At 64.7% G+C, this 52,538-nt stretch carries 36 protein-coding genes, 4 pseudogenes and 1 other annotated feature; of the genes and pseudogenes, 22 read left to right on the top strand and 18 right to left on the bottom strand.

Translation table 11 applies throughout. The features are described from left to right. Positions 1 to 558 precede the first annotated feature (558 nt). A complete protein-coding gene (locus tag VIZ63_RS04135) occupies positions 559 to 1,548 on the top strand; it encodes a hypothetical protein (RefSeq protein WP_331608236.1) in 990 nt (329 codons plus the stop codon). Between the two features lie 346 nt (positions 1,549 to 1,894). Here the strand turns inward: VIZ63_RS04135 and VIZ63_RS25585 are convergent. The 3 genes and pseudogenes from VIZ63_RS25585 to VIZ63_RS04125 form a co-directional block, all read right to left on the bottom strand. Next, a pseudogene (locus VIZ63_RS25585) lies at positions 1,895 to 2,425 on the bottom strand (MmgE/PrpD family protein); the annotation flags it as partial. A gap of 594 nt (positions 2,426 to 3,019) precedes the next feature. Beyond that, complete coding sequence (locus VIZ63_RS04130) at positions 3,020 to 4,189, bottom strand: polyamine ABC transporter substrate-binding protein (RefSeq protein WP_331608235.1); 1,170 nt, start codon at positions 4,187 to 4,189, stop codon at positions 3,020 to 3,022. A 799-nt stretch (positions 4,190 to 4,988) separates the two neighbouring features. Next, positions 4,989 to 5,409, bottom strand: a pseudogene (locus VIZ63_RS04125) (transposase); the annotation flags it as partial. Then, positions 5,117 to 5,233, bottom strand: a sequence feature (AL1L pseudoknot). Its footprint overlaps the pseudogene before it by 117 nt. 413 nt (positions 5,410 to 5,822) lie before the next feature. On the opposite strand from VIZ63_RS04125, the gene VIZ63_RS04120 reads away from it, so the two are divergent. Beyond that, positions 5,823 to 6,530, top strand: a complete 708-nt coding sequence (locus VIZ63_RS04120; RefSeq protein WP_331608234.1) for a TetR/AcrR family transcriptional regulator — start codon at positions 5,823 to 5,825, stop codon at positions 6,528 to 6,530. 3 nt (positions 6,531 to 6,533) lie between these two features. Here the strand turns inward: VIZ63_RS04120 and VIZ63_RS04115 are convergent, their stop codons facing one another. The 7 genes from VIZ63_RS04115 to VIZ63_RS04085 form a co-directional block, all read right to left on the bottom strand. Further along, the gene (locus VIZ63_RS04115) at positions 6,534 to 6,923 is read right to left on the bottom strand and encodes a MaoC family dehydratase (protein ID WP_331608233.1); all 390 of its coding nucleotides are present in this window, start codon (positions 6,921 to 6,923) and stop codon (positions 6,534 to 6,536) included. Further along, complete coding sequence (locus VIZ63_RS04110) at positions 6,920 to 7,372, bottom strand: hypothetical protein (protein WP_331608232.1); 453 nt, start codon at positions 7,370 to 7,372, stop codon at positions 6,920 to 6,922. The genes VIZ63_RS04115 and VIZ63_RS04110 overlap by 4 nt, the downstream gene beginning before the upstream one ends. 34 nt (positions 7,373 to 7,406) lie before the next feature. Continuing rightward, entirely contained in the window at positions 7,407 to 8,201 is a 795-nt protein-coding gene (locus tag VIZ63_RS04105; protein WP_331608231.1) for a nuclear transport factor 2 family protein, read from the bottom strand. Positions 8,202 to 8,213: 12 nt separating this feature from the next. Continuing rightward, complete coding sequence (locus VIZ63_RS04100; RefSeq protein ID WP_331608230.1) at positions 8,214 to 9,851, bottom strand: class I adenylate-forming enzyme family protein; 1,638 nt, start codon at positions 9,849 to 9,851, stop codon at positions 8,214 to 8,216. 22 nt (positions 9,852 to 9,873) lie between these two features. After that, on the bottom strand, positions 9,874 to 10,998 hold the full coding sequence (locus VIZ63_RS04095; protein ID WP_331608229.1) for an NADH:flavin oxidoreductase: 1,125 nt from the start codon (positions 10,996 to 10,998) through the stop codon (positions 9,874 to 9,876). Positions 10,999 to 11,015: 17 nt separating this feature from the next. After that, entirely contained in the window at positions 11,016 to 12,179 is a 1,164-nt protein-coding gene (locus VIZ63_RS04090) for an acyl-CoA dehydrogenase family protein (protein WP_349261121.1), read from the bottom strand. A gap of 99 nt (positions 12,180 to 12,278) precedes the next feature. After that, positions 12,279 to 13,115, bottom strand: coding sequence for a nuclear transport factor 2 family protein (locus tag VIZ63_RS04085; RefSeq protein WP_331608227.1), 837 nt, complete (start codon positions 13,113 to 13,115; stop codon positions 12,279 to 12,281). 332 nt (positions 13,116 to 13,447) lie between these two features. On the opposite strand from VIZ63_RS04085, the gene VIZ63_RS04080 reads away from it, so the two are divergent. The 10 genes from VIZ63_RS04080 to VIZ63_RS04035 all read left to right on the top strand — a co-directional run bounded on the left by VIZ63_RS04080 (position 13,448) and on the right by VIZ63_RS04035 (position 30,033). Further along, the gene (locus tag VIZ63_RS04080) at positions 13,448 to 14,956 is read left to right on the top strand and encodes an aldehyde dehydrogenase family protein (RefSeq protein WP_331608226.1); all 1,509 of its coding nucleotides are present in this window, start codon (positions 13,448 to 13,450) and stop codon (positions 14,954 to 14,956) included. 5 nt (positions 14,957 to 14,961) lie between these two features. Then, positions 14,962 to 15,924: an alpha/beta hydrolase gene (locus tag VIZ63_RS04075; RefSeq protein ID WP_331608225.1), complete on the top strand. Its 963-nt coding sequence runs from the start codon at positions 14,962 to 14,964 to the stop codon at positions 15,922 to 15,924. A 109-nt stretch (positions 15,925 to 16,033) separates the two neighbouring features. Next, entirely contained in the window at positions 16,034 to 18,385 is a 2,352-nt protein-coding gene (locus VIZ63_RS04070) for a TonB-dependent receptor (protein WP_331608224.1), read from the top strand. A gap of 72 nt (positions 18,386 to 18,457) precedes the next feature. Beyond that, positions 18,458 to 19,969, top strand: coding sequence for a hypothetical protein (locus VIZ63_RS04065; RefSeq protein WP_331608223.1), 1,512 nt, complete (start codon positions 18,458 to 18,460; stop codon positions 19,967 to 19,969). Beyond that, positions 19,963 to 22,104, top strand: coding sequence for an acyl-CoA dehydrogenase family protein (locus VIZ63_RS04060; RefSeq protein WP_331608222.1), 2,142 nt, complete (start codon positions 19,963 to 19,965; stop codon positions 22,102 to 22,104). The genes VIZ63_RS04065 and VIZ63_RS04060 overlap by 7 nt, the downstream gene beginning before the upstream one ends. Positions 22,105 to 22,137: 33 nt before the next feature. Continuing rightward, complete coding sequence (locus VIZ63_RS04055; protein WP_331608221.1) at positions 22,138 to 23,259, top strand: nitronate monooxygenase; 1,122 nt, start codon at positions 22,138 to 22,140, stop codon at positions 23,257 to 23,259. 10 nt (positions 23,260 to 23,269) lie between these two features. Continuing rightward, positions 23,270 to 25,399, top strand: coding sequence for an acetate--CoA ligase family protein (locus tag VIZ63_RS04050; RefSeq protein ID WP_331608220.1), 2,130 nt, complete (start codon positions 23,270 to 23,272; stop codon positions 25,397 to 25,399). Next, positions 25,396 to 26,178: an enoyl-CoA hydratase-related protein gene (locus VIZ63_RS04045; RefSeq protein WP_331608219.1), complete on the top strand. Its 783-nt coding sequence runs from the start codon at positions 25,396 to 25,398 to the stop codon at positions 26,176 to 26,178. Before VIZ63_RS04050 ends, VIZ63_RS04045 begins: the two co-directional genes overlap by 4 nt. 45 nt (positions 26,179 to 26,223) lie before the next feature. Then, entirely contained in the window at positions 26,224 to 27,861 is a 1,638-nt protein-coding gene (locus VIZ63_RS04040) for an NAD(P)/FAD-dependent oxidoreductase (protein WP_331608218.1), read from the top strand. Positions 27,862 to 27,876: 15 nt separating this feature from the next. Beyond that, positions 27,877 to 30,033, top strand: coding sequence for a PQQ-dependent dehydrogenase, methanol/ethanol family (locus VIZ63_RS04035; protein WP_331608217.1), 2,157 nt, complete (start codon positions 27,877 to 27,879; stop codon positions 30,031 to 30,033). Positions 30,034 to 30,035: 2 nt separating this feature from the next. Here the strand turns inward: VIZ63_RS04035 and VIZ63_RS04030 are convergent, their stop codons facing one another. Continuing rightward, positions 30,036 to 30,908 (bottom strand): SDR family oxidoreductase, encoded by an 873-nt coding sequence (locus VIZ63_RS04030; RefSeq protein WP_331608216.1) that lies wholly within the window; start codon positions 30,906 to 30,908, stop codon positions 30,036 to 30,038. 74 nt (positions 30,909 to 30,982) lie between these two features. Between VIZ63_RS04030 and VIZ63_RS04025 the strand changes: the two genes are divergently transcribed. After that, positions 30,983 to 31,651 (top strand): TetR/AcrR family transcriptional regulator, encoded by a 669-nt coding sequence (locus VIZ63_RS04025; RefSeq protein ID WP_331608215.1) that lies wholly within the window; start codon positions 30,983 to 30,985, stop codon positions 31,649 to 31,651. Positions 31,652 to 31,772: 121 nt separating this feature from the next. Here the strand turns inward: VIZ63_RS04025 and VIZ63_RS04020 are convergent. The 5 genes and pseudogenes from VIZ63_RS04020 to VIZ63_RS04000 all read right to left on the bottom strand — a co-directional run. Beyond that, positions 31,773 to 32,549, bottom strand: a pseudogene (locus VIZ63_RS04020) (NAD(P)-dependent oxidoreductase); the annotation flags it as partial. Between the two features lie 20 nt (positions 32,550 to 32,569). Further along, complete coding sequence (locus tag VIZ63_RS04015) at positions 32,570 to 33,880, bottom strand: 3-hydroxyacyl-CoA dehydrogenase (RefSeq protein ID WP_331608213.1); 1,311 nt, start codon at positions 33,878 to 33,880, stop codon at positions 32,570 to 32,572. A gap of 57 nt (positions 33,881 to 33,937) precedes the next feature. Continuing rightward, positions 33,938 to 34,714 carry an SDR family oxidoreductase gene (locus VIZ63_RS04010; RefSeq protein ID WP_331608212.1) on the bottom strand — a complete coding sequence of 259 codons (777 nt, stop codon included), beginning with the start codon at positions 34,712 to 34,714 and terminating at the stop codon, positions 33,938 to 33,940. After that, complete coding sequence (locus tag VIZ63_RS04005; RefSeq protein WP_331608211.1) at positions 34,711 to 35,724, bottom strand: zinc-binding dehydrogenase; 1,014 nt, start codon at positions 35,722 to 35,724, stop codon at positions 34,711 to 34,713. Before VIZ63_RS04005 ends, VIZ63_RS04010 begins: the two co-directional genes overlap by 4 nt. 89 nt (positions 35,725 to 35,813) lie before the next feature. Continuing rightward, positions 35,814 to 38,543 carry a LuxR C-terminal-related transcriptional regulator gene (locus tag VIZ63_RS04000; RefSeq protein ID WP_331608210.1) on the bottom strand — a complete coding sequence of 910 codons (2,730 nt, stop codon included), beginning with the start codon at positions 38,541 to 38,543 and terminating at the stop codon, positions 35,814 to 35,816. Between the two features lie 270 nt (positions 38,544 to 38,813). Here VIZ63_RS04000 and VIZ63_RS03995 point away from each other — a divergent pair, with 270 nt between their 5' ends. Continuing rightward, positions 38,814 to 40,352 (top strand): acyl-CoA carboxylase subunit beta, encoded by a 1,539-nt coding sequence (locus tag VIZ63_RS03995; RefSeq protein WP_331608209.1) that lies wholly within the window; start codon positions 38,814 to 38,816, stop codon positions 40,350 to 40,352. Beyond that, complete coding sequence (locus VIZ63_RS03990) at positions 40,349 to 42,118, top strand: acetyl/propionyl/methylcrotonyl-CoA carboxylase subunit alpha (RefSeq protein WP_331608208.1); 1,770 nt, start codon at positions 40,349 to 40,351, stop codon at positions 42,116 to 42,118. The genes VIZ63_RS03995 and VIZ63_RS03990 overlap by 4 nt, the downstream gene beginning before the upstream one ends. A gap of 4 nt (positions 42,119 to 42,122) precedes the next feature. Here VIZ63_RS03990 and VIZ63_RS03985 read toward each other — a convergent pair whose 3' ends face one another. Then, positions 42,123 to 42,944 (bottom strand): enoyl-CoA hydratase/isomerase family protein, encoded by an 822-nt coding sequence (locus tag VIZ63_RS03985; RefSeq protein WP_331608207.1) that lies wholly within the window; start codon positions 42,942 to 42,944, stop codon positions 42,123 to 42,125. 176 nt (positions 42,945 to 43,120) lie between these two features. Here VIZ63_RS03985 and VIZ63_RS03980 point away from each other — a divergent pair, with 176 nt between their 5' ends. The 5 genes from VIZ63_RS03980 to VIZ63_RS03960 all read left to right on the top strand — a co-directional run bounded on the left by VIZ63_RS03980 (position 43,121) and on the right by VIZ63_RS03960 (position 49,870). Next, entirely contained in the window at positions 43,121 to 44,323 is a 1,203-nt protein-coding gene (locus VIZ63_RS03980; RefSeq protein WP_349261120.1) for an acetyl-CoA C-acetyltransferase, read from the top strand. Between the two features lie 9 nt (positions 44,324 to 44,332). Beyond that, positions 44,333 to 46,510: a 3-hydroxyacyl-CoA dehydrogenase NAD-binding domain-containing protein gene (locus VIZ63_RS03975; protein WP_331608205.1), complete on the top strand. Its 2,178-nt coding sequence runs from the start codon at positions 44,333 to 44,335 to the stop codon at positions 46,508 to 46,510. Next, positions 46,498 to 47,655, top strand: a complete 1,158-nt coding sequence (locus tag VIZ63_RS03970) for an acyl-CoA dehydrogenase family protein (RefSeq protein ID WP_331608204.1) — start codon at positions 46,498 to 46,500, stop codon at positions 47,653 to 47,655. The genes VIZ63_RS03975 and VIZ63_RS03970 overlap by 13 nt, the downstream gene beginning before the upstream one ends. Continuing rightward, positions 47,652 to 48,809 (top strand): CaiB/BaiF CoA-transferase family protein, encoded by a 1,158-nt coding sequence (locus VIZ63_RS03965; RefSeq protein WP_331608203.1) that lies wholly within the window; start codon positions 47,652 to 47,654, stop codon positions 48,807 to 48,809. Before VIZ63_RS03970 ends, VIZ63_RS03965 begins: the two co-directional genes overlap by 4 nt. A gap of 362 nt (positions 48,810 to 49,171) precedes the next feature. Further along, positions 49,172 to 49,870: an SDR family oxidoreductase gene (locus VIZ63_RS03960; protein ID WP_331608202.1), complete on the top strand. Its 699-nt coding sequence runs from the start codon at positions 49,172 to 49,174 to the stop codon at positions 49,868 to 49,870. Positions 49,871 to 49,909: 39 nt separating this feature from the next. Here VIZ63_RS03960 and VIZ63_RS03955 read toward each other — a convergent pair whose 3' ends face one another. After that, complete coding sequence (locus tag VIZ63_RS03955; protein WP_331608201.1) at positions 49,910 to 50,740, bottom strand: alpha/beta hydrolase; 831 nt, start codon at positions 50,738 to 50,740, stop codon at positions 49,910 to 49,912. Between the two features lie 171 nt (positions 50,741 to 50,911). On the opposite strand from VIZ63_RS03955, the gene VIZ63_RS03950 reads away from it, so the two are divergent. Beyond that, positions 50,912 to 52,255, top strand: coding sequence for an MFS transporter (locus VIZ63_RS03950; RefSeq protein WP_331608200.1), 1,344 nt, complete (start codon positions 50,912 to 50,914; stop codon positions 52,253 to 52,255). Positions 52,256 to 52,314: 59 nt separating this feature from the next. Continuing rightward, positions 52,315 to 52,538, top strand: a pseudogene (locus tag VIZ63_RS03945) (IS3 family transposase); the annotation flags it as partial.

The raw sequence follows: 52,538 nt of genomic DNA, 5'->3' as shown, positions 1-52,538 counted from the left end.
CAGGCCTACGAGGACACGCACCAACGAGCAGGCCTACGAGGACACGCACCAACGAGCAGGCCTACGAGGACACGCACCAACGAGTGGCCAACAAGCAGGCCTACGAGGACACGCACCAACGAGTGGCCAACAAGCAGGCCTACGAGGACACGCATCAACGAGCGGCCAACAGGCCCGAGGGGCCAACGAGGACACGCACCGATTTCCCAACGACAGGCCTACGAGGACACGCACCAACGAGGGGGCCAACATGTACACACACAAGGACGGCGGACCTCCAGCATGGAGGACGGCCAGCATGGACACGGACCGATTTACACCCGCCAGCTGGCGAGGGCCAACAGAGGCCAACAAGCGAGGGCCAACGAGAGGGCCGAGGGCCAACGAGCGCGATTTCGCAGCGAGGGCCAACGAGGACACGCACCGATTTCGCAAGGACGATTCCCAAAGGACGATTTCGCAGGGACACGCACTCATTTCCGGCCATGCATCGAGTAATGGGTCGACTCACAGGCGGGCGGTGTACCTATAAATGTCGGCAGCCCTCCGGAGTTGCCCGTGACATACGCCCGCAAGACGCTGATCTCATTGCAGGACACACCGTACTACCACGTGGTCGCGCGGTGTGTTCGCCGCGCCTGGCTGTGGGGCCAGGACGAGTACGCGGGTCGCGACTATTCGCATCGCAAGGCTTGGGTGCTCCAGCGACTGCGGCTGCAGTCGGCGGTGTTTTCGATCGACATCTGTGCGTATGCGGTGATGTCGAATCACTATCACCTGGTGCTGTACGTTGATCGTGCGCGATCGCGAGGGTGGAGTCGGCAGGAGGTCGCTGCTCGCTGGACGGCGCTGTACGGTGCTCCACCGCTCGTCGCTCGCTGGACACGAGGCGAGGGCAGTGAGGCCGAGCGCGCACAGGCCGAGAAGATCGTCGAGGTCTGGCGCGCTCGGCTGTCGGACATCAGCTGGTACATGAAGAGCCTGAACGAGCACCTCGCGCGTCGTGCCAACGCGGAGGATGACTGCACGGGCCGATTCTGGGAAGGTCGCTTCCGCTCGCAGGCATTGCTCGATGAGGCGGGATTGCTGACGGCCATGGCGTATGTCGATCTGAATCCGATTCGCGCGGGGATGGCCCCGACGCCGCAGCAATCTGACTTCACATCGATCTACCAGCGGATCCAGCAATTCCGCTGCGTCGAGCAGGGCTCCCTCAGCAATCCATCGCTACCGCACCTGCGGCTGTTCAAGACAGCGACGCAGCGAGCCCAGGCGTTGCCATGTGAACTGGAGGAATACGTGGCGCTGGTTGACTGGACGGGCAGGGCGATCCGATCCGACAAGCGCGGTTCGATAGACAGTCGGCGGCCGGCCCTGCTGCAGCGGCTCAGCATCGACGCCATTGCCTGGGAACAGGCGATGCAGCGCGAGGGCAACGTGTTTGGACGAGCCCTTGGGAAACTCAATCACCTGAAACTCCATGCCCAGACTCTCGGGCAATCCTGGATCCGAGGAGTGCGCCAGGCCGAGAAGATGTACTCGCGCTGATCTGGCTGCGTCGTTCCTGGGTGACGTTGTTCACCCGTCAATCTCCTTGCCTCTCAGTTCCCACGGCTCAGACGCGACCAGCAGCACTGCTCCAGCCAAGTGCTCGGTGCAGCATCCCTTGATCCTGGAAATTGATGCGTGCCCGAAAGCCACGGGAAATTGATGCGTGTCCCGAAAGCCACGTCCCGAAAGCCACGTCCCTGGAAATTGATGCGTGTCCCGAAAGCCACGTCCCGAAAGCCACGATATCGCCACACTCGGCTGCACCGCCGCCGCCGGGTCGACCTGGAATCGGGTCCGGCCAGCGTGCCGACACCTTCTTCGGGTCCGAGGACGCCTGGTCCGTTCATAACGCCCATGCTCGTGACGCTTCCAAACGAAATGCCACAGATGTCGTTCTCCGTGGCACCGACGTTTGTGCGCGTCGCAACGACAGCGGATTCACGATTCGGCATGGATGCGATGCCACTGCCGGAGAGTGCTCCGACCGCACCTTCGAGCGGTGCCAGCGGCAGCCTCGGTTTCCTGACCTGGACCGGACTGCACGGATGTGCGAATCCGGGCTGTTCAGGATTTCGCCGCTGCATGAGTTCTGGCACAAAGCGAGAGAGAACGCATCGAGCGTCTGCTCGGCGGTGAGTCCGAGGAGGCTTGCGGCCGCAGTCACGGCGCCAAACGTTCCAAGGATGGCGGGTCGATAGAACGCCCGCTGCGGAGCGGCACCGGGTTCCTCGATCTGGGCCAGCCCGAGTCGGACGACGATGTCGCAGCCCAGCGCGACTGCAGTGATCACCCTCTGACCGGTCACGGCGCCGAGGCCTTCCGCTGTCGCGAGCGCAGCCGCCACGGTTGCGGCATTCGGATGCGTTCGCGACGCCTCGTGCGAGTCTTATCGAGCGCATGCGCAAGCGCGCCATTCGCCAGCGCGGCAAGAGCCATCGACGCTTTTTTGCCCGAACCGATCAGTGTCGACTGGGCTGCGCCGCTGGATTCCAGCGCCAGATCGTGAAAAGGGGCGACATGCCGGTTCGAGCGCATAGGCAGCCGTCGATACGCCTACCGCGTCGAGGATCGCCCGCTCGAGTCCGTGATCTCGTGTCGAAACTTTCGTTCAACGCTGAGGTGGAGTCCATCGAGAACGCGTGAGTTGGGCCCATGCCTGGTCGCTTGCTAACCGAGGACCGCAGTTTAGCGGCCGTTGCCGCCGGAACCTCACGGCACAATTACCCTGTTGAGCGCGCTGCAGTTCTATCAGATCGGCACGCAGCTTCCGTTGCAGGGAGATCGGTGGGACGCGTCGTCGTATTACCTTCTCGGCACCGGTGATGAGATTTTGCTGGCTCAACCCTGGAGGAGTGCGTTGTGATGCGACCACCCATGTGCGCGAGATAGTCGAGCAGCTCTTGAAGGCGAGTCGTTGTTGAATCGAGGGTTGCTCTTGCGTGAGCCCGTCCTCATGCGCGGGGCCCGGTCATTGGCCGGTCACGAAGCGAGTCCACGTGCGGTTGAGCGTGCGAGTGAAGTCCGGCGACTTGGTCAGGTTTGGCTGCAGGCGCGCCTTGACCTCTGGCGTCGGGTAGATGCTCACATCGCTGCGCAGCGACTCGTCGAGCAGCGGGGTTGCCGCTGTGATGGCGTTCGCATACTTGACGAAGTTCGAATTGGCCGCCGCGACCTCGGGCTGCAACAGGTAGTTGATCAGTTTGTGAGCGTTGCCGGGGTGGGCGGCATCGGCCGGAATCGCCAGCGTGTCGAACCACATCAACGCGCCTTCCTTCGGAATCGAGTAGCGGATGTCGAGAGGCTTGCCGGCCTCCGCGGCCCGGTCGCGCGCCTGCAGCACGTCGCCGCTGTAACCCACCGCGATGCACAGTTCGCCGTTTGCGAGCTGCTCGATGTACTGCGAACTGTGGATCGTGCGCAGAAGCGGCCGGATCTTGAGCAGCAGTTCTTCAGCCAGCTTCAGGTCCGCAGGGGACTCGCTGTTCGGATTCTTCCCGAGGTACAGCAGCGCGGTGCCGACCATATCGGTCGGGTCGTCGAGCATCGATACGCCGCACCCCTTGAATTTTGCGAGCACTGCCGGATCGAAGATCAACCGCCAGCTGTCAACCGGGGCGTCAGGCATGATTGCCTTGAGCTTGGTCGCGTCGTAGCCGATACCAGTCGTGCCCCACATGTACACGACGGAATGTTCATTGTTCGGGTCGTGCGCGGCTTCCCGCTGGGCGATGTCGGGGTCCAGATTGGCGAGATTGGGCAGCTGCGACTTGTCGAGTTTGCGGAACACGCCCGCCTTGATCTGGCGTTCAAGGAAATACGCGCTCGGCACGACCAGGTCGTAGCCGGAGTTGCCGGTCAGTAGCCTCGTCTCGAGGACTTCGTTCGAATCGAAGACGTCGTAGCGCACCTTGATGCCGGATTCCTGTTCGAACCGTGAGAGCACTTCGGGGTCGATGTAGTCCGACCAGTTGTAGACGTTGACCACGCGCTCTTCCTGGCCAGCTGTCTTGGCGCCCGGCGCAGCGTCTGCCCTCTGCTCGGCGGACGGTTCTTTTTTCCCGCAGCCGACGATCGCGAAAAGCAGAACCGTCGCGGCACCGCAGGTCATGGTGGCCGTGCGTTTGAATGTAACGTTCATCGGGACTCCCTGGGTGTACGTATGGGGCCACCAACACCCGCCGCCATGGCGCTAATCGGCCGGCGACGTAGCAGCAATGAATCCCACGGTTGAGCGAACGCATTGCAGCGAAGTGCCCCACAGTGGATGGCGCGTACCTAACACGCAGGTTCGGCAATGGCGATGCGTAGTAGGGGCAGTCGGCCAAGACGCCTGAAGGTCGCGCAGACGGGGATAAGAGCGGCCGCGCTGGTCGCGAAACAGACTCAATGCCTCGCCGGTCAGTCGCTGCTGTCGTGCATCTTGCCGCCGGGTGCACGCTATCTCAGTCCCGCCCATTCCGCGAACACCACAGACTCGCCGTTGGGCCATGCTCATTTCTGGTGGCCTGCGCTGGCGCTGTGCAAAATCATCGCACGCCAGCGAGAGCGATGACGCCCGTAACAAGCGCGATACGTGTTCATTGTTCGCCATGAAGCGAACAATGGACACGTTGGAAGCATCGAATCGGAGCAATAGGCGCTTCAGGGTAACAAAGGGAGTTGTATTGCAATGAAACCCGTCGTGAATGTGCCTCTGTAAGGGTTCTAGATAAGGCCCCGATCGTCGAAGACCTTACGAGGTCGTTCGGCGGGTTTGAGCGAGCGGATGGTCGCGTCCGGCGGTGAGGCCGATGCCCCCTGAAATCCCCCCAACGGCGGGTTGGCTGTCGATGAACAGTTTCGAACGAATGTGGACGCAAATCCATGATAATCATGGAAATGGCGAGCGTTGGTGGAAGCTGTACAAGGCCTTGGACAGGCTGCTGGTGCCGGTGCAGCGCGCCATACGCACAGAAGTTCTCGTGCCACACACGATGAATCTCGGGTACAGCTCGATACCTCGCTGCGCTCGTGCCGGCAGGCGACTCGGATCGACCTGTCGCGCCTTGTGCTCGTAGTACGTCGATGGGGCGATCTGCAACTGTCTGCAGATCGGCTCGACCCCGAATCGATCTCCGTGGTCGTCGATGTACTGGACCATCACTTGCCTCGGCGGTCGAGCGCCGCCTGGGCAAAATATGCCGACGCCGTACGCAGGATCTCATTGGCTCGCTTGAGCTCGCGGTTCTCGCGATCCAACTGCTTCAAGCGATCGCGATCCGAGGTGTTCGCGCCAGCACCCTTGCCTTCGTCACGCTCCGTCTGCTGCACCCAGCGCCGCAAAGACTCACTCGTGCAACCGATCTTGCCGGCGATCGACTCAAAATTTTTCATTCAATCTGTCGGGCCCGAAGCTGCTGGCGTAGCCGCGCACCGTCAGTTCGACCCGATCATTGAAGTGCCGAGGCCGCTTGATTCCCTTCAGCGGATGAGTTTCAACCTCGGTCTATCGCGTGGAGTACGAGAGCGCATCGCAATTGAGTCGAGAGTACGCGCGAATGTTCCGCGCTCCACTGATAATCAACATCGCCGGAATTCGCAGCGTGCGTCGATCAGGCTCTACGCGATCATGGACTCCAACGTGCAGCTTCCGGCGTACCTGATCGCAACATACAATATGGGCCGTTACATGACGGCAGCCGCCTCGAAATCACGCACGAACCTACGTGGCTGCAGGGCGCTTACTGCTCAGGAGCGATGTACAGTGGACGCACGACATTGGCGGTCAAGGCATGAGCGTTCGCCACGGAGAGTCTCCTTTGAAAAAAAACATGGTCAAGCGGGGTCGGTCGCAGACGCGCCGCAATGGCAGCAGCGCGAACCAATCGGCGGCGAGAGAGCCGGAGAAGCTGACGAAGTCTCGCTTGCGATGGGAAGCGATCCTTCAGGCTGCGACGGAACTGTTCAACCGCAAAGGCTTCCACGCAGCCTCGATGCAGGACATTGCCGATCTTGTCGGCATCAAGAAGGGCAGCCTCTACTACTATGTTGATACCAAGGAAGAGCTCCTCTTCCAGATCCTGCGCGACCTGCACCAGGGAGGCGAGGCGCTGGTGGAAGCTGCGAACTTCCGATCAATCGACCCGCTCGGGGAATTGCGATCCCTGTTGCTGCAGATGGGCATCTACGCCGGCAAGCATGCCGGCCGCATGGAGATATTCAATCGCGATTTCGATCGCCTGACCGCAAGCCAGCAGAAGATGATCCTCTCCGAGCGTCGGCTGTACTGGGATGCGGTCGTAAAGCTCATCCGCGTTGCCATCCGCAAGGGGCAGGTGTCTGACACGCTTGACCCTCGGGTGGCCGCGCAAGCCGCGCTGCGGGCAGTGTCGTCGATATCTCACTGGTACCGCGGGAATGGTGACCTGAAGATCGAGCAGATTGCTGCGCAGACCGCCGTGCTGATGGTGCAGGGGCTGGCGAACTACAACCGGCGTTGATCTCTACGGGACGACCCGCAGGGTCGCGGTACAGGTGATGACGGGGCCGCGTCCTTCGGCTTCGAGCGTCGCCTCGCACGTCACGCGATCGTTCTCCACGGCGCAGATCCGGCCCTGTGCGATGAGCGGCTCAGCCGCGAATACATTGCCGACGAATCGGCTCTCCAGTTGCTCGATCTGCACCTTGCCGAGGTTCGAGGTCAAAAGGTTCATGACGATGGCCAGATTCAAGGGACCCTGGCTGATGACCTGGTTGCCAAGGCCGATGGCCGCTACTGCGGCCGGATCCAGATGAATGGGATTGGGGTCGGCGAGGAAACCCGACCACGCGCGAATCGTCTGCGTGGGGATTCCATCGACCTTCACCGGCCCGATGACGTCTCCGGCTTTCATGAAAGCTCCCTTCTGGGCAGTACCCAGGTGTTTGTCGTCACGAGCACGTCCCGATCGCCATCCACCAGTGCCAGGCGGTACTCGAGAACATCCATTACGCCGAACTTGCGGCTGCGCTTGCGCTCGATGTGGAGGATCGAGCCTGTGACGCGATACGGGCGATCCACGTAGAGCGGCGCATCGAACCTGACCGCGGATCCGATGATCATCGGGCCGTCCGCGACGTCGAATCCACACAGCTCGCACAGTCCCGCCACCGTGACGCCCATGCCAAGCTGCGTTGCGATGAAGTAATAGATCGGATGTGCGGTGCCGTCATGCGCCGGTTCGGTGCCCAGGGAATGACAAAGTGCTGCGTTTTCGTTCGCGTTGATCACGTACGGCGCACCGCCGTCCAGACTTCGTCCGCGTACATCGGGTGGGGCGGGCAGGTCAGCGCTCATGCTCATCGGGGCCTCATCGGAATTGCCAGGGTCGAAGCACTCATTGCGCGCCGACGGCGACGTCGAGGCGGTTGCGGATGACGCGCCCGCGTACGACATGTCCGTCCGCCACATGCACGATGCCTGCTGCGTAGAGACTGGCGAGTGTGCCTGCGGGGACATTCGTGAAGTCCGTCGCGATGCGGCCGTGCTGGATGATGTGAAACGCGACGCGACTGCCGACCGAGAACAGGTCGATGATCGTCACCGTGTTGTGTTCGATGACGCGTATCGGCGCTCTGCCGCACCAGGCGTCGTCGCAGAATACGCCGGGCGTGATCCACAGCGAGCCTCGTTCGAGCGACGTTCTCACGATGGACTCTGCCTCCGCATCAGGGGACTGGGGATCCTCGTCCCAGGGCGCGACAGCGGGATGGTCCACGGGATCGGCATGCCCCGAGGCAATCTGGCGTCGACGCGACCAGTAGTCCTGCTCGACGTTGCACTGGGTGAGCTTCTCGCCGTTCCAGCGATACAGGCCAATGCCGCCCCAGGCGCAGCGTCTGCCATCCTTCGCGCGGCAGCCGTGCTCGGAGAAACGCATCATCAGCCGTTCTCCGCAGGTTGCGATCTCATGCACAGAGAGCATGAGATGAGGAAACTGCTGCATCTGCCGTGCCGTGGCATCGAAGTACGCCGTATCGCGCCCGCGTACTTCATGGGGGCCCATGCGCAGCAGATAGTCTTCCACCATCAGGTCGCGCGTGACCGATTGGTCGCCGACATTCACGTAGTCGATGCAGTAGCGCTTCATGAGCGCGAGGAAGCGGGCACCATCGGCCTGGCGTTGTGACATGCGTGTTTCCTGTCAAGTCTGCCGCGGCAGCAGTTCCTTCAAACGAAACTTCTGCACTTTCGTTGCGGACATCGGCCATTCGGCCACGAACACCACCCGTCTCGGGATCTTCCAGCGAGCAAGTTCGCCGTCACAGGCCTTGATGACGTCCGCCTCGCTGATCGCGGCACCGTCGATACGCTCGACGAAGGCGACCGGTACTTCGCCCATCCTGTCATCGGGCATGCCGATGACCTGCGCGAGTCGGACGCCAGGCACTGACTGCAGGAACGCCTCGATCTCCGCGGCGGCGACGTTCTCGCCGCCTACTTTCAGCGTGTCCTTGATGCGGCCGAGGAACACCAGGTAGCCCTCGTCGTCGATCCTGCCGCGATCGCCTGTTCGCACCCAGCCGCCATCGATGATCGTTGCTGCGGTGGCTGCGGCATCACGATAGTAGGACTTGAATGCACCGGCGCCACGAAACTGGATCTCGCCTGCGACGCCAGCGGAGCACGGCTGAAGCGTTTCCGGATCGACCACGCGTACGTCCGTATGCGGTGGCGGCAATCCGGACGCTTCGGAACGTACCCGCAGCGACGAGTTCCAGGGCGTGAAGGTCACGATCCCTGAGCCTTCGGTCATGCCGAACAGGTTGAGCAGTACTGCGCCGTCGGGGAGCAGGGATTGGGCGCGCTGTTGCATCGCCGGCGGACCGACATTGAGCAGCGAGCGCACGAAGCTGTGGCGCTTCCTGTCGAATCGGGGATGTTCCAGCACGGGGAACGTCAGTTGCGGGAAACCGGGGTACAGATGATCGACCTTCAGGCGATCGATGAAGTCCACGACGCCGTCGGCCTCGAAGTGCGGCTGCGTCGCGAATGCGGCGCCGCGCGCGAGGATCGTGGTCATCGGGCCGATGCCACCGGTGTGAAAGAAGGGCATCGGCATCCACACGGTTTCACCCGCCTTGAGATTCACGATCCTCGCGAAGGTCGACCAGCAGTTCTGAATGCCGCCGTGTGTCAGTTCGCAGCCTTTCGGATTGGCGGTCGTGCCAGAGGTATAGATGATCGCTGCCGTGTCATCGAGACGGCGGCTGGCCTGCGCGCTCGCGAGGCGCGTCTCGGCAACGGAGTCCGCCGCCCGCAGGAACTCCGCATCGGTCAGGAAGGCGCCATGACTGGCCTCGCCGCAGATCACGATCGATTTCAGATCCGGCGCCGCGGCTGTGCGCAGGTGCGGGGACTGCTGGCCCTCGATGTCCGGCAGCACGCTGCGGATCAGCGTTTCATAGTCGGCGTGCTCGCGGTGGGCGCTGGTGGTCACGAGTACTTTCGCGCGGCTGTGTGCCAGCGTGTAGGCAAGTTCCTGCCGCTTGTATCGTGAGTTGAATGCCGCGACCGCAGCGCCGGCGTACAGGATGCCGTAGTACACGGGCGCCCAGGAGGAACAGTTGGGCATCAGTGTCGCGACATGATCGCCCGGTTGGACGCCGATGGCGATCAGTGCGCGGGCCCAGCGTGTGGCCTGTTCGTGCAACTGCGCGAAGCTCAGCGATTGGTCCGGGAAGTGAGCATGCGGCTGGTCTGCGCGAAGGCGTACCTGCTCCTGGAGCAGTTCCGGAATGGTCCGATTGGCGAGTTCCCCAGGGATGTCGAGTTTTCTCATGTTCTTCTCTCACTGCGAAGCATCAGGACAGGGATTTCAGTGCTTCCCGGGTATAGGGCTTCAGCTCATCGAGTCGACCCTCCCGAACCTTGCGTGCCCAGGCCGGATCGGCGAGCAGGGCGCGGCCCACCGCGACGATGTCGAACTCGCCGGCCTCGATTCGTTTGGCGAGCGGAGCAAGGTCCATGACGACGTCCGCCTGCTCACCGATGTTCGTCACGGACATCGGGCCGGCGAGACCTACGCTGCCGACCGTGATGACGGGCCGGCCGGTCAGTCGCTTCGTCCATCCGGCCAGGTTCATTGGGGAGTCGGCGAACAATGGCTCCCAGTAACGGCGCTCCGAACAATGGAAGATGTCGACGCCCGCCTCGGCGATCGGTTGCAGAATATCTCCGAGGAGTTGCGGGCCGTCAGCGAGCTTCGCCGCGTAGTCCTGCTGTTTCCACTGCGAGATCCTCAGGATCACGGGGAAGTCCGGACCAACGGCTGTCCGCACGGCACGCACGACCTCGACGGCGAACGCCGTGCGTTGCACACAGTCGCCGCCGTAATCGTCCTGGGTGCGCTTGTTGAGTTCAGACCACAGGAACTGGTCAATGATGTAGCCATGCGCGCCGTGTATCTCGACGCCATCGAAGCCGAGCTCGCGCGCATCGCTCGCAGCGCGTGCAAAGCTGTCGACGATCGCGCGCAGTCCGCGTCGATCCGTCGGCGCGAATACCGATTTGCCGCCGGGCTTGTAGATGCCAGAGGGACTCGCGCTCGGCAGATCCATGTTCGGATATTCGCCGGAGCGCGGATCGCGCATGATGCCCACGTGCCAGATCTGCGGCACGATCCTGCCGCCTGCCTCATGCACTTCCGACACGACACGTCGCCATCCATCGAGCGCGCGGCCGTGGAACGCGGGCACGCGCACCGAATAGGAGGACACCGGATGATCGATCGTGGTGCCCTCGGTGATGATCAGTGCGACGTCGTTCTCCGCGCGGCGACGATAGTAGGCCGCGACGTCCGCACCCGGATACTGGTCGGGCGACATCCAGCGGGTCATCGGCGACATCGCGATGCGATTCTTCAGTGCAAGGCTGCCGCACTGGAACGGCGCGAACAGCGCCGCGAGGTCCGCCGGTGGAAGCGACACGGTCGCTCGTTCCCGCATCAGAATGAGCGCGGCAGGCCGAGCTGCTCGGCGATGACATTGCGCGCCATCTCGTTCGTGATCGGACCGATGCGCCACAGGCGGCTGTCGCGCCAGTAACGCTGCATGTCCGTCTCGGCCGAATAGCCCATCCCTCCAAGAATCTGCAGTCCCAGGTCCGCGCAACGATTCGCCTGTTCGGAGGCGATCACCTTCAGCGTCGTCGTCTCGACCAGCTGGTCCTTGCCGGTGGAGATCTTCCATGCGCAATCGGTGAGCATGCATTCGACCTGGTACTGCGCCATCTTGATGTCCGCGAGCATGTGCTGGATCGCCTGGAACTGGCCGATCTGTCGTCCGAACGCCTTGCGCTGGCTTGCGTATGCAATCGCATCCTCAAGCACGCCATCGATGACGCCGAGGCAGAAGGCGCTGACCATCATGCGTTCGTTGTTGAGCGTCGGCAGGAGCATGCGCCAGGCGTTGTGTGGTTCACCGAGGACGTGGTCGTCGGGAACGAACACATCGTTGAAATGCACGGTGCAGCTGCCGATGGAGCGCATGCCGAGCTTCTGCAGCTCCGTGCAGGCAACTCCGGGCGAGCGCGCAGGCACCCAGAACAGCGACAGGCCCTGGTGGTTCTTCGTGACTTCGCGGTTCGAGCGGGCGAGCAACAGCAGGTAGTCCGCGACGTGGGCAGAGGAACTCCAGATCTTCTCGCCATTGATCTTCCAGCCGCCGTCCACCTTCGTTGCGAAGGTGCGCATGGCGCCGAGGACATCCGTCCCGCCGCCCGGCTCGGTGAAGGAGATCGATGCACGCAGCTTGCCTGCGGCGATCTGTGGCAGGAACTTGCGCTTCTGCGCCTCCGATCCGTAGACGCCGATCGATTTCACGCCTGCAAAGGAAGTGAGACCCCAGATCCAGGCGAGGCCACCGAGCGTGCGTGACAACGCCCGCGCAAGAATCATCTGCATGAGGATGTCGCCGCCGATGCCGCCGTACTCCTCGGCGATGCCGAGGCCGTGGAAGCCGCCCTGCGTGAACTTGTCCCACAGTTCGAACGGGTACTCGTGCTCATTCCGCTCCAGGTTTCGCGCCCACTGCTTCGGCATTTCCGCCGCCACGAAACTTTCGACCATGTCGCGGAAGGCGCGATGTTCTTCGGGAAGTTCCAGGTTCATGGCAGGCGCGTCCGTCGATGTTGCGGCGCCCGGGCGTGCGGTTTGAGTCGTCATGTCGTCTATGTTCCTTGTTCGTTTCAGATTGCTTGTGAGTGAGTGTCAGACGCGGGACAGCTTGCGAAAGAGGCCCCAGCGATCGCGAATGACGTGTCCGCCAACGACCCTGCCGCCTGACAGGCGCACCAGGCCGCTTAGTGGCATCGACACGGGCTGGCCCAAGGTGGCGCCGGTGCTCTTCGCGAAATCACTCGCCAGTACCCCGACTTCCAGCGCGTGGAAGCCGACGTGGTCGCCGCCTGAAACGATCGTCGACACCTCAACGTCGCGGGTGTCGATGACCGTTTCGATGTTGCCTGTGGCATGCGAATCATCGACACGCACAGCGGGATCGCGTTTCCACGCGCCGCTGCGCAGCCAGTCGCGGACGATGGCTTCGGCTGACGAGGAGGGTGACTGCGCCGCTTCGTCCCAGGGCGCAATGGCCGGTGGATCCACGGCCACCGCTTGTCGCTGCTCGAGCTGACGACGCCTTGAGTAGTAGTCCTGTTCGATCGAGCAGCGCGTGAGGACGCCATTGGACGTCTCGTAGATCGCAATGCTGGGCCAGGAAGCGCGGGCGCCGTCATGGCGCAGCGAGGCGCCATGCTCTGTGAACCTCGCGCATACACGGTCGCCGCAGACGACGAGTTCGTGCAGCGTGAACTGCAAGCCTGGAAATTGCGCGAATTGCTTCGCCACAGCGTCCCGGTAGGGACCATCCCTTCCCGTGACGACTGTTCCGGAAGTAACGAGCGTGTAGTCCTCGCCCATGATCTCGGGCAATACCGAAAAGTCATGGCAGTTCACGAGGCCGGTCACGTAGCGGCGAAAGACGCGCAGCGCCGCAGGCGCAATGCGTGCATCGAGTGGCGACTGGCTCACCGTGGGCTTCGACATGCGGATCTGGCGCTCTAAAAAATCTACCGAGAGGTAGAGAAATGTACATCCGTTGACGAATCAGTCAAGCAAGCGAGGCGAGAAGCGGCGTGCGTGCGGCGCATTCATTGATCCTGTAGATGGTGATTTGTAGCTATGAAACACGAGAAAACGCATTGAAATGGCGGCGTGTGATTCATCAACGTCAACGCTGAACGCCTTCGTTGATAAAAATGCATCTTGATATACTTTGCTTGACCAGCGGATGGGAGTCGGTGTAGAAATCGACCACAAGATCGATAAGACGAGCGTTGCTCCGCAGCCGACAGAGCGTGGCGGAGAGGAGGGGGTCGATGACCAGACGGTCTGCCGAATTACCGACGCATTGCGCAGCAACGCGCAGCTATCTGGCGCGCGAACATGGCCTGCTCATCGGCGATGCGCGTCCCGGATCTGCTTCGCGCGCGCATTTCGAGACGCGCAATCCTGCGACCGGGCAGGTCATCGCCAGCGTGGCGAAGGCCGGTAGCGACGACATCGATCAGGCAGTCCGCGCGGCGCGCGGCGCGTTCGAACACGCGGCCTGGCGCGGCATGTCGGCCACCGCACGCGCGCGGCTGATGCTGCGATACGCGGATCTGCTCGAAGCGAACGCGCAGGAACTGGTCGAGCTGGAAGTGCTCGACAACGGCATGCCGAAGGGCTTCGCCGAGTGGGGTGTCGCGGCCTCCGCATCGTGGCTCAGGTATTTCGCGGGCATGGCGGGCCGGGTGATCGGTCAGAACACCTCCGCCGTGGTCTCCGGAGAAGGGGCGCGATTCCATTCCTATACCGCGCTCGAGCCCGTGGGAGTCGTCGGCCTGGTGATTCCCTGGAACGGTCCCATCGCCACCTTCACGATCAAGGTGGCGCCCGCGCTCGCGGCCGGTTGTACCTGCGTGGTGAAGCCGGCTGAAGACACGCCGCTCACCGCGCTGCGGCTCGGTGAGCTCGCGCTCGAGGCGGGCTTTCCTGCCGGTGTGTTGAATGTCGTCCCGGGCTACGGCGACGCCGGTGCTGCACTCGTTGCACATCCCGGTGTCGACAAGATTTCGTTCACTGGATCCACGGCGACCGGCAAGCACGTCCTCAAGTCGGCGGCGGACAATGTCAAACGCGTCACGCTCGAACTTGGCGGCAAGTCGCCCTGCGTCGTCTTCGACGACGCGGACATGGACAAGGCGATCCCCGGCGCTGCCATGGCGATCTTTGCCAATTCCGGGCAGATCTGTTTCGCAGGCTCGCGACTCTTCGTGCAGCGCAAGTCCTTCGATCGCGTCGTCGAAGGAGTGGCGAACTTTGCGAAGTCGCTCAAGGTGGGTGCGGGACTCGACGCCGACAGCCAGATCGGACCGCTGGTCTCCGACAGGCAACTCAAGCGCGTGGCCGAATACATTGCGCTGGGTCAGAGCGAAGGCGGTGAAGTGATCGCCGGCGGAAAGAAGGTCGATGGAGAGGGCTTCTTCATCGAGCCAACCGTCTTCACGAACCTTGCGGGCGACGCGCGCATGGCGCGTGAAGAAATTTTCGGACCCGTGGTGGTTGCCACGCCCTTCGACACGTTCGACGAAGTGGCTGCGCTCGCGAACGACACGAACTACGGGCTCGGTGCCGGCATCTTCACCAGCAGCCTCGACAAGGCGCACACGCTCGCAAGCCGCTTGCGCGCCGGAAACGTGTGGATCAACTGCTACGGCGTGACCCATCCCTCCATGCCATTCGGCGGATTCAAGGAATCCGGTATCGGTCGGGAGATGGGCGATGAAGGTCTGAAGGCCTTCCTCGAGTCGAAGGCCGTCTACGTTTCCCTCGGGAACGTCTGAAGCCCGTGTCCAGGTTGACGTCACAATCGACGGATGGCGGCGGCGGGCGTGCAGCGGCTGCGGATGTACGTGCCTTCCTCGACAGCCTCGCGGGGCAGCCCCCATTGCGCTCTCTGTCGGCCGCCGATGCGCGCGCTGCCGTACGTCAGTTGGTGGCCGCTGTCGATCTGCCGGCCGATCCGAGCGTCGCGAGCCAGGATTTCCAGTTCGACGCGGGCGGTGCCCACCAGCTGCGGGCGCGGGCCTTCGAGCCTGCGAATGCCGCGCCCGGCCCCGTCATCATCTACATGCATGGCGGCGGCTGGACGACCGGCGATCTCGATACCCACGACAGCCTGTGTCGATCCATTGCCGCGCGCACGGCGTTGCGCCTGATCAGCGTCGACTATCGACTCGCACCGGAAGCGCCGTTTCCTGCGGCCTACGAGGATGCGCTGTTCGCGACGCAGCGCGTGCTTGCGGGAGCCGGTCCCTTCGATGCAAGGCAGGGCGTCGTCGTGGCTGGCGACAGTGCCGGCGGCGGGCTGGCAGCTGCCGTTGCGCATGCGCATCGTGGGAACGATTTCGGTCTACGCGCCCAGTTGCTCCTTTATCCAGTCCTCGATGTTGCAGGCCGCGGCCATTCGTATGCCGAGTGTGCCGAGGGCTACCTGCTCGAAGCCGCGGACATGGAGAACTTCATGGACGCCTATGTTCCGGACCGGGAACAGCGTCATGACCCGCGTTGCTCGCCGCTGCTCGCAGAGTCGTTCGATTCCCTGCCACCACTTGCGCTGCTGACGTGCGGCTTCGATCCGCTTCGGGACGAAGGCCGCGCCTATGCAGCGCGCTGCGTGAAGGCAGGGGTCGATGTCCATTTCATCGAAGCTGCGGGACATATACACGGCATCGCGACGCTCAGGCGTGCGATCGCGTCATCGCAGCACGTTCTGGATCGCGTGTATGCCGGACTGCTGAGACTGCTTTAGCTACAACACTACAGGGGAAAGGGGGCTTATCGTGAAAGGCAAGAAGAAGTCTGGGGCAAAGAGCGTGGCGTGCGCAGGCGTACTGGTCGCCTCCACCGTCGCATGGGTTATGAACGCGTCCGCCGCAGAGGGGCAGGAAGCCTCTCTCAGTTCCAGCACGCTGGAAGAGGTCATCGTGACGGCGCGCCAGCGCGAGGAAAGCCTGCTCGAGGCGCCCGTGTCGGTGACGGCCCTCACCGCCGCACAGTTGGAGGCGTTTGGAACGAGGGAGGCGCGCGACCTGGCGCGGCAAGTGCCATCGTTGGCGATCGATCGCTCGAGCAGCGGCGGCGGCGGTGTGATCGTGCTGCGCGGCATCGGCTCCTCGCCGTCGAACGCGGGCTTCGACCAGGCCGTCGCGGTGAGCGTCGATGGTGTCCAGACCGGTCGCGCCCGCATCATCGATTTCGGATTGATCGACCTGCAGCAGGTCGAAGTCATGAAGGGTCCGCAGGCATTGTTCTTCGGCAAGAACAGCCCGGCTGGCGTCATCAGCATGACGTCGGCGTCGCCGACGCGCGATTTCGAAGGCTACATCCGCACCGGCTACGAATTCGAAGCCGACGAGAAGGTGGTCGAGGGCGTGATTTCCGGACCCATCAGCGATTCGTTGTCCGGTCGCGTCGCTCTGCGCTACAGCGAGATGGATGGCTGGCTGCGCAATACCGCAGGTCAGCTCACGAGTTCGCCATTCGCGGGCCCGAACAACCTGCCGCAGGCACCCGCGACCAGCCGGCCGGGCGATGAGAACTTCATCGGTCGCGTCAGTCTCGCGTTGCAGCCCGAGGGCAGCCCGTTCGATGCGCTGCTGAAGGTCGCAGGTATGAAGCACAAGGACGATGGCCCCTCCGCCGGGCAGGAGGTCGTCAATTGCGGCGGATTCGCCACGCCGGTGGTGGTGTATGCGGGCTTCCCCGCGCCGGCTGCCGATCCGTTCGGCGACTGCAAGCTGGACGGCAGATATTCGAGCGGCGGCCTGCCGAACGGCTATGCAGACAACTGGCCGATCGCCAAGCAGTTCCCGTACACCGAGACCACGATGGCGCTGGCCAGCCTGACCATCAACTACGACGGTGACAGATTCGGACTCACGTCCGTGACCGGCTACTTCAACAGCGACACCGAGTACTTCGACAACTACGACGCTACCGTCTACATGGCGTACGACTCAGCCGAGAAGGAAAAGTACAAGTCGCTGAGCCAGGAAGTGCGCTGGCTGTCGAAGTTCGAATCGCCGTTGAACTTCATGGTGGGCGCCTACTACCAGGACGCGAGTCTCGACTTCACCAACACCGTGCTGATCGCGCCATTGCCCGCCGATGCCGCTACGGGCAAGTACCACACCTGGGAGAAACCCGGCAGCACCGACGGCAAGACGCTCTCCGCGTTCGGCCAGTTCACCTGGGACATCCTGCCGCAACTCGAACTGGCGGGCGGCGTGCGCTACACCGAGGAAGAGAAGGATTCCTGGCTGACCAACAGCTGGGTGCATCCGCCGCTGTCGGGCACCGTCCTCGCGCCCGAGGGCAAGATGTTCACGGACAAGTTCAAGGACGACAACCTGTCGCCGGAAGCGACGCTGACCTGGCGACCGACCGGGGACCTGACTGCCTATGTTGGCTACCGCACCGGCTACAAGTCGGGCGGCTTCGGCATCAGCACCAACCTGACGCCGGCCAGCATCACCGTCGATTCCATCCGTTTCGATTCCGAGGAGATCGAAGGCTTCGAAGGTGGCGTGAAGGCGCGACTGCTCGACGGCCGTCTGGTGCTGACGGGCGAGGTCTACACCTACGATTACACGGACCTGCAGGTCACCTCCTTCAATCCCGCGACCACGAGCTTCATCATCTCGAACGCGGCGTCGGCGACGATCAAGGGCGCCGAGATCGGGCTCACCGCGAAACCGCTCGACTGGCTGACGCTGAATGGTGGCATCGCCTACAACGAGGCGCGCTTCGATGACTATCTCGCGCAGTGCTGGGGTGGCCAGACGGCGGCGTTGGGCTGCAGCACGTCGAACGGCAATGGCACGTTCTCGTGGCAGCGTTCGGGCGAGGCGCTGTCACGCGCACCCGATCTCGCGGCCAATGGCGGCTTCGATGCACAGGTACCGGTCGGCGAGTTCGTTCTCGGTATCGCAGGCAATGTGCGTTACAGCGACGACTACATTGCCGCCGACAACGGCAATCCGTTCGGTATCCAGGAGGCCTTCTGGCTGGTGGACGCGGGCCTGACCGTCAGCCCGATCAGTGAGCGCTGGGAAGTCGCGCTGATCGGCAAGAATCTCACCAACGAGCACTACACCTCGTACATGGCCGAAAAGCCGGGCGCGCCCGTGGTCGCCGGAACCACGGTGCAACTGATGGGACTGGCGAACCGCACTCGCCAGGTATTGCTCCAGGCTTCAGTGAAGTTCTGATTCGTTCGCAAGGGTGGGGCCGAAGGCGCGGGTTCGCCTTCGGCCCTCTTGATTCATCGAAACAAGGCAGCGATGCAAGCACGCAAGGTCCCGGTCATCGTTGGGGTCGGTCAGATCAACGATCTGAGTGAGACCAGCCCGCATCCGCTGGATGTCATCGAGCTCATGCAGGCCGCGCTGGCGCAAGCGGATCGTGACGCGGGCGGCGACGTCCTGTCGCAACTCGACTTCCTCGGCGTCGAGAACCACATGAGCGGCGCCGTGGCACCTTGGCCAGGCACCGAAGACTTCATCCCGCATCTGCTGCAAGCCACGGGGCTCACGCCGACATCATCGTTGCTGACGCCGCAGCCCAGCGGCGACGGCCCCGTTTTCCTGCTGAATCACGCGGCCAATCTCGTGGCATCGGGCGAGATCGAGATCGCCGCGCTGGTCGGTGGCGAGGCACTGCGTACGGCGGCTCGCCGCAGCGCGACGCAGACAGGCCAGTCACAGAATGCGATGCGGCAGTTGCTCGATCAGTCGGTCCGGCCCTTGCTGCGCCAGTACGGTCTGATCACGCCGACCGACGTTTATCCGCTCTATGAGTCGGCCACGCGGGCCGCATGGGGACAAAGCTTCGAGGAAGCTCAGCGTGAGACGGCGCTCATGTGGTCCGCCTATTCACGGGTCGCGTCCGAGAATGACGCCGCGTGCATTCGCGAGGCGCTGACTGCCGAGCAGATCGCGACGGTCTCGGACCGCAATCGCATGATCACCTACCCCTACACCAAGTTCATGGTCGCCAACAGCGCGGTGAACCAGAGTGCCGCGGTCATCGTGACCAGCCTCGAACGCGCGCGGCGCCTCGGCATCAGCGAGGACCGCATCGTCTACGTGGGCGCGGGAGCGGCAGCCGGTGAGAGCGAGGATTTCCTGGCGCGCGATTCCTATGCGCACTCGCGCGCCATGGAGGTGTCGATCACAAAGACGCTGGAGATCAATCGACTGCAGCCTGAGCTCATCGACCACGTCGAGCTGTACAACTGCTTTCCCTGCGTCGCGAAGATGGCGCGACGCGTGCTGGGGTGGCCGCTCGATCGACCGCCGAGTGTCTATGGCGGGCTCAGTTTCGGTGGCGGTCCCATCGGCAATTGCATGATGCACGCCATCGTCATGATGACCCGAAAACTGCGGGGCGCCGGCACGCATGGGTTCATCTTCGCGAACGGCGGCTTCGCGACCCACAATCATTCGATCGTGCTGTCCCGTGAGCCTTCGGCGAATCCGCAGGCATGGCCGTCGGACTTCGATTATCAGGCCGATGCCGATCGGCTGCGCGGATCGATACCGGCGCTCGATGAGCAGTATTGCGGGCCCGGACAGATCGAAGCGTATTCGGTGCCCTACGGACGCGATGGACGTCCGAGCTTCGGCACGATCGTCGGCCGCTCGGCGGACAACCGGCGATTCGTCTGCCGCGTTCCGCAGGAAGATCAGGAAGGCATCCGCTTCCTGGTGGCAGGCGACATCGAGCCCGTGGGAACGCACGGCATCTGCGTGCAGGCGGACGACGGTTATCGCACCTGGCGACGGGCATGCTGAGGGACGCGGAACACACTCAGCTACTGGCCGATGCCGTCCGGCGCATGCTGCAAGGCGAGGCGCGCTGGTCGAATGTCGTCGAGCTCGGGCTCGCAGATCTGTTCGCGGAAGAACACTTCGATTCGCTCGAGGATCTGCTCGTCGTCATGACCGAGCTGGGTCGCCGTGCTTCGGCATTGCCCATTCTCGAATCCGCGATCGCAAACCGTTACGCACGTGGTCTGGCTGCGCAGCATTCGCGCCTTGCGCTGGTGATCGCAGGCATCGACAGCGCGGCACACGCCGGCACACTGGTATTCGACAATGGCTGCGTGCAGGGCAGGGCGCGCCTCATCGAGGGCGCAATGGACGCTGACGAATGGCTGATCCTCGCTGACGACGGCAAAATGATCGGCGTAGCGCCGCGCGATGCCGCCTCGCTTGAGCCGACACCCGCGCTCGTTCCCGGACTCGCGGATGTGCAGCTGCGCTCGCCCGTGCGTTCGCGTCCGCTCACCTTGCGACAACATGCCGAGCTGCTGGCCATCGTGCGACTCGGCTGGGCGGCACGTGCTTACGGCGCGGCGGCCGAGGGATTCGATGCGTTCCTGGACTACGGCAGGCAGCGCAAACAGTTCGGACAATCCATCGCCTCGTTCCAGGCCATCCAGCACAAGATGGCGAACAGCCACATGCTCCTGGAAGGCTGCCGACTGCAGCTTGCCGCGGCAGCGCATGCGCACGACGAGCAGGCGCCGAACTGGCGCGCGCTGGCTGCGTCTGCGACCGCATTTGCAGCCGGCTCACTGCGCCAGGTTGCGCTCGACACTCAGCATTGCTTTGGCGCGATCGGATTCTCGGAAGAACACGTCGCTCCGGCATTGTTCCGTCGCGTGCATGCGGATGTGGTGCGGCTGGGGGGTGTCAGCAACGCCCGCTCGGAACTCGGAGCGCAGGTGCTGGCGCAAGGCCGCGCGGGTGTCGATGCATTGTTCGCTCGCGCCGACGATCCGGTCGCGGCGTTTCGTGAGCGCTTTCGTGGCTGGCTCGCGCAGAACTGGACGCTGCAGGACCGCGATGCGCTGCGGGCCCGCGCGCCCGAAGCGCGCAACTGGGATCTCGCATTCGCCGAACGGCTGGGTCGCGCGGGCTGGACGACGCTCAACTGGCCGAAAGGCGCAGGCGGCATCGATGCGACACCGCTCGAGCAGATCGCCTACGCCGAAGAGCTGCTTCGGGCAGGCGCCACGGATCATGCGCTGATCTGCAGTTGCCGTGTCATGGCGCCGGAAATCATCGCGCACGGCTCGCCGTCGCTGAAGGACGCGCTGCTGCCGGGATTGCGTGCCGGCACGATCACCGGTTGCCTTGGATACAGCGAACCCGACGCCGGGTCAGACCTTGCGAGCCTGCGAACACGCGCGGTTCGCGATGGCGATGCTTACGTCGTCAACGGTCAGAAGATCTGGACGACGGACGGCCAGCGCGCCTCGCACATGCTGCTGGCTGCGCGTACCCATCCGGATCCCAAGCTCAGACACGCAGGCATCAGCCTGTTCGTCCTGCCGATGGACACGCCGGGAATCACCGTGCACGAAATGACGGCGATGTACGGGCAGAAGTTCTGCAGCATCTTCTTCGACAACGTGCGTGTGCCGGCCGACTGGCGGCTCGGCGAAGAGAACCAGGGATGGGCGGTGCTCGCCGGCGCACTTGCCAATGAACGCATCGCGATGGGCGGGCTCGCGATCCGCCTGCAGACGCTGCTCGGCGCGATCGCGGAGGCAGTGAGGATCTCGCCGCATCTTACGCACGACTCGCTCACCCGCGATCGCATCGGCGAGCTCACCGCCAACCTCGTCACGAGCCGCCTGCTGGTTGCGCAGTCGCTCGCGCCTGCCCAGCCCGGTGCTGCGCCGCTCGTGCATGCCGCGATGGCCAAGGTGTTCGCGAGCGAACTTTCCCAGGCCCTGTGCGAGTCGGCGCTCGACATGCTCGGCGCCGCGACGCTGCTCAGTCAGGGCGCGCCGGACGTGCCGGCCGATGGCGAGATAGAGCTGCTGCTCAGGACCTCGATCATGTTCGTGGTCGGCGGCGGCAGTAACGAAATCCAGCGAAACATCATCGCGCAGCGCGGCCTCGGGATGGGCCGCTGAACTTCGATCAATCGATAACCAAGGGTCAGAACAATGGAACCCATCAGAAGTCTCGTAGGTGCGGAATTTCCGCTTTTTGCCTTCAGTCACTGCCGCGACGTCGTGGCCGCGGTCAGTCGCGCCGGCGGTTTCGGCGTGCTGGGCGGCAGCAGCTTCACGCCCGAATCGCTCGAACTGGAATTGAAGTGGATCGACGAGCACGTGAACGGGATGCCGTACGGCGTCGACATCCTCGTGCCGGAAAATCAGGCCCTCACGGTCGGCACCGATCTGTCCACGCTGTCCAGCAGAGTGCCGAGTCAGCACATCGATTTCGCCGTGGAGCTGCTGCGCAAGCACGGCATCGCGGCCGAGCCCAGCGATGTCATCGACCAGTTGCCGCCGGCCACGCTGCCGGAAGTCGGCGAAGCGCTCATGGATGTGGCCTTCCGCCATCCGATCCGTCTCATCGTCAATGCACTCGGCATTGCGCCGCCGTCGATGCTCGAACGCGCGCGGCGTCATGGCATTCCGGTCGGCGCGCTCGTCGGTGCCAAGGAACATGCGATTCGCCAGGTGAAGGCGGGCGTCGATCTGTTGATCGCGCAGGGCGGTGAGGCCGGCGGGCATTGCGGCGAGGTCTCGACCCTCGTGCTCGTGCCGGAGGTGATCCAGGCCATCAAGTCCATTCGCAACGTTCCCGTGCTCGCCGCGGGCGGCATCATGAATGGCGCGCAGATGGCGGGCTGCATGGCGATGGGCGCGGCTGGCGCGTGGACAGGTTCGGTGTGGCTCGCGACCGCCGAGGCGGAGACGACGGAAACGTTCAAACAGAAAATGATCGCCGCCACCTCGCGCGACACGATCCGTTCCAAGTCGCGTACCGGCAAACCGAGCCGGCAGTTGCGCTCGAGCTGGCACGAGGCCTGGGACGGACCGAACAGCCCCGGCGCGTTGCCAATGCCGATCATGGCCATGATCAGCATCCCGACGTTCGCACGCATCGACAAGGCGGCGGACTCGGGCAATGCGCTCGCCAAAGACCTCGTCAGCTACTGGGTGGGGCAGGGCGTCGGCCTCATCGATTCGGTGCGTTCGGCGAGCGCTGTGGTGCGCGAGTTCAAGCAGGAGTTCGCCGAGGCGATCGAACGTCTCACTGCCACGATCGAGAGCTGAAGACCGAACCATGAACGCCACCATTGCCAACAACCATACGCGTGAGCACCCGCTCACGAAACTGTTCCGCCCGCGCAGCATCGCGCTGGTCGGAGCGACGGAGAAGTCCGCCTGGACGGGCTTCATCGTGCAGAACCTGCGCGATTTCGCCTTCGAGGGTTACGTCGCCGCGGTCAATCGCGGTGGCGTCGATGTCATGGGCCTCACCGGCTATCGAACCTGTCGCGACATCGGGCGCGAGATCGACGTCGCCTTCATCTTCGTGCCGCAGGCGGCTGTCATCGAAGCGCTCGAGGATGCAGCGGCTGCGGGCATCCGCAACGCGGCGATCCTGACTTCGGGCTACGCGGAAATCGGCGAGCAGGGAGTGAAGCTGCAGCAGCAACTGCTCGAGAAGGCGCGCGAACTCGGGATGAATATCTGGGGCCCGAATTCGCTCGGCTACAACAACGTCAGCGCGCGTGCGCCCGTATCGTCGATACCGGCGGTGTTGCCGCTGCTGCCGCCGTGCATCGCGATCGTGTCGCAGAGCGGGGCGACCGCGAGCGAACTGCACGAGTTTGCCCACAGCCAGAACATCGGTACGAGCTTCGTCGCGGCGACGGGCAACGAGGCACAGCTCAGCCTTGCCGATGTCATCGACTATCTCGTCGATGACCCCGACACGCGCGCGATCGCCGTGTTCGCGGAATCGATCCGCAATCCGGATGCGTTCGCACGAGCCGCCCAGCGCTGCCGGCAGCAGCGCAAGCCGATCGTGATGCTGAAGATCGGCCGCAGCCAGCTCGCGGGTGAAGTGGCGATGGCTCACACCGGATCGCTGGCGGGCGACGACAAGGTCTTCGATGCCGTGTGTGAGCGCCTCGGCGTGATCCGCGTCCATTGCGTCGAGGATCTGATCATCACGGCGGGCCTTCTGGCGGCGACTGGTCCGCTGCCCGCGCCGGGCCTCGGATTCATTTCGATCTCTGGTGGCGCCTGCACGCTCGTGGCCGACGGCGCCGAGGCCGGCGGTGCCAGCGTTCCCGCCTTTCCCGCCGAGACGACCGATGTGCTGAAGACGCTGATCGCGGAGTTCGCCTCCTCGATGAATCCGCTCGACGTCACGGGCGCAGCGGTGCGCGATCCCGCCTTGCTCGAGCGGCTGATTCCGGTCGCGGCCTCTGCACCCGGCATCGGCATCATCGGAATCAACATCGGCATTCCAATCGTCGAAGGCGCCGTGTCGCTGCCGGCGGGTCTGGCGGCGATCGGACGCGCCGTCAGTACGATCGACAAGCCCGCGATCATGGTGCTGACGACTGTCAAGACGCTCACCGACGTGACGCGCCGCGCGATTGCGCAGTACGGACTGCCGCACGTGGTGTGCGGCATCGATCCGATGCTGCGCGCCGTCGGCAAGGCAGCCTGGTGGTCGCAACGACTCGATTCGCCGTCGCGGCCATTGCACCTGCCGAAGTATGGCGACCGCGATGCGCAGCCCGTGCCCGCGCTCACGCACGAGCGGGCGGTGCTCGACTTTCTCGCAGGTCACGGCGTTCCCGTCATCCCGGCGAAGATCATCCGCTGCGGTACGGACGCGCAGTCGCTCGGCCTGTCCGATCCGCTCGTGTTGAAGATTCTCTCGCCCGACATCGCTCACAAAACGGAAGTGGGCGGCGTGCGCCTGAATGTCGCTGCCGCCGATGCGCCCCGAGCCTATGACGAACTGCTGAGCACCGTGAAGTCGCACCGGCCGGACGCCCGCATCGACGGCGTGATCGCCTCGCCGATGCGCCACGGCGGCGTCGAACTGCTGGTAGGTGTACGACGCGATCCGGCGTGGGGACCCACGATCACGATCGGCTTCGGTGGCGTGCTGGTCGAACTGCTCGCGGATGTGGCCATTGCCACGCTGCCGGTCGATCGCGCGCAGGTTCGCGACCTGCTGGGACGCCTGCGCGGCCGCCAGCTGCTGGAAGGCTTTCGCAACTCGGCAGCCACGGACCTCGACCGTCTCGCTGCCGTCATCGTGAGTATCGGCGACGCCGCGCTCGCGCTCGGTCCGACCCTCGACTCGCTCGAAGTCAATCCGCTGCTCGTGCGAGGCAACGAGATCGAAGCGCTCGATGGCCTCGTCATCTGGAGATCCAAAGCATGAACATGCCGGCAAACGATGAGGTGCAGTTCGAGCGGGTCGGAGAACACGTCGCGGTCGTGACGTTGAATCGGCCGGCTGCGCGCAATGCCGTGAATGGTGCGGTCGCGCGCACGCTCGAGTCGCTGGTGGCCCAGGTGGAGGCCGACAAGTCCATCCGCGTCGCGGTGCTCGCGGCGGCGGGCAGCACCTTCTGCGCAGGTGTCGACCTCAAGACGGTGGCCGCCGGCAACATCATGGAGGTCGCGCGTCCCCAGACCGGCTTCGCGGGCTTCGTGTACGCGCCGAAGTCCAAGCCCTGGATCGCCGCCGTGCAGGGTCCGGCGATGGGCGGCGGTGTTGAACTTGCCTTGTCATGCGACCTGGTCGTGGCCGGTGAAGCGGCGAGCTTCGCCTTCCCGGAAGTGAAGCGCGGGCTCATCGCAGGTGCCGCCGGCGCTTATCGGATCACACGGTGCCTGTCGCGGCCGCTCGCGATCGAGATGATCGTGACCGGCGAGCCGCTCGGGGCGCGGCGCGCGTACGAAGTCGGTCTCGTCAACCGCGTGACCGCGCAGGGCGCCGAGCGCGAAGAAGCATTGACGATTGCGACACTCATCGCGACGAATTCGCCGGTCGCGGTACGCGAAAGCCTGCGCGTCACGCGCTATGCGTCGGACCTGTGCGAGGCGGAGATCCGCGCAGTCCAGGACGATGCCGTCGCACGGGTGCTGTCCTCGAGCGACTACCAGGAAGGGGCGAAGGCGTTCGTCGAACGTCGCGCGCCCGTGTGGTCGAGCTGAGCGACCGCCCGGAAACAGAACCTGCGCAGCTTCGGAGAAAAGAACATGTCTGAACCAACATCAACTGAAAATATCCTGGACGTGCTCGTGCTCGGCGCGGGATTCGCGGGACTGCACGGCCTGTATCGCCTGCGTGAGAACGGGCTCAAGGTGCTGGCCCTGGAAGCGGCGCCGGACGTGGGCGGCGCGTGGTACTGGAATCGCTACCCGGGCGCGCGATGCGATGTCGAAAGCCTCGTCTACTGCTACACGTTCTCGCCACTGCTGGACGAAGGATGGTGCTGGAGCGAGCGCTACGCGAAGCGCGACGAGATCTGCGCGTACCTGGGGTGGGCCGCCGACAAGCTCGATCTGCGTCGTGATATCCGTTTCAACTCGCGCGTGATCTCGGCGGTGTTCGACGACAAGAACAACTGGTGGACGTTCCGCACGCAAGGCGGCGAGAGTTATCGGGCGCGGCATTTTTTCTCGGCGGCCGGTCCGATCACGACGCCGATCATGCCCGACATCCCCGGAATCAAGGATTTCAAGGGACCCGTGATTCACACGGCCCGCTGGCCCGAGCGTGCGCCGGATTTCGCCGGCAAGCGCGTGGCCATCATCGGCACGGGCTCCTCCGCCGTGCAGGCCATCCCGATCATTGCGCAGCAGTGCGAGCGCCTGACGGTGTTGATGCGCACGCCGAATTTCTACGCGCCCGCGCGCAATCGGCCGCTGACGGACGGGGATTATGAGTGGTGGCAGAAGAATCGCGACCTGACCCGGCAGCGGCTGCAGAACTGCCAGCGATGGGGAGGCGGCGACATCATGCTGGATGACGCCATCAACGATACGATGTTCCAGAAGGCTTCCGATTTCACGCCGCAGCGGCGGCGCGAGATCTACGAGGCGCGCTATGAGAATGGTGGCGGCGTGGTCGGCTGGGCGTTCTGTGATGCGATGGCGGATGTGGCGGTCAACGAGGAAGCGGCCGACTTTCTGCGCAGCAAGATCGGCACGATCGTCAAGGATCGACGCACCGCCGAGAAGCTGGTGCCGCGCGGTTTCGCGTACGGCACCAAGCGCTGCACAGTCGGTACCGATTTCTACGAAACATTCAACCGGGACAATGTCGATCTCATCGATCTCAAGGCCGAGCCGATCGAGCGATTCACGCCGGAAGGCGTCATCGTCGGCGGGCGATTGATCGAGCTCGACGTGCTGATCTGCGCGTCCGGTTTCGATGCGCTGACCGGTGCGCTGACCAGCATCGACGTGCGCGGCCTGGGTGGCGAATCGTTGAAGAAGAGCTGGGCGCCCGGCCCGCACTCGCATCTGGGTATCAGCATCCATGGCTTTCCCAATCTCTACATGGTGGGCGGACCGCTCAGTCCGTCCGTGCTGACCAACGTCGTCATGACGAACGAGATGCAGGTCGAGTGGATCGCTGCACTGATCGGTCATTGCCAGAAGAACGGCGTGCGACGCTGCGAAGCGACGCGTTCCGCGGAGGAGCAGTGGGGCCGACAGGTCAACGACCTCGTCAAGGGAACGCTCTGGGAGAACGCGAACAGCTGGTATGTCGGCACGAATGTTCCCGGCAAGCCCAGAGCCATTCTCGCCTACGTCGGTGGCTACGCCGCCTATCGCGAGCGCTGCCTGCAGGAACGCGATCTCGGCTATCCCGGCTTTTCGTTGGTCTGATCGGGCTTACGCACCATGACAACTCCATTGCGTATCACGACGCTGGTCGTCGCGGCCTTGCTCGGCGCATGTCAGCAGCACCAGGGCGTCGCCCCCGCGCCAGCCGCGTTTGCGGACGTCGACGATGCACGCCTGCTGCGTGCGGACTCGGAGGCGGACAACTGGCTGAGCTACGGACGCACTTACAGCGAGCAGCGCTTCAGTCCGCTGGCGGATATCAACGCCGACAATGTCGGCAAGCTCGAACTCGCGTGGTTCCACGATCTCGACACCAATCGCGGCCAGGAGGCAACGCCGATCGTCGTCGATGGCGTGATGTACACCTCGACCGCCTGGAGCAAGGTGGTCGCGCTCGATGCGGCGAGCGGCAAGCAGCTGTGGAGCTACGATCCGCAGGTGCCTGGCGCGGTGGCGGTCAACGCCTGCTGCGATGTCGTCAATCGAGGCGTCGCGGTCTACCGCGGCAAGGTCTACGTCGCCGCGCTCGATGGCCGTCTCATTGCGTTGGATGCCGCCACGGGCAAACCGGTCTGGTCCGTCGCGACGACGGATCCGACGTCGGCCTACACCATCACCGGCGCGCCGCGTGTGGTCAAAGGCAAGGTCATCATCGGCAACGGCGGTGCGGACATCCACAACGTGCGTGGCTATGTGAGCGCGTACGACGCCGAGACAGGCAAGCTCGCCTGGCGTTTCTATACCGTGCCCGGCGATCCGGCGAAGGGACCGGATGGCGCGGCGTCCGACAAGGTCCTGGCGGAGAAGGCGCTGCCGACCTGGTTCGGCGACTGGTACAAGTACGGCGGCGGCGGCACCGCCTGGGATTCGATCGTCTACGACCAGGAACTCGATCAGCTCTATGTCGGTACGGGCAACGGCCTGCCATGGAACCAGCGCATCCGTTCCGATGGCAAGGGCGACAACCTGTTTCTCTGCTCGATCATCGCGCTGCGGCCCGACACGGGTGAGTACCTGTGGCACTACCAGGTGAATCCGGGCGAGACGTGGGACTACAACGCCAACCAGACGATCACGCTCACTGAACTGCTCATCGACGGCAAGAAGCGCAAGGTGCTGCTGCAGGCGCCGAAGAACGGCTTCTTCTATGTCATCGATCGCGAGACCGGCAAGCTGGTGTCGGCGCGCAATTTCGTGCCGGTGAACTGGGCCACCGGCATCGACCCAGTCACCGGCCGTCCGCAGGAGACGGCGGACGCCCGCTACGCGAACACCACGTTCATCGCCGCGCCTGGCGGCGCCGGTGCTCACAACTGGCAGCCGATGGCTTTCAGCCCCAGCACCGGGCTTGCGTACATCCCGGCGCAGGAACTGCCGATGGCGTATCGCGACGATCCCGATTTCAAGTTCCGCCCGCACGCGGTCAACTCAGGGATAGATTTCAGCCTGCTGGGCGCGCCGGACGACCCGGCGCAACGCGCGGCAATCGCGACCATGCTCAAGGGTCGTCTCATCGCGTGGGATCCGGTGACGCAGAAGGAAGCCTGGCATGTCGAACACGCGGGCCCCTGGAATGGCGGTGTGCTCGCAACGGCCGGCGATCTGGTATTCCAGGGGACGGCCGATCAGCAGCTGCAGGCGTTTCGTGCGAGCAGCGGCGAGCGGCTGTGGAGCTATTCCACGCACACCGGCGTCATCGGCGGACCGGTGACGTATCGGGTGAACGGCGAGCAGTTCGTCGCCGTGATGGCAGGGTACGGCGGCGCCGTACCGCTGGCCTTGCCGGCGCTGAAGCCTGCCTTCGCCGCGCCCCATGGCCGGGTGCTGGCGTTCAAGATCAATGGCAGTGCGCAACTGCCGGCGTACACACCGGTTGCGTTGCCTGCTGCGGTGACGACCGCCGAGCAGTGGCCGCAGGCGCGCCTCGATGAGGGACGCTCGCTGTACAGTACGTACTGCGGTCGTTGCCACGGTGCCTCGCTGCTCTCGACGGGCATCCTGCCTGACCTGCGACGCTCGCCGATGTCGATCAGCCGGGAATCGTTCGCGAACGTCGTCCTGGAGGGCGCGCTCGAGTCGCGCGGGATGATCTCATTCGCCGCAAGTCTGAACCCCGAGCAGGCCGAATCGATTCGTGCCTATGTCATCACCTCGGCGCGGTTACTCCAATCCCAGGAGGCCGCGCAGACACATGGAGAGGCAACGAAGCGATAGACTCAAACCAATTCGCCAAGACGCAGGGGCACCATGCCACCGTCGATGCGCAGGTCAGTGCCGGTGATGAACGATGCATTGTCGGACGCCAGGAAGGCGGCGGCCTGCGCGATGTCCATGGACGTGCCCCAGCGCCGCAATGCGGTCTGCGCCAGCACCTCGCCGGCGGCCTGTCCGTGCTCGACTTCGTATCGGCCCATCGGCGTCCAGATGATGCCCGGAGAGATCGAGACGATGCGGGCGCCCCTGGCTGCCCATGCCGTCGAACGCAGCGCGGCTTCGCGAATGGTCGCCCGCTTCGACACGCCGTACGCGGGGCCGCTCAGCCCGGAGTATGCGAATGAGGCGTTCGGCGCCCTTGCTGCCACGAGGCGCCGCAGGTGTTTGCCTGTTTCTTCGATGAGGGTTGCAGCGGGTGTGTTCGAGGCGAGCAGGGCATCGACTTCCCGGTCCGCCGGCGCGAGATGGCCTGCGATGGAAGCGATCAGCACGGCGACGCTGCCCATCGACAGGCGCGATTCGATCGCGTCCAGGAGCAGGCGCGTGCCGATGACGTTGGTGCGGATGATCCGCTCCCATTCCGCCATGCCGGATGACACGCCGGCGGTGTGCAGCAGTACGCCAAGGCGCCCATGCGTGTCGATGGCCTCCATGAGCCTGCCAATCGTCGCGGGGTCGGCCAGATCGCCTGCGACGCAGGCGTGCACGAGGTATCCGTCGTCACGCAGCTGCGCTTCGGTCTGCGAGAGCCGCTGCGCCGAAATGTCGGCGAGCAGCAGATCGTGCGAGCGGCCGAACTCCCGGGCGCACGCGATGCCCATGCCGCCACAGCCGCCGGTGATCACGGCGAGCTTTCTCTCGATCATCGGTTTCATGTTGTCCTCTGGATTCGTGGGATGAGTCGACCAAAGTGAGGTAGGACGCAGTGACAAGAACAAGGAAAACCAGGATGGGTGCAGCGAAGCCTGCCCGTCGCACCTATAAATCCAAGGCGATGGAAGAGCGGCGCGCCCGCATCATCGCGGCGACGCTTGCGATCATCGAGGAAAGCGGCATCAGCGGCGCGACGATCAGGAACGTCAGCGAGCGGGCCGATGTCGCGCTGCGCACGCTCTATCTCTACTTCGACAATCGCGAGGCCATGATCGGCACGGCGATCAAGGAGTTCTTCTACGATCTGATCGCCGAAGAAGGCGCGGGCGCAGGTCCACGCAGCGTCGAGGAAGTCCTGAGCCGCATCGACCAGCTGACGAAGATCATCCGGCGCAAGCGCGAATACTCGAAGGAGCTGGCGCCGGTCTATTTTTCGTCGAGTCTGGACAGCAGCATCTACGCCATCCTGCACGACATCGCGATTTCGCACGTGACGCCTTTTCTCGACGATCTCGTCGCCGAGGGACCGAACAAACTTGCCAGGGCCGAACTGCATTTCCTGCGCACGCTGATCGCCAATACCGAGTACTCGGTCATCGACGATGCGATGAACGGCCGACTGCCCAAGGCCAGGCTCGGCACGTTCCTGAAGCTCGGCGTGCTGTCGAGCATCGCAGGTTTCCTGCCCGAGCCGCCGGCGCAACTCAGCGCCACGATCCGGGAACTGCGCAAGCTCATCGACTGAGGCCGCTGCAGACAATGGCCGATCCTCAGATCGAACCGAAGTGACCCACGCGGACTCCCGGCGGCGCAGGCGCGGCGGGATCCACGAAGAGATCGACCGCCAGCGCCGCAGCAGAGCTTCACGCGTAGCGGCTCAGATCGGTAACGCCTTCGGCCCACAGCACTTCATCGTCGAGGAAGAACTGCCCGGTCACCGAGCGCGCGGGACGGCAGAAGATTGCATGCGCCGCATCGGCAAGGATGTCCGGTGTGCGCGAACGTGAAATCACCTGCTCCCCGCCGACTGCAAACTTCACGGCCGAGGTCGCGATGGGCGTGCGCGGCCACAGACCATTGAAGGCGATGCTTTCATGCCGGAACTCGGCGGCCATCGCCATCATGTACAGACTCATGCCGTACTTCGATGCGGTATAGGCCGGATGGGCGGCGAACCATTCAGGACGCAGCTGTGGCGGCGGACACAACGCCAGCACATGGGGATTTATGGCCTTGCGCAGATGCGGGATGCACAGGCGTGAGACGAGGAAGGTGCCACGCGCGTTGACCTGATGCATCAGGTCGTAGCGCTTCATGTCCGTCTCCAGCGTGCCGGTGAGACTGATGGCCGAGGCATTGTTGACGCAGATGTCGATGCCGCCGAAACGGTTCACCGCAGCATTGACCGCCTCGCGCACCGATGCCTCATCGCGCACATCTACCACCACGGGCAGGGCGCGACCGCCGGCCGCTTCGATCTGCCCGGCCGCACTGTGGATGGTGCCCGGCAGTTTTGGATGCGGCTGCGAGGTCTTGGCCGCAATCACGACATTCGCGCCGTCGCGGGCGGCACGCAGGCCGATCGCAAGTCCGATGCCGCGACTCGCGCCAGTGATGAACAGGGTCTTGCCTTTGAGGCTCATGCGATTCGTACTCCCGCCTCTCAATCTTGTGTCAGACGCGCGCCTTGCACCGCGAGGCGCCGCAGCAGCGGTGTGGGTTCAAAGCTGTCACCGAAGCGGCCTCGCAGTGCGTCCATGTCGGCGACGATCCTCGACAGACCGACCGTGTCTGCCCAGAACATGGGTCCGCCTGTCTGCGCGGGCCAGCTGTAGCCCAGCGTGAGCGCTACATCGATGTCGGACGCGCGCAGGGCGACGCCTTCCTCGAGCAGCCTCACGCCCTCGTTGACGACCGGATAGAGCAGGCGCGCGAGGATGTCTTCGGGGCTGAGCGCTGCTCGCCGTTCCACTCCCCGCGCGCGCATCGCATCGGCGATGACGCCGGCGGCGATGGGCGAGGCAGTGGCATTGCGCTTGTCGTCATAGTCGTAGTAACCGCCGTTCTTTTTCTGGCCGAGGCGGCCGAGCGTCACCAGATCGCCCGCAACAGTCCGTCCGCTGCTGCCGCTGGCAATCACATCGAGGCCGACGAGATCGGCCAGTTGAAACGGTCCCATGGCGAAACCGTAGTCGCGCATCGCGCGGTCGACGTCGGCCGGATCGGTTCCCTCGAGGATCAGTGCATCGGCCTGCACACTGCGGGTCGCCATGACGCGATTGGCAATGAAGCCGTGGCAGACGCCGCTCAGCACCGCGACCTTGCCGATCTTGCGGGCAAGCGCCATGGCGGTGGCGATGACTTCGCGCGAGGTCCGGGCGCCGCGCACGATTTCCAGCAATCGCATGACGTTGGCGGGGGAGAAGAAATGCAGTCCGAGGATCCAGTCGGGTCGTGACGTGACGGAGGCGATCTGGTCGACATCGAGAAAGGAGGTGTTCGTCGCCAGGATCGCGCCGGGCCGGCAGATGCGATCCAGTTGCTGGAAGATGGTCTTCTTGAGTGCCAGGTTTTCGAACACGGCCTCGATGACGAGATCGACGCCGGCCAGTGCATCGAGCTCCAGCACCGGCGTGATCAGCGCCATGCACGCATCGACCTGGTCTTGCGTGATGCGTCCCCTGGCGGCGCTGTTCTCATAGTTCCGGCGGATGATGCCGATGCCGCGATTCAGTGCTTCCCGGCTGGTCTCCACCAGCGTGACCGGGATGCCCGCGTTCAGGAAGTTCATCGCGATGCCGCCGCCCATCGTTCCAGCACCGATGATGCCGACCGACCCGATCGCGAGAACGGGCGTGTCCGTGGCAATGCCCGGCACCGTGCCGGCCTCAAGCTGAGCGGCGGCCAGGTGGCGTTGCGCACGCGATGCCTGAGAATCTTGCGTGTCCGCTGTATCAACCGAATTCGTTTTCATGATTCCTGCCCGGTGCGTTGGCTGCGCGTGCGAGACCCGCTGCGGATCGCACGATGGTCAGCGGCAGCCGGCCATGCCGCCATCGACGTAGAGTTCCGACCCCGTGAGATAACGTCCGGCGCGGGACGAAAGAAACCGGCAGGCGCCCACGATGTCATCGGCATGACCGAGTCGCGCGAGCGGTACGCGGCGCACGAGTTGTTCGAGTTCGGCCGGCGCCTCGCGGATGTGGGCGGTCATGTGCGTCGGGAAGTAGCCGGGCACCACCACGTTGACCGTGATGTGCTGGTCGGCGAGTTCGGCCGCAAGAACGCGCGACAGATGGTGAATCGCGGCCTTGCTCGCCGCATACGAGAAGGCATCGATGCGTTCGACCACGGTGCCGGCGAGCGAGCCGATGTTGATCACGCGCGCGGGATCCTCGGCGGATGCGGCCTTGCGCAGGGGACCGAGCAGATCGCGGATCAGCGTGAAAGGGACCTGCACGTTCACGTCGAAGACCGGCGCCCAGGCCTTGTCCGGAAACGCTTCCAGCTTCGCGCCCCAGGTCTTGCCGGCATTGTTGATGAGGACGTTCAGTGCCGGTTCGCGCGTCATGATCTCCTGGGCGAGCGCCGTGGCACCCTTCGGATCAGTCAGGTTCGCGGCGAGCACGGTGCAATCACCCAGTGCCGACAGTTCGCGCTGCGCGGTGTCGACGGCGTCGGCCTTGCGCGTCGTGACGTACACCTTTGCGCCGGCGCACAGCATGCCTTCGGCGATCATGCGCCCGAGCCCGTTGACGCCGCCGGTGATGAGGACGGTGCGGCCGCTGACATCGAACAGCGAGTTCATTGCGGTGCCTGCATGGTCACGACGATCTTGCCCATGCGATGTTCGGTTTCCAGCGCGATCAGGGCTTCGCGGGACTCATCGAGCGTGTAGCGTCGATCGATGACTGGCTGCAGTCGCTGTGCGTCCACGAAACGCAGCATGTCGCGGAAATTCTCCGGCGTGCCCATGGCGGTGCCGAGAATGGCGGCGTGCCGCAGGAACAGCTCAGGTGCGCTGAAGCTCGCTTCGGCGCCGCCGGTGGAGCCGTACACCACCACGCGTGCGCCGAGGTTCAGGCAGCGCGTGTACTGTGCCAGCGAGGATGCGGGTGCGCCGTCGATGACCACGTCGAGACCGCCGCTCAACTTGCCGAGCGCCTTGCCCCACTTGTCCTCGCGATAACTCACACCGCCGCTGGCGCCGAGGGCTTCGGCCTGGCGCAGGTTTTCTGCGGAGCCGCTGGTGACAAATACTCTGGCGCCGAGCGCGAGCGCGAACTTGCAGGCAAAGGTCGCCACGCCGCCGCCGATGCCGGTGACCAGCACGCGCTCGCCTGCGGCCACGCGCGCTTTCACCGTGAGCGCGCGCCATGCCGTCAGGCCGGCGGTGGGCAGGCACGCCGCTTCCTCGAAACTCAGGAATGCCGGCTTGTCGAACGCATTGGCGGCCGGCACACAGATGAATTGCGCGAGCGTGCCCGGCAGCGGCATGCCATACAGCGAAAATCCCGGCGCCGGATAGTTGGGGTTGTCGCCCCAGCCGAGTCCCGGATAGAGCACGACCTCGCGCCCGATGAGCGCAGCGTCGACGCCTGGCCCGACGGCATCGATCACGCCGGCGCCATCGGCGCCGAGTCCGCTCGGCAGTTTCATCCCCGGATACTGCCCGCGCGAAATCCACAGCTCGCGATAGTTGAGAGACGCTGCGCGCAACGACACACGGACCTCGCCCGCGGCCGGGGTGGGCATGTCGAGATCCTGCAGCGATGTCGATGCCGGTCCATCGGTCCGCGTCAGCATCAGTGCTTTCATTGTTGTCCCGCGCTCGTAAGTGGAGACCGCAGTCTCCTGAGCGGGTTGCCGCACCGACACCTATCGAAAGATAGCGCTCGCCGTCGGATCTATGGACCGATGAGACCGAAGCGCCGCGCGCGCTCGACCGCATGCTGGCGACGCCGCGTGCCGATCTTGTCGTAGACCTGCTGCAGGTGCCATTTGACGGTTCCTTCCGTCATGCCGAGACGGTCGGCGACTTCGCGATTGCGCAGCCCCGACGCCACCAGGCTCAGGATCTCCCGCTCGCGCTGACTGAAGCGGCCATACAGACCTTCTGCTTCCGCTTCCTGCGTCGCCGGCATCCGTGCATTGAGATCGACGCTGTCGAGCGCCGCCAGGATCTCGCTGGCGAATGCATCTGTCGGATGAAGGTTCGCTGTGTCGATGGGTGCAAGCGAGCCGAGCAGCGGACGAATCACCGCACCCTCGTCGATGAAGCTGCGCAGCGTGCGGCAGGTGGCGCCGTGGCTCAGCGCTTCGCGCAGGGAGCGTTGCGCGGCGAGCTTGTTGCCGCCGGTGAGGTGGATCCGCGCAAGCAGGATGTTCCAGCGAATGAGCGACAGCGCCGCGCCGCGCGTCGCACAGAAGCTGCGCCACTGGCGCGCGACGGTCGTGGCTTCGAACAGGCGGTCGCCTGTCACGGCCAGCCGCACCCAGGCGATGGCGGCGAATTCATCGCCCGAGGTGACCGTGTCGCCCGGCAGCGGCGCGCGATCCGACAGCTTGATGCCGTGGCCGGCCGCGTAGCGCTCGGCTTCGTCGGGCTGGCCGCTGTCGACCAGCATCCGCACGCGTTGCTCCGCCAGGGCGCGGCGCAGACGCACCAGATCCCGCTCGATGGCGATGGCCATGCCCTGGTCGAGCGTATGGATCGCCGCGTCGATATCGTTGCGCGCCAGGAACAGTCGCATCCGGGTGACGAACACGGACTGCAACTGGTCCACGAATCCGAAGTCGAGCGCCGACTGCATGGCCTCGTCCACGAGTTGTTCCGCCAGGGCGAGCTCATTGTTCTCGTAGGCGACTTCGGCGAGCGGCAACGAGCACACAGCGGTCGCGGAAGAGCTTCGGCCGCTGAAGCGCATGCCTTCGTCACGACCCTGTTCGAGCACGAGGCGCGCCGCCGCCGTGCGGCCGGCAAGGAACAGGGCCGGCCCGACGCTCGCCTGCAGGCCGACCGAGGCGAAGCTATACACCGAGCGCCTGAGAATTCCCTGGACGACCGCGTGCAGCCGTTCGGTGTCGGCGAGCTTGTACTGATTGCGGCGCGCCACCATCAGGTGGCCGTAGATCGTTCCCTTGAGATAGGGATGCTGTTCTTCGGGGTACTCGGCCAGCAGGTGTTCGCAGCGCCGCTCCACGTCGGCCATGTCGTCGCGGGCGGTCGCCAGCACCATTTCCCGGTGCAGCAGCAGATAGCGCAGCTTGCGCAGCTCGCCCTGGGGAAGCCGGCCGGCCGCTTCTATTGCCGCGAGCCGCTGTCCCGCGGCATCGATCAGGCGAGCGGCTTCCTCGAAGCGCAGCGCGCGCGTCAGCAGCCAGGCCAGCGTCAGCAGCACGCCGGGATAACGGCGCAGCACGTCTTCAGGAATCTGCGCGGCGAACTTCGAAACGAGGCGGATCTTGCCGACATAGGCGAGTTCGTGGCAGCGCCGTTCGAGCAGTTCGGCGGCACGCTCGGTGGCGCGCGCTTTCAGCGCGTGCTCGATCGCATCGATCGGCTGGCCGGCCTCCCAGAACCAGTTGCTTGCGCGCAGGTGCAGTTCGCGATGAGCCAGCGGATCGGCGTCGCTGAGCCGTCGCTGCAGGAATGTCTCGAACATGTGGTGATAGCGATGCCAGTGGCGCTCCTGATCGAGCTGCAGCAGGAACAGTCCCCGTTCCTCGATCTCGTAGAGCTTGCGTCGTGCATCGGCGTGCCCGGTCACCGCTTCGCACAGCGCCGGACAGAAGCGATCGAGGATCGATGTCTTGAGCAAAAATTCCCGTACCTCGGGCGGCTGTGAGGAGAACACTTCCTCCGCAAAGAAATCCGAGACCGAGCGGTTGCTGCCGCTGAACGATGCCAGCACTTCTTTCGCACTCGGACCGCGGCGCAGGGCGAGCGTCGCGAGCTTCAGGCCGGCAATCCAGCCTTCGGTCCGCTGCTGCAGTTCGCTCACGTCGTCGGGGTCGAGACCCAAGGTGCCTGTGCTGGCCACGAAGCTGCGCAGTTCACCGAGCGTGAACTTCAGGTCCTCGGCCTGCACCTCGTGCAGTTGTCCGCGCGCCCTGGCGCGTGCCAGATGCAGATCGGGCAGCGAGCGCGAGGCGGTGATGAAGCCGGTGTTCGCCGGCGCCTGTTCGATCAGCCGGCTCAGGGCATGCGTCGCCTCGGGAGCGAGCAGGTGGGCGTCGTCGATGAACAGATAGGCGCCGCTGCTGCTGCGTTCGAGCGCTTTGATGATGACGTTGGTGAGGAATTCCGGCGGCGTGAACGCGTCCGTGCGCAGGATGCTTTCCAGTCGCGGCTCGAGCGAGATGCCGGCGTCGGCAAGCGCGGCCGCGACATACATCAGAAATGCGGCCGCGTCGTTGTCGGAGGCGTCCGCCGTGACCCAGCCGCAGGCGCGTCCGGACGCGAGCAGCCGGCGATGCCATTGCGAGAGCAGGCTGCTCTTGCCGTAGCCGGCCGGCGCGAGCACGGCGGTGAGCCGCGCCCGTTCCACTTCGGCGAGACGGTTGAGAAGTCGCGGTCGCTCGAAAAGGCTGTCGGACTCGATCGGTGGCGTCAGCCTGGTTCTGATGATCCCCAATGGCGGCTCCGGAAGGCGTTATACATATATATGTCGGCACATCGGTCCGTGAGCGGCCATGGCGATCATAGCGTGAACCCGCGGCCGCAGCCCCGTGTCCGGCAGGATCGGAGCCTCGCCGACCGCGGTGCCTATCGGAAGATAGGCGTCGCGATTCCCGGCGCGCCCTAGCGTGCGCCGATGATCGACAAGCAACCACCCGGCGAGCCTTCACCGGCGAGCGCTTCCTCCGCGGCCGCTGCGCCGGACGCGGCTGGCGCGGTGTCGCCCATGGAGACGAAGCTTGCGCAGTTGCGCGAGCGGCAGGCGCGGGCGCGGGAGATGGGCGGCCCCGACGGCCTCGTGCGTCACCGGCAGTCCGGACGTCTGCCGGTGCGCGAGCGCATTGCCATGCTCATCGATGAGGATTCCTGGTTCGAGATCGGCGCGCTCGGCCTGCCGGAGCTGCGTACTGCGCGGCACGTGCCGGGCGATGCGGTCGTGACCGGATTCGCGCGGCTCGATGGACGGCGCATCGGCCTCATCGGCATCGACTCCAGCGTGCTTGCCGGCACGACAGCGCCGACCAGCATGCGCAAGCAGGGCCGGCTGATCGAACAGGCGCAGCGCTGCGGATTTCCGATCGTCCTGCTGTGCGATGCCGACGGTGGGCGCATCCCGGACGTGATGGGCTGGCGCTTCAGTCATCTGCCGCTGGATTTCCGGACGTTCGTGAAATCACCGGAAGGGCAGCCGCCGGTGCCGCGCGCCGCCGCCATCCTCGGACCTTCGTATGGCGACTCCGCGCTCCACGCCTCGACGGCGCACTTCGTCGTCATGGTCAGAACGGGTGCCGTGGCGTTGTCCGGCCCGTCCGTCGTTCAGGCAGCGCTGGCGCAGGACATCACCGATCAGCAACTCGGCGGGCCGGCGGCCGCGACTGCGGCCGGCAATGCGCTGATGGTGGTCGATGATGAGCAGCAGGCGATGAACGCCATTGCCGCCTTCCTGTCGTACGTGCCCGCGAATGCATCGCTGCCGGCACCGGTTGCGCCGCCGCGCGCACCGGCACGTGATCCGGACGAGCTGATGTCGCTCGTGCCGACTGAATCGAAGTGCGGGTACGACATGGTTCGCGTGCTCGAGGCGATCGTCGACGAGGGGAGTCTGCTGCCCTGGGGCGCGGACTGGGGGCCGAGCCTGATCTGCGCGCTCGCACGCATCGAAGGACACCCCGTCGGTATCGTCGCGAACCAGCCGATCGTCGGCGCGGGCGCGCTCGATCCGGCGGCACTGCGCAAGGAGCACGATTTCGTGCACCTGTGCGACACGTTCAATCTGCCGCTGGTCTTTCTGCACGATGTGCCGGGATTGCTCATCGGCATGGATGCGGAGAGAAACGGCATTCTGCGCGCCTACGAACAGCTGGTCTCGCGGCTCGCCGATGCGCGCGTGCCGAAGATCGGCATCGTGATCCGCAAGGCCTACGGCGGCGGGCACTTCGCAATGGGCGGTCGCCCGACGTGCCCGAGCTTCCAGTTCGCCTGGCCCACCGCGGAAATGGGCTTCATGGCGCCGGAGGCCGGGGTGCAGACGGTCTATCGCCGACGGCTCGAAACGGTGGCGCGTGAAGAGGGCGAAGCCGCCGCAGAACGATTGGCGGCGCAACTGGAGCAGGAATGGATCACCGAGTCCGAGCCCTGGGAGGCGGCGGCGCACCTGGCACTCGATGATGTGATCGAGCCGGCACGCACGCGCGCCGTCATCGCCGCGAGCATCGATATCGCGTGGGGCGAGCGCGCATCGAGAGTGACCGGACGTTGGGGATGAGGCCGCTGCGCTCGGTGTTGATCGCGAATCGCGGCGAAGTCGCCGTGCGCATCATCCATGCCTGCCGCGAACTCGGCATGCGCAGCATCGCTGTGTACAGCGACGAAGATCGCGGCGCGCTGCACACGCGTCTCGCCGATGAAGCGCACAGACTCGGGCCCGCAGCGGCGAGCGAATCCTATCTGCATGCCGAACGTGTCCTTGCCGTGGCCGGCCGCAGCGGCGCCGATGCGATCCATCCTGGCTATGGCCTGCTGAGCGAGAACCCGCGGTTCGCCTCGGTGGTACTCGATGCCGGACTGATATTCATCGGGCCGTCCCCGCAGGTCATCGCGCAGATGGGCGACAAGGTGGCCGCGCGCGAGGCCGCGCAGCGCAGCGGCATACCGCAGCTACCGGGATCGACCGGGCCGGTGCCGGATCTTGCGGCGGCGGTGCAGGCTGCCGAACGCATCGGCTATCCACTGCTCATCAAGGCCTGTTTCGGCGGCGGCGGACGCGGCATGCGCATCGTTCACTGCCGTGAGGATCTCGAGGCGGGGCTGCAGGCAGCCGCACGCGAAGCGAACGCGGCGTTCGGCTGCGCCGATGTCTATCTCGAGCGCTACGTGCCGCGAGGCCGACACGTCGAAGTGCAGATCCTGGCGGACGCGCACGGCAACATCGTGCATCTCGGCGATCGCGACTGCTCGTTACAGCGCCGGCACCAGAAACTGATCGAGGAGGCGCCCGCGCCGGGCCTGAGCCCCGGGTTGCGCCGCGCGCTCGTCGATGCGGCGCTGATGCTTGCCAGAGACGTCGGCTACCGCAACGCCGGCACGGTGGAGTTCCTGGTCGAGACGCGTACCGACGACTTCTACTTCCTCGAAATGAACACCCGGCTGCAGGTGGAGCATGGTGTTTCGGAGCTCATCAGCGGCATCGACATCGTGCAGGCGCAGATGCGCATTGCGGCCGGCGAACCGCTCGGCTTCACGCAACAGGACGTGCAGATGCGCGGCTGTGCCATGCAGGCGCGCATCGCCGCCGAAGATCCATTCGAGCAGTTCCGCCCCCACAGCGGCACGATCCGGCATATGCGCACTCCGCTGGGACCGTGGCTGAGGTTCGATGTCGGCATCGAAGCGGGCGATTCGATCAGCCGCTACTACGACTCCATGTTCGGCAAGCTGCAGGCCTGGGGACCGGATCGCGAAAGCGCACGCAAGCGGCTCGCGATCGGGCTTGCATCGCTCGAGGTGGAGGGCGTGCCGACGACGGCGCCCTGTTTACGCGAGGTGCTCGCTCAGCCCGATTTCGTTGCCGTCACGCACGACACCGGATCGCTCGAGCGCGACTGGTTGCCGCGATCCGCGCTGCCGTCAGCACCTGCGCCGGTCGTGCGCGAAGCGGAACCCGCGAGCGCATTGTGCGAGCGCCGTGTCCGCCTTTCGACCAGCCAGGGAACGATCGAAGTCGCCGTATTCGGGCACGTGCAGAAGGCGCGTCCCGTGCGCGGTGTCGTTCAGACCGCCACGCTGCAATCCGATGTGGACCCGCTCGCGCCGATCGATGGCGCCGTCGTGAAAGTCTGTGTCCAGGCAGGCCAGCGCGTGGAGAAGGGAGCGGTGCTGGTGATTCTGGAAGCCATGAAGATGGAACTGCCCGTGACAGCGCCGCGCGCCGGCATCGTGGAGGAAGTGCGGGTCGCGGCCGGTGATGTCACCGCGCGCGGCAATCTGCTGGTGAAGCTCGCGCCCGTGCAGCCACCGGTGGCCGGGGAATGAAGGCTCAGCGGCGGCGGAAGCGGGGTTTGCGTTTTTCGAGAAAGGCCTGGATGCCCTCGCGGGCATCGTCCGCGCATTGCAGCAGGGTCAGCGCCTCGATCGAATAGTCGAACTCGGCGCGATCGATGCCGCGGCCGATCAGTTGCTTGCCGACCGCATGCGCAAGCGATGAATTCGCGGCGATCCTCGCGGCCAGTTGCAGCGTGACGGGCAGCAATTGCTCGTGCTTCACCACTCGCTGCACGAGGCCTGCGGCCAATGCTTCGTCGGCACTGAGACGCTCACCCGCCATGACCATCAGCTTGGTCATCTGGCGGCCGATGACATGCGGCGCACGCAGCACGCCGAATCCGGGCACCAGGCCGAGCGAGGATTCCGGCAGGCCGAACGTCGCACGTTCGGACGCAATGACGATGTCGCAGGCCAGGGTGAGTTCGCAGCCGCCGCCGAGTGCCCAGCCGTTGACCGCCGCAACCACCGGCAGCGGACATTGCTCGAGTGCTGCAAACGCGTGCATCGCCTGGGTCTGGTAGGCGCGCCGTTGTTCCAGCGTGGTAAGCGCAGCAAAGCCCGCGATATCGCCGCCGCCCGAAAATGCCCTGTCGCCAGCGCCGGTGAGCACGATGGCGCGCGCAGCGGATTCGTGTTCGATGTACGACAGCGCCTGCGGCAGATCGACCCAGAACTGTGTCGTGAGTGAGTTGTGCTTGTCGGGGCGATCCATCTGCAGCAGCACGACGTCGCCGTGCGGGACGAGCGTCAACATGCCGATGCGATGCGCTGGCCCGGCCGGGGCCTGCGGTGTCATGTCGATCGGATCCGGCACGGGGAAACCCTCGGTCTCTTGAGCTTCGATCCTAGTGGGGGGCTCGTGAGACACCGCCTATCTTTGGGTAGGTCCGCGCGCGCGGGCGAGACCCTAGCGTCACGTATGTCATGTGACACCAGGAGACATCGCCTGGCCGCGCACGCGAGGCGTGTCGGGCCGGTGCGCTATTTATGATCGACGCTCTCATCTACGACCACGTGCGCACGCCGCGCGGACGCGGACGTCCCGACGGCTCGCTGCACGAAATCTCATCGGCACAGCTCGCAGCACAGGTGCTCAAGGCGCTTGCCGAGCGCAGCCGGCTCGACACCGAACTCATCGACGATGTCGTTCTGGGATGCGCTCAGCCCGTGGGCGAGCAGGGCGGCAACATCGGCCGCGCCGCGGTGCTGGCGGCGGGCTATGCGCAGAGCGTCGCCGGCCAGCAGGTGCATCGGTTCTGCGCATCCGCACTCGAAGCCGTCAATGCCGCCGCGGCGCAGATCATGACGGGTGCCTCCGACGCGACCATCGGCGGCGGCGTCGAGTCGATGTCGCGCACCGTGATGGGCGCCGACAGCGGCGCGTGGTCGGCCGATCCCTGGGTGGCCTATCGCAACTACTTCGCGCCGCAGGGCATCGGCGCCGACATGATTGCGACACTGGACGGTTTCAGTCGCACCGACGTGGACGCCTACGCGGTAGAGAGCCAGAAGCGGGCGGCAATCGGCTGGCAGGAAGGCCGCTTCCAGCGTTCCGTGGCGCCGGTGCGCGACCTGCTGGGCGAAGTGGTGCTCGATCGCGACGAGCACATGCGTCCGGACACGACGCTGGATGCGCTGGCGAAGCTCAAGCCCTCGTTCGTGGCCCAGGGCGCAGCAGGATTCGATGCGGTTGCGATCCAGAAGTATCCGCAGATCGAGACCGTTCGCCATGTGCATCACGGCGGCAACTCGAGCGGCATTGTCGATGGCGCCGCCGGCGTGCTGCTCGGCAACCGCGCTTTCGGCGAACGCACGGGCCTGAAGCCGCGCGCGCGCATCAAGGCCTTCACGTCCATCGGCAGCGAGCCGACGATCATGCTGACGGCGCCGGCGGCAGTCACCCACAAGCTCCTGAAGCGCTGCGGCATGAGTCTGCGCGACATCGATCTGTTCGAGATCAACGAGGCATTCGCGGCGGTGGTGCTTCGCTACATGCGCGTGCTGGATCTCGATCCTGGCAAGGTCAATGTCAACGGCGGGGCCATCGCCATGGGACATCCTCTCGGCGCGACCGGCGCCATCATCCTCGGGATCGCGCTCGACGAACTCGAGCGGCGCGGCCTCGGCACGGCGCTCATCACGCTCTGCGCCGGCAACGGCCTCGGCACCGCCACCATCATCGAAAGACTCTGAGCCCGCTCAATGAAGACACTCAAGCTCGAAACAGACGCGGCTGGCATTGCGATCATCACGCTCGACGTTCCGGACAAGCCGATGAACGTCGTCTCGCCGCAGTTCATCGACGAGTTCATCGCGGCCATCGAGCGCGCCGCAGGCGACGCAGCGATCAAGGGCGCCATCGTCACCTCGGCGAAACCTGCGTTCATGGCCGGCGCCGACCTCAAGTACATCCTCGGCATTGCGGGCGGCGCGCTGCCGCTCAAGCAAGCCTACGAATTCAGCCGCAAGCCGTCGGTCTTGATGCATCGACGCATGGAGACCTGCGGCAAGCCGTTCGTCGCAGCGATCAACGGGCTCGCGCTGGGCGGCGGCTACGAGTTGGCGCTCGCCTGTCACTACCGCGTGATCGTCGACGATGCGAAAGCGGTCGTCGGGTTGCCGGAGGTCACGGTGGGGCTGCTGCCTGGCTCCGGCGGAACGCAACGCCTTGCCCGCATGATCGGTCTCGATGCGGCATTGCCGTTGCTGATCGAGGGACGTACGGTCGCGCCCGCGGAGGCGCTGCACCTCGGGATGGTCGACCGGATCGTGCCTGCATCGCAGCTGATCGACGCCGCGCGCGAGTGGATCCTGCAGTCGGCCAATCCGGTGCGCGCCTGGGACGTGAAGGGCTATCGCAGCAGCAACGGGCTGTTGAACCCCGCCGTCGTGCGCGTCATGAGCGAATACCCGGCGCGCATCGCCGCACAGACGCGCCGCAACTTCCCGGCGCCGATCGCCATCCTCGACTGCCTCTTCGAGGGCCTGCTGCTGCCGTTCGACAAGGCGCTCGACGTCGAGTCGAAGCATTTCGCGCGACTGCTGTGCGATCCGGTCTCGCGCAATCTGATCCGCACGAGCTTCGTCAACAAGGGCGAAGCCGCCAAGCTCGCGCGGCGTCCAGCGGGTATCCCGAAATCCCGCGTCACCAAAGTGGGCATCCTCGGCGCCGGCATGATGGGCGCGGGCATTGCGTACGTGTCGGCACTGGCGGGTATCGATGTCGTGCTGCTCGATATGGATCCTGAATTCGCACGCAAGGGCAAGAACTACTCGGCGAGACTGCTCGACAAGTCGGTCGAGAAGGGCAGGCAAAGCCGCGAGCAGGCCGATGCCGTGCTCGTGCGCATCCGGCCGACGACGGACTATGCGGATCTTGCAGGATGCGAACTCGTGGTCGAGGCAGTGTTCGAGGACCTCGCGGTGAAGGCCGATGTGACCCGGCGGGCAGAGGCCGTGCTTGGCGCGAATGCAATCTTCGCCAGCAATACCTCGACGCTGCCGATCGGCAAGCTGGCGGAAGCCTCGGTGCGACCGGCGCAGTTCATCGGCCTGCATTTTTTCTCGCCCGTCGATCGCATGCCGCTCATCGAAGTGATCAAGGGCGCGGGTACGAACGAGGAAACGCTGGCGCGATCACTCGATTTCGTCGCACAGCTGCGCATGATTCCGATCGTCGTGAACGACTCGCGCGGCTTCTACACGAGCCGCGTTTTCCAGACGTTCATCCACGAGGGAATGCGCATGCTCGAAGACGGAATCGAGCCCGCGCGCATCGAGAATGCGGCGCAGAGCGCGGGCTTTCCTGTCGGTCCACTCGCCTTGCTCGACGAGGTGACGCTGGAGCTGCCCTGGAAGATCGTCAAACAGGCCGAAGAGGCGCTGGGCGCGGACTTCGTGCGTCCCTGCGCCTACGATGTCATGCGGCGCATGCTTCATGAGATCAAGCGCCCGGGACGCCGCCAGGGCGGCGGATTCTATGAATATCCCGAGGGCGCACCGAAGCGCCTCTGGCCCGGCCTTGCGACGGCATTTCCGCCCAACGCCCTGCAGCCGGCCCAGGAAGAGATCCGCAATCGACTCTTATATATCCAGGCGCTCGAGACGGCGCGCTGCCTGGAGGAGGGCGTGCTCACTGCTGCGGCCGATGCCGACATCGGCGCGGTGCTGGGCTGGGGATTTCCGACCTGGACCGGCGGTCCGCTGTCGCTCATCGAGACGATCGGACTGCCGCAGTTCGTGCGGGCCTGCGACCGGCTGGCGGCCACGCATGGTCCGCGATTTGCGCCGTCCGCATGGTTGCGTTCGCGCGCGCAGCGCGGCGAAAAGTTCTACGACGCTGCGGGGCGGCAGACAGAGCAGCAGCGATGCGCCGGCTGATCTTCGATGCCGAGCATGAGGAATTCCGCGCCTCGGTGCGCCGGTTCTTCTGCAATGAGATTGCGCCGCATGCCGCCGGCTGGCGCAAGCAGGGCTACGTGGATCGGCGGGCGTACTCCAGGTGTGGCGAGCAGGGCTACCTGCTCCTGTGGGCAGACGAGAAATACGGCGGCGCGGGCATCGCCGACTTCCGCTATGAACAGATCGTCTACGAGGAAAATATCCGGCATGGCGAGCCGGGCTTCTACATCAACCTGCATTCGGGACTGGTCGCGCCGTACATCGGCAAGCTCGGCGACGAAGAACAGAAGCGGCGCTGGCTGCCGCGTTGTGTCAGCGGCGAGGCGATCCTGGCAATCGCCATGACCGAGCCCGGGGCGGGCAGCGATCTGGCCGGCATGAAATCGAGCGCCGTCGACTGCGGCGATCACTGGCTGCTCAACGGCTCCAAGACCTACATCTCGAACGGACAGATCGCAGATCTGATCATTGTCGCGGCGCGCACCGTGCCCGATCAGCGTTACGGCATCGGTCTTTTCGTCGTCGAGGCGGACATGCCGGGATTCAAGCGCGGCAACCGTCTCGAGAAAATGGGTCTCAAGGCGCAGGACACCTCCGAGATGTTCTTCGACAATGTGCGGGTGCCGAAGTCGAACGTCCTCGGCGATGCCACGCGTGGATTCGGCTACCTGCAGCAGTTCCTGGTCGGCGAACGACTCATCGCGGCCATCGACTCGATGGCGGCAGCCCAGACGGCATTCGATATCACGCTGGAGTTCGTGCAGTCCCGGCGGGCCTTCGGTCGCCCGATCGGCACGTTCCAGAACAGCCGCTTCGTGCTGGCGGGTCTGCGCGCAGAGATCGATGCGGCGCAGACATTCGTCGACCAATGTGTGCTCGAGTACAACGCACGGCGGCTGACCGCGGACGAAGTTGCCGGCGCGAAGCTCGTGGCGAGCGAACTTGAAGGACGCGTGGTCGATGCGTGCGTGCAATTGCACGGTGGCGCCGGCTACATGGAGGAGTACCGGATCTGCAGGCTCTACACCGAGGCGCGCGTGTCACGGATCTTTGCCGGCAGCTCCGAAATCATGAAGGAGATCATCGGCCGCGGTCTGGGCCTCGACGAGCGCAAGCTGAAATGAGTGAGTCACGAAAAGCAGGGCCGCTGGCGGGCCTCAAGGTCATCGAGATCGCCGGCCTCGGTGCCGCACCCTACGGCTGCATGATGCTGGCCGACATGGGAGCTGAGGTCGTCAGGATCGAACGCCCGGGCGGCGACGCCGATACCCCGGCCAACTCGCCGCTGCTGCGCAACCGGCGCTCGATCGTGCTCGATCTCAAGCGGCCTGCCGGAGTGCAGGCGCTGCTGGAAATGGTCGGCAAGGCCGATGCGCTCGTGGAAGCATTCCGCCCCGGCGTCGCCGAGCGACTCGGCATCGGGCCGGATGTCAGTCTGGCGCGCAATCCGCAGCTCGTGTACGCGCGCATGACCGGCTGGGGTCAGACGGGACCGCTCGCTCAACGCGCCGGACACGATCTCAACTACATCGGACTGACCGGCCTTCTGCATCAGATCGGACCTGCAGGAGGCAAACCTGTCGTGCCGCTCAATGTCATCGGTGATTTCGGTGGCGGCGGGTTGCTGATGGCCTTCGGAGTGATGTGCGCGGTGTTCGAGGTGCAGCGCTCGGGCCGCGGACAGGTCGTCGACGCCGCGATGATCGACGGCGCACTGTCCTTCATGGCGATGTTCTTCGGCTATCGAGCGATGGGCCAGTTCTCGGACGTCACCGGGTCGCATCTGCTCGGCGGCGGAGCGCACTACTACGATGTGTACGAAGCTGCGGACGGCAGGCATCTGGCTGTCGCCGCGATCGAGCCGCAGTTCTACCGGGCGTTCCTCGAAAAACTCGGGATCGATGCGCAGCGGTTTCAGGCGGCTGGCTATCCGAATCTGAGTCAGCAGACGCAGGGGCGGGAATGGCCTGCACTCAAGGCCGAGCTTGCTGCCGTCTTCCGTACCCGCTCGCGCGATGAGTGGATCAACGTATTTGAAGGCACGGACGCCTGCGTCACTCCCGTCCTGACGCTCGCCGAAGCGGCCGGGCATGCGCATCATCGCGCCCGCGGATCCTTCATCGAGATCGACGGCGTGCAGCAGCAGGCCCCGGCGCCGCGGTTCGATCGAACCCCAGCGGCGATGCCGTCGGCACCCCGTCCGTGCGGCAGTGATGTCGAACTTGTTGCAAGAGAGTGGGGAATAGAGCTGGATGTGCTGCGAGGCGCGTGCGGTTGATCCGCCTGCGGCGGTGCGATCCGGTGTGCGCTGTCGCCATCTCTTTTCACGATCCGATGGCGACGGTGAGGCGCATTCGTCGCCCTCTCGCCACGTACGCGAATCTTCCGGAAGTACCTGACCTGCATGTGTTCCCGGATTCGCGTTGGAACCTGTGAGTGACAGCCTGACCCAGGTGAATGCAGAGAGTATGGCGGCTGTTCTGGAACGCTACGGCAGTGTCTTTGCCGGCGCGAGGCGGTAGGGAGGGCACCTATCCAAGGATAGGCCCCGCGGTGGCGACGTGCGCTTAGCGTTCAGGCGGTGATCGGCGACGTAGCGTCCCGAGGCAGCCTGTGGGTGCGACTTTCAAAGGGGGAACGGTGAGTTCACAGAACAATGCACTAGTCACCGGAACCAGTGGCGAGCTGGGTGCTGCGATTGCAGCGAGACTGGCAAGTGAAGGCTATCGCGTTGTCGGACTCGACTTGCGTGCTCCGACAGTGCCGGGCTCATGGCAGCACTACTCGTGCGATCTGACCGATATCGCCGCGATCACTGCGACGCTCGAACAGATCAGCCAGGACGTGGGGCCGCTGCGCCTGCTGGTGAACAATGCGGCCTACTACAACTCGATTTCGTTCTGGGAGCTGTCGCCGCAGCAGATCCAACGCACCATGGCGGTCAACGTCACGGCCGTCCTGTACCTGTGCCAGCAGGTCGCGAATCAGATGAGGAATTCAGGAGGCGGCAACATCGTCAACATCGCCTCCATCGCCGGTCGATCTGCCAGTTCGCAGATCGACTATGGAGCTTCCAAGGCGGCGATCATCAATATGACGGCCACCATGGGACGGCTGCTGGCCGAGCACGGCATCCGGATCAACGCCATCGCGCCGGCAATGATCGATGCCGGAATGGGCAAGATCCTGCCGCCTGCAGTGAAGGAGAGGTATCTGCAGACCACGCCACTGAAGCGCGCAGCGCACCCGAATGAGATTGCGAATGTGGTGGCATTTCTCGCGAGCGACGAGGCGAGCTACATGACCGGCAGTACGGTCGATGTGACCGGTGGGTTGTGACAATGAACAAGCCCGTCAATTCCCTTCACGGGTCGGTGCTCATGGGGCTTCCAGGAAGCGCAGCACGGCAGCACTGAAAATGTCGTTGCGATCGCCGGCCACCATATGGTGGGCACCAGCGACGTCTACGAATTGGGCCGTGGGGATCAGCTCGAGGAAGTGCCGAACGTTCTCGGCATTGACCAGTTCGCTGTGTTGACCGCGAATGAGCAGCGTCGGTATGCGAACGTTCCTTGCGGCTGCTTCGTAACGCAGCCGCTGCTGCTGGGGACTGGCGTGCAACCGGTCGAATAACCGCGGATCCCAGTGCCAGTAGTAGCGGCCGTCTGCGCGCAGTCGCAAGTTGCGCTTGAGGCCGGCGGTGCTGGGTGGGCGAGGGCGATGCGGCAGATAGGCGGCGACCGCTTCGGCGGCTTCCTCGACGCTGGCAAATCCTCGTGGATGCGCGGTCATGAAGCCGAGTACGCGTGCCTCGCCGTCGGGATCGACCGTTGGTGTGACATCGACGAGCACGAGTCGGCTGGCGATGCGCTGCGGTGTTTCGCCCACCGTGAGCAGTGAGATCAGTCCGCCCAGCGATGCGCCGACCAGTACGGGGGGTGCTGACAATTGTCGCAGCACTGCGCGCAGGTCTTCGACCTGCAGATCCAGCGAGTAGTCGCCGTTGGCATCCCAGTCGCTTTCTCCGTGGCCGCGCAGATCGAGTGAGACCACGTAGTACCCGGCCTCGATCAACGCACGCGCGGTGACGCCCCAGGCACGGCGCGTCTGACCGCCTCCATGCAGCAGAACCACGGCCGGCGATTGAGGATCGCCGCCGACATCGGCAGTCAGTATGAGGCCGTGGCCTTGATAGCGTTGTTGCTTCACGAGAGGGAACGCAAGGGACGAAGGAAGTCGCGGATCTCCCGCACGAGCGCGGCGGGCTACTGTCGCGACCTTGTCTCATCGGCCATCCGGTGTTGCCTATCGAAAGATAGAAGACTGGAACTGCGATGTGTCTGCATGGTGAGCGTCAGCCCATTGCCATGGAACCGACCTTTGAGCGCCACCCCTTCGACTGACGCTGTGATCGAGCCCGTAAGCGAGCGCACAAACTACGCCTGGTATGTGCTGTTCCTGCTGACGTTCGCGTTCACGGTCGCCTTCATCGATCGGCAGGTACTGAACCTGCTGGTGGAGGACATCAAGCGGGACCTGCTGCTGACCGACACGCAGCTCAGCTTGTTGCAGGGCATTGCTTTCATGGGCTCGTACATTGCCTTCTCGCCCTGGTTCGGCCGCTGGGCGGATGTGGGGACTCGTCGCAACATCCTGGTGCTGGGTGTGGCGACGTGGAGCATTTTCTCGGCGCTGTGCGGATTTGCGGAGACCTACTGGCAGCTCTTTCTGGCGCGCGTCGCGGTCGGTGCGGCCGAGGCGTCGCTGGCGCCGGCTGCATGGTCGTTGATCGCCGACTACTTCAGCCGCGAGCGACTGCCTCGAGCGATGAGCATCTACCTGATGGGGCCGTACATCGGGGGTGGGCTTGCGATGATCGCCGGCGGCATGGTGGTCGGATCGATGAGCACCTTGCGCGAACTCGCGCCCGTGCTTGCAGACATGCAGCCGTGGCAGCTCACGTTCATCGTGATCAGCGTGCCGGGTGTGCTGCTCGCGCTCGTCCTGTTGACCATCCGCGAGCCGGCGCGCAAAGCGCCGGTCGCCAACTCGGTCGACCGAAACTTTTCCTTGCGTGAGGTGATGGTGTTTTTGTGGCGGGGACGTGCGTTCTACGTGCGCTTCTATCTTGGGATGGCCTTGATCGTGATCGTGCTCTACGCATTGCCCGCATGGATGCCGTCATTCCTGATGCGCGTGCACGATGCCGATCCGACGCGCGTTGGTCTTCGCTACGGCGCGCTGGTGCTGATCATGGGATCCGCCGGTGTGCTCAGCGGTCCCTTCGTCGATCGATGGCTGGCGAAACGTGGCCACATCGACAGTCCGATTCGAACCGCTGCGATCGCCAGCATCGGGCTGATGATCTTCACTGCCTCGCTGCCGCTGGTGTCTGGCTTTGCCGGTGCGCTGGTGGTCGCCGCGGGCGGTACGTTTTTCTACAGCTTGCCGCAAGCCATGTCTGCGACCGCGCTGCAACTGGCGACTCCGAATCGCATGCGAGGCATTGTCACGTCTTTGTACGTGTTCGTCCTGTCGGTGATCGGACTCGGAGCAGCTCCGACCGTGGTGGCGCTGGTCACGGATCGTGTGTTCGGCGATCCATCGAAAGTGGGTTTGTCGCTGGCTGTCGTTTGCGCCAGCAGCGCCGCAGGTGCGGCAATCCTTCTGTTCTCTTCGCTGCGACACTACCGCTTGGCGGTGGAACAGATGCGACAGGTGTAGTCGGCGCAGTGCCTGTCTTTGGGTAGGTTGTCTGGCGTGCCTGTTGGAAGGGAGGGCCCCGCAGTCGCGTGCACGAGTTGTTCGTCGAGAGCCGAAGCTCGGCTGGTAGCCGTAGCATCATGGCCATGATGCGTGAGGAAGGCGCGATGATTGGCCGCTTCAAGGTCAGCAGCTTGATGGAGGAGCTGGGGCTGATCTGCAAGCAGCCCGGCAGCCATGCCTACAAGCAAGCCACGGTGGAGCGGATCGATATACCGAACCACCTCAATCGTCAGTTCGCGGT

Source organism: Povalibacter sp. (assembly GCF_036520495.1).
Taxonomy (GTDB): domain Bacteria; phylum Pseudomonadota; class Gammaproteobacteria; order Steroidobacterales; family Steroidobacteraceae; genus Steroidobacter.
This window is presented reverse-complemented; position numbering and strand designations above follow the sequence as displayed.

Excerpts from the sequence above, each read along its gene's own strand:
- VIZ63_RS04130 (WP_331608235.1), bottom strand. The coding sequence starts at position 4,189 with ATGAACGTTACATTCAAACGCACGGCCACCATGACCTGCGGTGCCGCG.
- VIZ63_RS04120 (WP_331608234.1), top strand. The coding sequence starts at position 5,823 with ATGAGCGTTCGCCACGGAGAGTCTCCTTTGAAAAAAAACATGGTCAAG.
- VIZ63_RS04115 (WP_331608233.1), bottom strand. The coding sequence starts at position 6,923 with ATGAAAGCCGGAGACGTCATCGGGCCGGTGAAGGTCGATGGAATCCCC.
- VIZ63_RS04110 (WP_331608232.1), bottom strand. The coding sequence starts at position 7,372 with ATGAGCATGAGCGCTGACCTGCCCGCCCCACCCGATGTACGCGGACGA.
- VIZ63_RS04105 (WP_331608231.1), bottom strand. The coding sequence starts at position 8,201 with ATGTCACAACGCCAGGCCGATGGTGCCCGCTTCCTCGCGCTCATGAAG.
- VIZ63_RS04100 (WP_331608230.1), bottom strand. The coding sequence starts at position 9,851 with ATGAGAAAACTCGACATCCCTGGGGAACTCGCCAATCGGACCATTCCG.
- VIZ63_RS04090 (WP_349261121.1), bottom strand. The coding sequence starts at position 12,179 with ATGAACCTGGAACTTCCCGAAGAACATCGCGCCTTCCGCGACATGGTC.
- VIZ63_RS04085 (WP_331608227.1), bottom strand. The coding sequence starts at position 13,115 with ATGTCGAAGCCCACGGTGAGCCAGTCGCCACTCGATGCACGCATTGCG.
- VIZ63_RS04080 (WP_331608226.1), top strand. The coding sequence starts at position 13,448 with ATGACCAGACGGTCTGCCGAATTACCGACGCATTGCGCAGCAACGCGC.
- VIZ63_RS04070 (WP_331608224.1), top strand. The coding sequence starts at position 16,034 with ATGAACGCGTCCGCCGCAGAGGGGCAGGAAGCCTCTCTCAGTTCCAGC.
- VIZ63_RS04065 (WP_331608223.1), top strand. The coding sequence starts at position 18,458 with ATGCAAGCACGCAAGGTCCCGGTCATCGTTGGGGTCGGTCAGATCAAC.
- VIZ63_RS04060 (WP_331608222.1), top strand. The coding sequence starts at position 19,963 with ATGCTGAGGGACGCGGAACACACTCAGCTACTGGCCGATGCCGTCCGG.
- VIZ63_RS04055 (WP_331608221.1), top strand. The coding sequence starts at position 22,138 with ATGGAACCCATCAGAAGTCTCGTAGGTGCGGAATTTCCGCTTTTTGCC.
- VIZ63_RS04050 (WP_331608220.1), top strand. The coding sequence starts at position 23,270 with ATGAACGCCACCATTGCCAACAACCATACGCGTGAGCACCCGCTCACG.
- VIZ63_RS04045 (WP_331608219.1), top strand. The coding sequence starts at position 25,396 with ATGAACATGCCGGCAAACGATGAGGTGCAGTTCGAGCGGGTCGGAGAA.
- VIZ63_RS04040 (WP_331608218.1), top strand. The coding sequence starts at position 26,224 with ATGTCTGAACCAACATCAACTGAAAATATCCTGGACGTGCTCGTGCTC.
- VIZ63_RS04035 (WP_331608217.1), top strand. The coding sequence starts at position 27,877 with ATGACAACTCCATTGCGTATCACGACGCTGGTCGTCGCGGCCTTGCTC.
- VIZ63_RS04030 (WP_331608216.1), bottom strand. The coding sequence starts at position 30,908 with ATGAAACCGATGATCGAGAGAAAGCTCGCCGTGATCACCGGCGGCTGT.
- VIZ63_RS04025 (WP_331608215.1), top strand. The coding sequence starts at position 30,983 with ATGGGTGCAGCGAAGCCTGCCCGTCGCACCTATAAATCCAAGGCGATG.
- VIZ63_RS04015 (WP_331608213.1), bottom strand. The coding sequence starts at position 33,880 with ATGAAAACGAATTCGGTTGATACAGCGGACACGCAAGATTCTCAGGCA.
- VIZ63_RS04010 (WP_331608212.1), bottom strand. The coding sequence starts at position 34,714 with ATGAACTCGCTGTTCGATGTCAGCGGCCGCACCGTCCTCATCACCGGC.
- VIZ63_RS04005 (WP_331608211.1), bottom strand. The coding sequence starts at position 35,724 with ATGAAAGCACTGATGCTGACGCGGACCGATGGACCGGCATCGACATCG.
- VIZ63_RS03995 (WP_331608209.1), top strand. The coding sequence starts at position 38,814 with ATGGAGACGAAGCTTGCGCAGTTGCGCGAGCGGCAGGCGCGGGCGCGG.
- VIZ63_RS03990 (WP_331608208.1), top strand. The coding sequence starts at position 40,349 with ATGAGGCCGCTGCGCTCGGTGTTGATCGCGAATCGCGGCGAAGTCGCC.
- VIZ63_RS03975 (WP_331608205.1), top strand. The coding sequence starts at position 44,333 with ATGAAGACACTCAAGCTCGAAACAGACGCGGCTGGCATTGCGATCATC.
- VIZ63_RS03970 (WP_331608204.1), top strand. The coding sequence starts at position 46,498 with ATGCGCCGGCTGATCTTCGATGCCGAGCATGAGGAATTCCGCGCCTCG.
- VIZ63_RS03965 (WP_331608203.1), top strand. The coding sequence starts at position 47,652 with ATGAGTGAGTCACGAAAAGCAGGGCCGCTGGCGGGCCTCAAGGTCATC.